Below are 52336 nucleotides of genomic sequence, written 5' to 3' on the forward strand. Positions count from 1 at the left end.
GTGGCCTACGGGGGTGGAACCGGCCATATCGTCCGTGCGGCGCCTGGCCACTGCCGTGTGGACGCCCGCCACGCCCCGTGGTTCGTACGCCTCCGCCCCGATACCGTCATGGGGTTGATGACGGACGCACACGGCCGTGCGTCCTTGTAAGGCTTGACATGACGCACGACCACCGAGGTGGAATGTGAAGGCGATCCGTCGGTTCACCGTCCGTCCCGTTCTCCCCGAACCCCTCCGGCCCCTCAGCGACCTGGCCCGCAATCTGCGCTGGTCCTGGCACGCGGAGACCCGCGAACTCTTCCAGTCCGTCGACCCCGAACACTGGGCCGACGCGGACCGCGACCCCGTACGGCTCCTCGGCGGCCTCTCGCCCGAGCGGCTCACCGAACTCGCCGAGGACCGCCGCTTCCTGCGCCGCCTCACCGCGGTCGCCGACGACCTCCACGACTACGTCACCGGTACCCGCTGGTACCAGACGCAGACTCGGCAGGAGGGAGCCGAACTTCCCGCCGCCATCGCCTACTTCTCTCCCGAGTTCGGCATCACGGCGGCCCTCCCGCAGTACTCCGGCGGTCTCGGCATCCTCGCCGGGGACCATCTGAAGTCGGCCAGCGACCTCGGCGTACCGCTGATCGGCGTCGGACTCATGTACCGGCACGGCTACTTCCGGCAGTCCCTCTCCCGGGACGGCTGGCAGCAGGAGACCTATCCGGTCCTCGACCCCAACGAACTCCCCGTCGCCCTCCTCAAGGAATCCGACGGCTCCCCGGCCCAGGTCTCCCTGGCGCTGCCCGGCGGCAGGTCGCTGCGGGCCCGGGTCTGGCTGGCACAGGTGGGCAGGGTGCCGCTGCTGCTCCTCGACTCGGACGTGGAGGAGAACGACCTCGGTGAACGGGGCGTCACGGACCGGCTGTACGGGGGCGGCAGCGAACACCGCCTCCTCCAGGAGATGCTGCTCGGCATAGGCGGAGTGCGCGCGGTCCGGACGTACTGCCGGCTCACCGGCCATCCCGCCCCCGAGGTGTTCCACACCAACGAGGGCCACGCGGGCTTCCTCGGCCTGGAGCGGATCGCCGAACTCTGCGACAAGGGGCTGGACTTCGAGGCCGGTCTTGAGGCTGTGCGCGCGGGGACCGTCTTCACGACGCACACGCCCGTCCCGGCCGGCATCGACCGATTCGACCGTGAACTGGTCGCCCGCCACTTCGGCTCCGACGCCGAACTCCCGCGCATCGACGTGGAACGCGTGCTGAGTCTGGGCATGGAGACGTACCCGGGCGGCGAGCCGAACCTCTTCAACATGGCGGTGATGGGGCTGCGGTTGGGCCGCCAGGCAAATGGTGTGTCCCTCCTTCACGGGCAGGTCAGCCGGGAGATGTTCGCGGGGCTGTGGCCCGGTTTCGACCCCGCCGAGGTCCCGATCACCTCGGTCACCAACGGTGTGCACGCGCCCACTTGGGTCGCGCCGGAGGTGTTCAGGCTCGGGGCCAAGCAGATCGGCGCGGAGCGCACCGAGGACGCGCTGACGGTCGGCGGCTCGGACCGGTGGGACGCGGTCGCGGACATCCCGGACCAGGACATCTGGGAGCTACGACGGTCCCTGCGCGAGCAGTTGGTGGTGGAGGTACGGGAACGGCTGCGGGCCTCCTGGCGTCAACGCGGCGCCGGTACGGCGGAGTTGGGCTGGATCGACGGGGTGCTCGACCCGGACGTCCTGACGATCGGATTCGCGCGCCGGGTCCCCTCGTACAAACGCCTGACGCTGATGCTGCGCGACCGGGACCGGCTTCTCGATCTGCTGCTGCATCCCGAACGGCCGATCCAGATCGTGGTCGCGGGCAAGGCGCATCCGGCGGACGACGGCGGAAAGCGGCTGATCCAGGAGCTGGTGCGGTTCGCGGACGACCCACGGGTCCGCCACCGGATCGTGTTCCTGCCGGACTACGGCATGGCGATGGCGCAGAAGCTGTACCCGGGCTGCGACATCTGGCTGAACAACCCACTGCGTCCGTTGGAGGCGTGCGGGACGAGCGGGATGAAGGCGGCCCTGAACGGCTGTCTCAACCTCTCGGTCCTGGACGGCTGGTGGGACGAATGGTTCCGGCCCGACTTCGGCTGGGCGATCCCCACGGCGGACGGCACGGGCACGGACCCCGACCACCGGGACGACGTCGAGGCCGCGGCCCTGTACGACCTCCTCGAACAGCGCGTGACCCCGCGCTTCTACGAGCACGGCCAGACGGGCCTGCCCGACCGCTGGATCGAGATGGTCCGCGAGACCCTCACCCACCTCGGCCCGAAGGTGCTGGCGGGCCGCATGGTGCGGGAGTACGTGGAGCGGCTGTACGCGCCCGCCGCGCGCGCCCACCGCACCATGACCCCGGACACGGCAAGGGAGTTGGCGGCCTGGAAGTCCAGGGTCCGCCGCGCCTGGCACACGGTGACGGTCGACCACGTCGAGACCTCGGCCCCCTCCCTGACGGCCGAGTTGGGGAGCACGCTGTCGCTCCGGGTGCGGGTGGGGCTAGGTGAACTCGCCCCGGACGACGTCGAGGTCCAGGCGGTCTCGGGGCGGGTCGACTCGGAGGACAGCATCACCGACGCGTCGACGGTCCCGCTGAAGCCGGTCGGCGGGCCGGATCTGGAAGGGCGTTGGCTGTACGAGGGGCCGCTGTCCCTGCATCGGACCGGGCCCTACGGATACACCGTGCGGATCCTGCCGGCGCATCGGCTGCTGGCGTCGAGCGCGGAGATGGGGCTGGTGGCGGTGCCTTCGGAGGACGTGGGGGAGGGGGCCGGGGTGCTGATGCGGTGACCGCTGGACCACCTGGCCTGCTGGTCCTGGCGGTGTGTCAGGACCAGCTCCACGCCTGGTTGCCGTTGGCCGCGCAGCTCCAGCCCTGGACCGCCCGGCCCTCCTGGCCCGACGTGGCGGCCTCCGCGTCCAGGCAGTAGCCGTTCGGGATGCTGACGAAGGTCTGGCCGCCGAGCCCGCCGGCGTCGCCGAGCCGCCAGTACTGGGCTTCCAGGCCGTCGCAGGTCCTGGCGCCGATCCACTGGCCGTTCGCGCCGCTGGTGTCCGCGTCTGCGTCCAGGCAGCGGTGGCTGCCCTGGTTGACGACGAGGTACCGGGAGTCCTGGCCGGGGACGCGGTACAGGGCCCACCTCTGGGTGGACGTGCCCTGGCAGGTCCACACCCCGACGGTGCCGCCCCGCGTGTCGAGACAGCGGGCGACCGAGCCGCCGCTGGTGCTCTCGGACACCGTCAGCGCGCCGGTGCGGGCCGGGCCGCGCGGGGTGCCGTACAGGAGTTCCTTGGTCTGGGCGCCGACCCTGCCGTCCACGGCGGTCCTGGCCTCGGTCTGGAAGGCCTTCACCGCGGCGAGGGTCTCCGGGCCGAACCGGCCGTCGACCGCGACGTACAGGCCGTGGCCGCCGAGGAGGAGCTGTAGGGCCTCGACGCAGTCGCCGGTGGCACCCGTGACCAACTCCGCGGCGCAGGCGGCGGATCGGATGTCCAGCTTCGCGGGGTTCTGGGCGGGCACCTGGGTCGGCTCTGTCTGCGTCGCCTGGTCCTTTGTCGTCGACGGAGCGGGCGTGGCCGCGTCGGACGGGGTGGTGGGTGCGGCGGCCGGGTTCTTCGTCGTGGTCGGGCCGGGCAGCAGGTCCGGGGTGGTCGACGTGCCGGTCTGGCTGCCGGTGCCGGTGGCGGCCGGTGTCGGGTCGTCGCCCTGGCTCAGCAGCGCCGCGGTGATGCCCCCGGCGACCAGGGCGGCCGCCGCCGCGACGGCGACCAGCGGCATCTTCCTGCTGTTCCTGGGCTTTCCGCGGTCGCCGGGCGGGGCGGTGACGGGGGTGGGAGCGGGAGCGGGCGGGGGTGCCGCTTCCGGGAGGGGCTTGGGGCGCTTCACCCGAGGGGGCGCGGCCGGTGCCGGTGACGACGGGGACAGCTGGTGACCGATGGCTGTCCTGAACACCGTCTCCGGCAGTGGGCGCCGCTCGGGGTCCTTGTCCAGGCAGGTGCGGATGAACGCGGCCAGTTCCGCGTCGACGGTCCCCACCAGGTCGAGCACCTCGTCCCGGGGCGGCTCGAAGGCCACCCCGAACAGGACGTCGACGCCCGTCCCCTCACCGAACGGCGCCTGTCCCGTGACCGCGTACGTCAGGGTCGAGGCCAGTGAGAAGACGTCGGAGGCGGCGGTGACCTCGCGGCCCCTGGCCTGCTCCGGGGACATGTAGGCGGGCGTTCCGACGTTCTGGCCCGTGACGGTGATCGCCGTGCCGTCGGGGGCCTGGACGACGCCGAAGTCGATGACGCGGGCGCCGTCCGCACCCAGGATCACGTTGGACGGCTTGAGGTCGCGATGGACGAGCCCCGCCTGCCAGATGGCCTCGATCGCGCGTCCGACATCGGCCAGCAGCCGCCAGGCCGCCTCGGGGCCGATCGGCCCGCGCGCGGCGACGACCTCGGCGAGCGTGGGCCCCGGTATGTACTCGGTGGCGACCCAGACCAGGTCCTCGTCGCAGCCGCTGCCCAGCAGCCGTACGATGTGCGCCCCCTGGATCCGGTCCAGCGCGCCGACCTCCCGCTCGAACCGCTTCCGGAACAGCGGGTCCTCCGCGTACTCGGGCCGGATCACCTTCACGGCCGCGAGACCCGTACCGCCGCTGGTGTCCCGGCCCAGATAGACCCGGCCCATACCGCCGCTGCCGAGCAGCGACTCCAACTGGTAGGGGCCCGCCTGCCGGGGGTCGTTCTTGCGCAGCGGGACCACGGGGGGCGGTTCCATACCGGCTGCCGCATAGGCCATCGCTGCGGTGCGGCTGCGGTGCTGGGGTGGCATGAGGGCCCTGGTCTCTCGCGTGGCACGGGTGACCGCGAGATTAGCGCAGCACACCTGTACGAAAGGGGGAGTTGGACCGGTTTCCCGGCCAGGAATTCGCGCAGACCCTCCGACCTCGGCTTACTCTGCGCTCAGTCCTCGCCGTACCCTCCGCACAGCCGCCGCAGGACCACCCCGCACCGCCGTGCATAGGCATGCTGCAGGCCCCGGGTCGCGGGTCCGGCCGCCTTCGCGTACCACTTCGCGCCGCGGCTGAACGCGCTGACCGTCAGCCACACGGTGCCGTCGCCGGTGCGGTCCACGACGAACGACTCCTCGCCGCACTCCGGGTGACCGGCCAGCGTGCCGTACGCCCAGCCCGCGCGCCGGTATTCCTCCACCGTCCAGACGACCCGGCAGGGCGCCTTGACGATCCCGGCGAGGGTGACCGTGACGTCGACGTCCGGGGCCGCCCGTTCGGCACTCGCGTCGATGCCCACCCCCATCGCGCGGTGCATCTCCCAGGTGAGAACGGCCTCGGAAGCGCGCCGGAAGACCTGCTCGCCCTCGCCTATGCGGGTGCGTACATGAAGGTGGTGGAAGCCGGGCGGACAACGGAAGCCGCGCTCGCGGGTCGCGCCGACCTCCGCGTACGTGAAGGACATGGGACCCAAGGGTAGGGCGGGGGGTTCGGACGGCTGTGCGGCGGGGGTGCCGACGGCAGCACGGCGGGGTGGTACCCGGAAATGCCTTCGTTCCGGGTACCACCCCGCCGGTCACCTGCTTCTCACCTACCGCGTGGTCACGCCGTGACGTTGACCGCCGCCCACGCCGCGTTCACCGCCGCGTACTCCGTGCTGCTGGAGCCGTACAGGGCCGAGGCCGCCGACAGGGTCGCCGTGCGGGCGCCCTTGTAGTTGGTCGTCGACGTCATGTACTCGGTGAGCGCCTTGTACCAGATCTGTACGGCCTTGGCGCGGCCGATGCCCGTGAGCGTGGAGCTGTTGTACGTCGGGGAGTTGTAGCTGACCCCGTTGATCGTCTTCGAACCGCTGCCCTCGGACAGGAGGTAGAAGAAGTGGTTCGCCGGGCCCGACGAGTAGTGGACGTCGAGGTTCTTCACCGTGGACGACCAGTAGTTGGCGGAGCCGCCGTCCTTGCTCGGCTGGTCCATGTAACGCAGCGGCGAGCCGTCGCCGTTGATGTCGATCTCCTCGCCGATGAGGTAGTCACCGACGTCGGAGGAGTTCGCCGCGTAGAACTCGACGGCCGTGCCGAAGATGTCGGAGGTCGCCTCGTTCAACCCGCCGGACTCACCGGAGTAGTTGAGGCCCGCCGTGTTGGAGGTGACGCCGTGGGTCATCTCGTGTCCGGCCACGTCCAGCGAGGTCAGCGGGTGCGTGTTGCTCTCGCCGTCGCCGTACGTCATGCAGAAGCAGCTGTCGTCCCAGAACGCGTTGACGTACGCGTTGCCGTAGTGGACGCGGGAGTACGCGGCGACACCGTTGTTCTTGATGCCGGAGCGGCCGAACGTGTCCTTGTAGAAGTCCCACGTCTTCTGCGCGCCGTACGCGGCGTCGACGGCCGCGGTCTGGTCGGTGGTCGAGCTGGAGGCCGCGCCGGTGCCCCAGGTGTCGTCGGCGTCGGTGAACAGGGTGCCGGCCGAGGAGCTGGTGCCGTGGGTCTTGTTGTACGTCTTGTGGCCGCCGCGCGTGCCGTCGGTCAGCTGGTACGTCGAACCCGACAGTGTCGTGCTCAGCGAGACGGTGCCCGAGTACAGGCTCTTGCCGGTGCCGTTCTCGATGCCCTGGTACTCGTACAGCTTGGCGCCGGTGGCCGCGTCCGTGATGACGTGCAGCTCGTTCGGGGTGCCGTCCTCCTGGAGGCCGCCGACGACGGTCTCGTAGGCGAGGGTCGGGGTGCCCGAGGCGGCCCAGATCACCTTGCGGGGGGCGTTCGACGCCTCCGACTTGGTGGAGCCGGCCTTCTTGGCGAGCGTGACGGCCTGCTTCTCGACGGCCGTCGTGGTGACCTCGGGGGTGAGGTCGGTGACGCTGATGGCGGCCTTCTGCGCCTTGGTCACGCCCGTGGTCTCGCCGGCCGCGTCCTCGTGCACGACGAGGTCGCCGCCGAGGACCGGCAGGCCCGCGTAGGTGCGCTCGTAGCGGGTGTGCAGGGTGCCGTCGGCGTCCTTGATGACGTCACGGACGACCAGCTTCTCCTTGGCGCCGAGGCCTATCTCGTCGGCGGTCGCCGGGGCTTCGGCGGCGGCTTCCTTGATGAGCGCGGTGCGCGTGGCGGGGGAGAGGGTGACGGGCACGGCGGCGGCCTTGGCCGTGGTACCGGCCGGCTCGCTCTCCGCGGAGGCACCGGTGGTCAGACCGGTGGTGATGAGGGCTCCGGCCGCGACCGCGGTGGCGATGGCCAGAGTGGTGCGCTTGTGACGCGCGTAGAGGGGGGTCACGCGAACTCCTTTGTGGGGGATCCGGACGGTCTTGGGGTGATCGTCCGGAGGTTGTCGTGAAGCTGGAGTGCTGTTGCTGCGGCGTGCGGTGGAAGAGTGACATTGGGGGCGCGTACATGTCAGGACCCTCAAGTGATGTTGGCCGAAAACCGACTGCCGGATGAACGTTTCATGCATGTAACACGACGCGATCTTGGTAAAGCGGTGCTAAAGATCAGGCACGGTGGCAACAAAACCGCAGTACAGGGGCCGCAAAGGAAGCGCCGCCCCGGTGAGTTGATCCACCGGGGCGGCGCCATGTCGTTCACGGGTCCTGAACAGCGCCCGAACGGGCCCTTACAAGCTGTGTGTTCAGGCCGTCGGGAACGTGATCTTCCAGCCGTTGATCCGGCCGGTGTCCTGTGCCGCCCGGTCCTGGACCCGCAACACCCAGGTCCCGTTGGCGACCTCGGAGGAGGCGTTCACCGTGTACGGCTCGTTCACGTCGTCCGCCGAGTCAGAGGAACTGAACGGCTTCAGGTTGTAGACCGACCCGTCAGGCGCCACCAGATCGACGACGAGGTCGCCGCGCCAGGTGTGCGTGATGTCCGGCGTGACGATCAGGTTGCTCGGCGCGTTGCCGGTGATCCCGGTGACCGCGAGCGAGGAGGTCACGGCCGCACCGTTGTCCGGAATCGATACGGCGGTCGTGGACTCGAAGGAGGTCCCGGTGCCACCGCCACCGCCCGGACGCGTACCGACGTTGATACCGGCCCACGCGTTCTGCACGGCCGTGTACTCGGCGCTCGTCGTGCCGTACAGCTCACCCGCCGCCGCGAGCGTCCCGGTGCGGGCCGCCGCGTAGTTGGTGGTCGAGGTGAACTTCGTGGTGAGCGCGCGGAACCAGATCTTCTCCGCCTTGTCCCGGCCGATGCCGGTCACCGCGAGCCCGTCCGAGGTCGCCGAGTTGTAGGTGACACCGTTGATGGTCTTGGTGCCGCTGCCCTCGGAGAGCAGGTAGAAGAAGTGGTTCGCGGGACCCGACGAGTAGTGCACGTCGATCGACCCGATGCCCGAGTACCAACTGTCCTTGGACGAGCCGTCCTTGCTCGGCTTGTCCATGTAACGCAGCGGCGTGCCGTCGCCGTTGATGTTGATCTCCTCGCCGATGAGGTAGTCACCGACGTCGGAGGAGTTGTTGGCGTAGAACTCGACCGTCGAGCCGAAGATGTCGGACGTCGCCTCGTTCAACCCGCCCGACTCACCGCTGTAGTTGAGGCCGGCCGTGTTGGCGGTGAGGCCGTGCGTCATCTCGTGCGCGGCCACGTCGATCGACGTCAGCGGGTTGGCGTTGCCCGAGCCGTCGCCGTACGTCATGCAGAAGCAGCTGTCCTGCCAGAACGCGTTGACGTAGTTGTTGCCGTAGTGGACGCGCGAGTACGCGCCGACGCCGTCGCCCCGGATGCCGGAACGCCCGTGCACGTTCTTGTAGTAGTCCCACGTCAGCGCGGCGCCGTACGCGGCGTCGGCGCCTGCCGACTCCAGGTTGGACGCCAGGCCGTTGCCCCAGATGTCGTCGGAGCCCGAGAAGAGGGTGCCGGTGCCGGAGGTGCCGCGGTTCAGGTTGTACGTCTTGTGGCTGCCGCGCGTGCCGTCGGTCAGGTTGTACGTCGACCCGGACTGCGTGGTGCCGAGCTCGACCGTGCCGGAGTACACCGTGTTGCCGGTGCCGGTCTCGATCGCCTCCCACTCGAACAGCTTCGCGCCCGAGGTGGCGTCCGTGATGACGTGCAGCTCCTGCGGGGTGCCGTCGTGCTGGAAGCCGCCGACGACCGTCTCGTAGGCGAGTACGGGGGTGCCGCTCGCGGCCCAGATCACCTTGCGCGGCGCCTTGTTGACGTCGGGGCTCTTGGCCCCCTCCGCCTTCGCCGCGCCCAGCGCCTGGGTCTCCGCCTTCGCGGCGGCGATCTTCGGCGTCAGGGACGCGACCTTGATGGTGGCCCGGGTCGCCTTCACGACGCCTTCCGTGGCACCGGACTTGGCGGTGTCGACCACCAAGTCACCGCCCAGGACCGGGAGTCCGTCGTACGTGCGCTCGTACCGCGTGTGCACGGTGCCGTCGCCGTCCTTGAGGACGTCACGGACGACGAGCTTCTCCTTGGCGCCCAGGCCGAGTTCCTCGGCCGTCTCCACCTTGGTGGCGTTGGCCTCGGCGAGCAGCGCGGCGCGCTGGGCGGGGGAGAGCTTGACGGACTCGGCGCCCGGTATGACCTTGCCCGCGGCCGACGGTGCCTTCTCCGGGGCGGCGGTGGCGGCACCGGACTGAACGGCCGCTGCCAGCAGGGCGGTTACGGCGACGAGGGCGCCGGTGGCGACCCGTCGCTGGGTGCTACGGGAGAGCTGGGTGGTGCTGGTGTGGGAGGTTGTGTGGGGGGTGCGTCTGTGGGACTGGCGTCTCAACACTGACTCCTTCTGCATGGCCGCGGGTCGGGCGGCCAGGGGGGACCGGACGGTGGTCGTCCGTCCGGGGCAGAACCGGTGCGTGCGGATGCGCGGCGAAGAACACAGCGGTGTTGCTGTGGAGCGGCTGTGAAGGTGCCGTGGGAAGAGTGCCAGGCGAGCGCATATGCTGTCAGGACCGCGTCAAGAAGTTGGCTGGAAACAGTCCGTTGCCCGGATGGTCATGTTCGCTATACGGACTATTCACCCTTCAAGGGCTCGTGCTGCTGCTCCCCGTGCCACGACCGCCACAGCGCCGCGTACGCCCCGTCCGCCGCCACCAGCCCCTCGTGCGTGCCGAGTTCGGTGAGCAGCCCCTCCTCCATCACGGCCACCCGGTCCGCGTCGTGCGCGGTGTGCAGCCGGTGCGCGATGGCGATCACCGTCCGCCCTTCGAGTACGGCGGCCAGCGCGCGCTCCGTGTGACGCGCGGTCGTCGGATCGAGCAGCGCCGTCGCCTCGTCCAGGATCAGCGTGTGCGGGTCGGCCAACACCACGCGGGCCAGCGCCAGTTGCTGCGCCCGCGAACCGTCGGTCGCCTCCCCGTCGGGGCCCAGTTCCGTGTCCAGCCCGGCCGGCAGCTCGCGCACCCAGTCGGCGGCGCCGACCGCGGCCAGCGCGGCCCACAACTCGGCGTCCGTGGCGGCCGGTTCGGCGATCAGGAGATTGTCCCGGACCGTACCGAGGAAGACATGGTGCTCCTGGGTGACGAGCACGACCTGCCGCCGCAGCTCCTCGGGCCCCAGCGAGGCGATCGGTACGCCGCCCACGGTCACCTTGCCCGAACGCGGCTCGTCGATGCCCGCGAGCAGCCGGCACAGCGTCGTCTTGCCCGCACCCGAGGGCCCCACCACCGCGAGCCGCTCACCCGGCCGCACGGTCAGATCGACCCCGCGCAGCACCTCGCCCCCACGGTCGTACGCGTACCGCACACCGACCACGTCGATGCGGTCACCGACGGGTACGGGGGATGCCTCCGACGCACCTTTCGGCGCCTGCCCGAGCCCCTCGACCCGAGCGAACGAGGCGCTGCTGCTTTGCAGTTGCTCCATCCAGGTGAGCACCTCGTCGAGCGGCGCCTCCAGTTGCCGCAGATACAGGGCCGCCGCCACGACCGCCCCGAGGCTGACCGCCCCCTGCGCGTGCAGCGCGCCGCCCAGCACCAGCACGACGGTCACGGGAAGGACGTACGACACCTCCACCGGCGGAAAGAACATCGACCGCAGATACAGGGTGTGCAGCCGCCTGCGACGCGACTCGTCCAGCGCCTCCCGGCTCACCGCCACCCGCCGCTCCGCCAGCCCGAACGCCTCGACCGTGCGCGCCCCCGACGCGGTCGCCGCGAGGATCTCCGCGACCTCGGAGTTGGCGGAGCCCTCGGCGAGATACGCGGTGCGCGCCCGGCGCAGATACCAGCGCAGCGCGAACCAGATACCGCTCTGCGCGAGCACCGCCGACAGCCCGAGCAGGGGATCGAGCGCGAACACGGCACCGCCGATGAACAGACACTGCACCGACGCGATGAGCAGCTCGGGCCCGGCATCGCGCAGGGTCGTGCCGACCTGGCTGACGTCGGCCGTCCCCCGGGCGGTCAGATCCCCGGTCCCGGCCCGCTCGACGACGGAGGCGGGCAGGGCGAGCGCCCGGTCGACGAACTCCTCCCGCACCCGAGCGAGCGTCCGCTCCCCGAACCGGTACCCGACGTTCCGGGCCCAGCGAGCCAGCAGCAACTGCCCCACCGCGCAAACGACGATGACAAGTCCGAGCCGGTCCACGACACCGACCCCGGCCCCGGCTCGCACCTCGTCGATGATCCGCCCGACCAGCCAGGGCGCGACAAGCCCGGCTCCGGCGGCGAGGGAGTTCAGCAGCAGGAGCGCGAGGAAGGCGGGAGCGTCGGCACGGACGAGCCGGACAGCGGCCCGGCGGACGTCGGCGGCACTGGCAACGGGCAGTTGGGCGCTCACCGTACGGACTCCTCGATGTTCTCCAGGTCATGCTGGTCTTCTTCGTCGGTCTCGTCCGCGTCGCGGGCCACCAGGGCCCGGTAACCCGGTTCCTCCGCGAGGAGTCGCTGGTGGGTGCCGACGGCTGCCGTCTTGCCGTCGACCAGGTAGTACACGGTGTCCGCGTGGTCCAGCAGCAGGGGTGAGGTGGAGGCCACGACCGTCGTACGGTCCGTGCGTTCGGCGCGCAGTCGGTCCGCTACCGCTGCTTCCGTGTGCGCGTCCAGTGCCGAGGTCGGCTCTACGGCCAGCAGCACCTCGGGGTCGGCGAGCAGCGCCCGCACCAGGCGTACGCGCTGGCGCTGACCGCCCGAGAGGTTGCGGCCCTGGGCGTCGATCGCCGAGTCCAGCCCGTCCGGCAGCCCCAGGACGATGTCGTCGGCGACGGCCGCGTGCACCGCCCGTGCGATGGCCGCCTCGCTCGACTCCCGGCGCCCCGAGACCAGTTCGCGCAGGGTCCCGGCGAACAGGTCGGCCTCGTTGTCGGCGACCAGGACGCGGGCGCGCACCTGCGCCAGGGCGATCTCGTCGAGCCGTACGCCGCCCCAGGTCGCCGCCGACGGCGCGAACCGGCCGAGCCGGTCGACGACGTCGGCGGCATCGGCGGGCCGGGCACCGGCGAGCGCGGTCAGCCGCCCCGGTACGACGGTCACGCCGGAGTCGGGGTCGTGCAGCGCGGCGGGTGACGCGGGCGCGTCCAGTGCCTGGTCGCCGCCGTCGTTGTCCGGCTCCAGCGCCAGGAACCGTACGACCCGCCTCGCCGCCACCAGCGCGCGGCTGATCTGGAAACCGCACTCGATGAAGAACGCCACCGGCACGATCAGCACGGCGACATAGCCGTACACCGACACCAACTCGCCCACGGAGATGTCCCCTTGGGCGGCCAGCCGGGCCGCGAGCCAGGTCACCAGGGCCAGGAACAGGGTCGGCAGGCCGACCCCGAGCGCCTGGATCCAGCTGCTCACCGCCCCGACCCGGTACCCCTGTTCCTGGAGGCGGCGCGAGTCACGGCGGAAGGCGTCGGCGAACAGCCCTTTGCCGCCCAGCCCGTTGAGGACACGCAGCCCGCCCGAGAGGTCGCCGATCCGGGCGGTCAGGATGCCCTGGCGCTCCCGGTACGACCCCTCCACTCCCTGGAGCCGGCCGAGCAGCGGTCCGATGAGCAAGGCGACGACGGGCACACCGAGCAGGATCACGGCGGCGAGCGTCGGCGACACCGACAGCAGCAGTCCGGCGACCACGGCGTAGGAGACGGCCGCACCGATGCCGGGCCCGACGAAGGTCAGCGACTGGGCGATCGTCGACACGTCGCCGACGCCGATCGTGACGACCTCCCCGGCCCCGACCTGCCGGGGCAGCGCCGCCCCCAGCCGTACGGCCTGCCCGATCACCACCTTGACCGTGCGGAAGTTGGCGTCCATCCGGATGCGGGTCATCGTGCGGTGCCGCATGATGCTCAGCCACGCGCTGAACGTCCCGACGGCGAGGATCGCGCCCGCCCAGCCCGCCAGTACGGCCTGGTCGCCCGGTTCGAGACCGTCGTCGACGGCCCGGGACAACAGATACGGCGTCAACGCCATCAGCGTCGTCCAGGTGCTGCCCAACAGCGCGCCGACCGCACACCGCCGCCACTGCTGCCGCACCAGCCACAGCAGATAGCGGGCGGGGCCCCGGGAGTCGGGCGTGCCGGGATCCTCGTACGCGTCGATCATTTCTCAGCCGTCCCCCGGTCCCGTCCTGTGCCTGATGTCCTGTACTGGTGGCTCACGAACTCATGCCAGGCTGTCCCGCCAGGCCCGGTGCAGATCCGCGAACCGGCCCGTACCGGCGATGAGTTCGGCCGGGGGTCCGTCCTCCACGACCCGTCCGTGCTCCATCACCAGCACCCGGTCGGCGATCTCCACGGTCGACAGCCGGTGCGCGATGACGACGGCGGTACGTCCGTTCAGCACCGTCGACATCGCGCGCTGTACGGCCCGTTCACCCGGGATGTCCAGCGAGCTGGTCGCCTCGTCGAGGATCAGCACCGCCGGATCGGCGAGCAACGCCCGCGCGAACGCGACCAGTTGGCGCTGCCCGGCGGAGATACGGCCGCCTCGTTTCCGTACGTCCGTGTCGTAGCCCTCCGGCAGCGCGCTGATGAAGTCATGGGCGCCGATGGCCTTCGCGGCCTGCTCGATCTCCTCGCGCTCGGCGTCCGGGCGCCCTATGGCGATGTTGTCGGCGACGCTCCCGGAGAACAGGAAGGCCTCCTGCGTCACCATCACGACCCCGCGCCGCAGCTCGGAGTTGGAGAGGTCGCGCAGATCGACGTCGTCGAGGAGGATCCGCCCCTCGGTGGGGTCGTAGAAGCGGGCGAGCAGCTTGGCCAGGGTGGACTTGCCCGCGCCGGTCGAGCCGACGACCGCGACGGTCTGCCCGGCCGGGAGGGTGAGGTCGAAGCGGGGCAGCACCTCGCCGCCGGTGCGGTACGCGAACCGGACGTCGTCGAAGACGACCTCGCGACCCGGGTGCTCGGACTCCCGTACCGGAAGTTGGAGCGGAGTCGACGGCTCCGGGACGGAGGGCGCCTGGGCGAGGAGCCCGGAGATCTTCTCCAGGGAGGCGGTGGCCGACTGGTACGAGTTGAGGAACATGCCGAGCCGGTCGATGGGGTCGTACAGCCGGCGCAGATACAGCACGGCGGCGGCCAGCACACCCAGTTCGAGGGAGCCGTCCGCGACGCGGTGGGCGCCCCACAACACCATCGCGGCGACAGCGGTGTTGGCGACGACCCGGGAGCCGACGACGTAACGGGCCATCTCCAGCAGCGCGTCGCCGTTCCTGCGCTCGTGCCGCTTGTTGAGGACCGCGAACTCGGCGTCGTTGGCGGCCTCGCGGCGGAACGCGCGCACCGGCCGGATGCCGTTCATCGTCTCGACGAACTTGACGATGACGGTGGCGATGGCGGTGGACCGCAGCCCGTAGACGCGGGCGGCCCGGCGGCGGTAGGAGCGGATGAGGAGCCAGAGGGGGACGAGGGACGCGACGGCGAGCCCGCCGAGGCCGAGGTCCAGCCAGAGCAGGGTCGCCGAGATGTAGGCGAACGACAGGGCGACGGTGACGAGTTCCTGGAGCCCGTCGTTCAGCAGCTCGCGCAGCGACTCGACATCCGCCGTGGAGCGGGAGATCAGCCGGCCCGAGGTGTAACGCTCGTGGAAGTCGAGGCTGAGGGCCTGCGCGTGCCGGAAGATCCGCCCGCGCAGATCGAGCAGCGCGTCCTGGCTGACCCGGGCGGCGGACCCGATGAACCAGTACTGGAGCCCGCCCGAGGCCAGCGCGCACAGCAGATAGCCGACGCCGACAGCGACCAGCGGCCCGTTGTCGTGGTCGCGGAAGGCCGGGACGGCACTGTCGATCGCGTACGCGACGAGCAGCGGGCCCGCCTGGACCGCCGCCTGCTGGAGCAGCAGAAGCACGGCGGTGAGGACGACCCGGCCCTTCATCGGGGCGAGGAGCGAGCGGAGCAGTCCTGCGGTGGCGCCCTTGGGGGTGGGGAGGTCGTCCTGGTCGAAGGGGTCGTCGGGGGCCGGGAGTTGGGAAGGAGCGGCGAGAGCGGCCTCGGGATGTGGCCCGGGGGGCTGTTCGTCGTCGGGGGTCGGCGCGGTCGTCGTGGGCGCCGTCATCGGGCGGCCTCCTCGAAGCTGTCGGTGCTGCTGTCGTCGTAGCCGTGGCCGGGGCCGGTCTCCTCGTCCGTGCCGGCCATCAGCCAGGCGTACTCGGCGTTCGTGCGCAGGAGTTCGTGGTGGGTGCCCACGGCGGCGATCCGGCCGCCGGAGAGCAGGGCGACGCGGTCGGCGAGCAGGACCGTGGACGGGCGGTGCGCCACGATCAGGGCGGTGGTGTCGGCGAGGACCCGGCGCAGCGCGGCCTCGACGGCGGCCTCCGTGTGGACGTCCAGCGCGGACAGGGGGTCGTCGAGGACCAGGAATCTGGGCTTGCCGACGACCGCCCGGGCCAGCGCGAGCCGCTGCCGCTGGCCGCCGGAGAGGCTGAGGCCCTGCTCGCCGACCTGGGTGTCGGTGCCCTGCGGAAGCGAGTGCGTGAAATCGGCCTGGGCGACGGAGAGCGCGTGCCGCAACTCGGCGTCGCCCGCCTCGTCCCCGGCCCCCATGAGGACGTTCTCGCCGACGCTCGCCGAGAAGAGGGTGGGTTCCTCGAAGGCGACGGCGACGAGGGCGCGCAGCGCTTCTCTGGGCAGGGCGGAGATGTCGTGCCCGTCGAGGGTGATCCGGCCCGAGGTCACCTCGTGGAGCCGGGGGACGAGTGCGGTCAGTGTGGTCTTGCCGCTGCCGGTCGTCCCGACGAGGGCCATGGACTCGCCGGGACGGATGTGGAGGTCGACGTGGTCGAGGACGGGAGGGGAGTCGACGGGGGCGTCGGGGTATCGGAAGGTGACGTCGTGAAAGCGGAGGCCGCGGCCGGCGTCGGCCGTGTCGGGCGCGCCCGGGCGCGGCGGTGTGGCTTCGCCGGTTCGTGGGTTGTCGGCTGCGGGTCCGGTGGGGGCTGGTCGCGCAGTTCCCCGCGCCCCTTCGGGGGCGCCCTGGTGCCCGTCGGTCGCAGGGGCACCGCCGCCGGGAACCACCTCCCCCTCGCCCTCGGTCTCCTCGTCCATCACCTCGAAGTAGCGTTCCGTGGCCGTTGCCGCGTCCTGGCTCATTGCGAGGAGGAAGCCGATGGAGTCCACGGGCCAGCGTAGGGCGAGGGCGGTGGAGAGGAAGGCGACCAAGGTGCCGGCCGACAGGTCGCCGTCGGCCACCTGCACGGTGCCCAGCACCAGCGCCGCTCCGATCGCCAGTTCGGGCAGCGTCACGATCGCCGCCCAGATCGACGACAGGAGGCGGGCCTTGTGCAGTTCGGTGCCGCGCAGGGTCCGTGCCAGGTCGCGGAAGGCCCGTGCCTGGCTGCGGTGCCGGCCGAAGCCCTTGATGATCCGGATGCCGAGCACGCTCTCCTCGACGACCGTCGTCAGGTCGCCCACCTGGTCCTGGGCGCGCCGGGCCACGAGGTGGTAGCGCCGTTCGAAGACGATGCACACGATCAGTACGGGGATGGCGGGCCCCAGGATCACCAGCCCGAGCGACCAGTCCTGAACCAGCATGATGATCACGCCGACCAGGATCGTCACCGCGTTGACCAGCAGGAACGTCAGAGGGAAGGCGAGGAACATGCGCAGCAGCATCAGGTCCGAGGTCGCCCGGGAGAGCAGCTGTCCGGACGGCCAGCGGTCGTGGAAGGCGACCGGCAGCCGTTGGAGCCGCTGGTACAGATCCGCCCGCATCGCCGCCTCGACCCCGGCCAGCGGCCGGGCCACCAGCCAGCGCCGCAGCCCGAACAGCAGCGCCTCACCGAGCCCGAGCAGCAGCAGCCACAGCGCGCCCGACCACACACCGCGCGAGTCGTGGTCGGCGATCGGTCCGTCCACCATCCACTTCAGGACGAGCGGGATCACCAGCCCCATGCACGACGCGAGGACTGCGACGAACGCGGCGCTGAACAGCCGTACACGCACCGGCCGTACATAGGGCCACAGGCGCAGCAGCGTACGTACGGCGGAACGGCCACGGTTGTTCGCGGTTCCGGGTTCCTTGGTGTTTGCACGTGTCGTGGGCATCAAGGGCGAGCCTACGGACCACCACTGACAGTGCCTACCGAGTTTTGACCCGGATCGGATCGGGCGCTGGTCCTACGACCTGCGTGTTCGAGAGGTCGCACGGTCGGTCGTAGGGTCGCATCAACCGATCGGCTGATGCCGGTCCGAGCGCGTCGGCCGATGTGCCGCCCCTGTCCGGGCCGAGACCCTGATGCCATGTCCGTCATCGAAGTGAGCGAACTGCGCAAGTCCTATGGTGGCCGGCCGGTCGTGGACGGTATCTCCTTCGCCGTCGAGGAGGGCGAGATCTTCGGGATCCTCGGCCCGAACGGCGCCGGCAAGACCACCACCGTCGAGTGCGTCGAGGGCCTGCGGGTGCCCGACGCGGGCCGGGTCCGGGTCACCGGCCTCGACCCGGTCACCGACCACGAGGCCACCAGCCGGGTCCTGGGCGCCCAGCTCCAGCAGAGCGAGCTGCAGGCCAAGCTGACCGTCCGCGAGGCCCTGGAGCTGTACGCGGCCTTCTACCCCCGTCCGGCCGACTGGCGCCCGCTGGCCGAGCGGCTGGGCCTGACCGACCGTCTCTCCGCCAGGTTCGGCAAGCTCTCCGGTGGCCAGAAACAGCGCCTGTTCATCGCGCTCGCGCTCATCGGCGACCCCCGGATCGTCGTCCTCGACGAACTGACCACGGGCCTCGACCCCCGCGCCCGCCGGGACACCTGGCAGCTGATCGAGGACGTACGGGCGAGCGGGGTGACCGTCCTCCTGGTCACCCACTTCATGGAGGAGGCGCAGCGGCTGTGCGACCGGATCGCCGTGATCGACAAGGGGCGGATCGCCGCCCTGGACACCCCGGCCGGCCTGATCCGCCGCTCGGCGGGCGCCACGGTGATCAGCTTCACCCCGTCCGAGCCCCTGCCCGAGGACGCCCTGACCACGCTTCCGGCGCTCGCCTCGGTCGAGTACAAGGACGACCGGGTCACCCTCTCCGGCACCGACGAGACCGTCAACGCCGTCATCACCCTCCTCGCCCGCAGCCATGTCACCGCCCACCAGCTCCGTGTCACCGACGCCACGTTGGACGACGCGTTCCTCGACCTCACGAAGGAGGAAGCGGCATGAGCAGTACGTCCGTACTGAGGACCGAGGTCCGGCTCTTCCGGCGCGAGCCGGGCGCGCTGTTCTGGATCCTGCTGTTCCCGACCCTGCTGCTGGTGATCCTCGGCTCCGTCCCGTCCTTCCGCGACCCCGCTCCGTCCTTCGGCGGCCTGCGCCCGGTGGACGCCTACGTTCCGGTGGCCGTGCTGCTCGGCCTGATCGTGGGCGGTCTCCAGTCGATGCCGCAGACTCTCACCGGCTACCGCGAGCAGGGCATCCTGCGCCGTATGTCGACCACACCGGTCCGCCCCTCCGCCCTGCTGTCCGCGCAGATGACGGTCTACGGCGGTGCCGCCCTGGCATCGGCACTCACCGCCCTCGTCGTGGGCCGCCTGGCCTTCGGCGTACGACTGCCCGAGCAGCCCTTCGGTTACGTCCTCGCCCTGATCCTGGCCGTGTCGGCCGCCCTCGCCCTGGGCGCCCTCGTCTCCGCTCTCTCCCGCTCGACGAAGATCGCGGCGGCGATCGGCTCGGCCGTGTTCTTCCCGGCGATGTTCTGCGCGGGCGTGTGGGCGCCGGTGCAGACCATGCCGGACGTGCTGGCCAGGATCGTCGGCTGGACCCCGTTCGGCGCGGCGGCCGAGGCGCTGAACCAGGCGGCGGCGGGGGACTGGCCCGGCTGGGACCACCTGGGCGTGACGGCCGCCTGGACGGTGCTGCTGACGGCGGGCGCCGCGCGCTGGTTCCGGTGGGAGTAGGAGAGGGTCCGTGCAGACTGGGGGGATGAGCGCGGCGGACCAGCAGATCGAGCGCCGTTGGGACCAGCTCCACACCTGGGGTCCCTACGGGCTGCTCGTCGTCTCCACCGTCCTGTCGACCCTCGCGGGCGGGCTGATGGCGGGCCCTGCCGAGTGGTACGCGGCCGGGACGCTGGTGGTCGCCGCGGTGGTGCTCCAGCTGTGGCACGGGCCCCGCCAGGGCCGCCGGTCCCCGTCCCGGGGCGGGACCGTCTACTACGTCCTGCGCTGGATGATCGCCTTCGCCCTCACCTGGCTGAACCCGTTCTTCGCGTTCTACGCGTCCACCGGCTACTTCGACACCGACGAAGTGATCCCGGGCAGGCGCCGGCAACGGCTCGCCCTCTTCGCCACCGTCGTCGTGGTGGCGGGCGCGCAGGCCGGCGGGATGCCGTTCCACGACCCGGTCCAGTGGGTGCTGTTCGGCGTGATGGTGGTCGCGAACAACGCCCTGCTGATGGCGGTCGGCCATCTCAACCAGCAGGAGGAGCAGCGCTCCCGAGACCGCGCCGAGACGATCACCGAACTCGAACGCACCAACACGGCCTTGCAGCAGGCCCTCGACGAGAACGCCGCCCTGCACGCCCAACTCCTCGTCCAGGCAAGGGAGGCGGGCGTCGCGGACGAACGCCGGCGCCTGGCCGCCGAGATCCACGACACCATCGCCCAGGGCCTGACCGGGATCATCGCCCAGCTCCAGGTGGTGGCGAACACCCCCGACCGAACCCTGGCGGGCGAACACGTGGACCGCGCCGTGAAACTTGCCCGGCACAGCCTCGGCGAGGCCCGCCGCTCCGTACAGAACCTGGCTCCCGTGGCCCTGGAGAACGACGGACTCCCCGGGGCCCTGCGGAAGACGGTCGCCGACTGGGCCGAACGGACGGGCGTACGCGCCGAGTTCACGGTCACGGGAGCGTCGGAGCAACTCCACGCGGAACTCGCGGCAACGCTCCTGCGCATCGCCCAGGAAGCCCTGTCGAACGCCTCCCGCCACGCCCGCGCGACCCGGGTCGGCGTCACCCTCACCTACCTCGGCGACGAGGTGATCCTCGACATCCGCGACGACGGCGAGGGCTTCGACCCGCTCGCCGTCCGCGAACGCACCGGCACCGGCGGCTTCGGCCTCGACGGCATGCGCGCCCGCGCCGAACGCATCGCGGGCTCACTCACCTTGGAGTCGGAGCGGGGGCACGGCACCGCGGTCTCGGCACGCGTACCGTTGGTCACCCATGACAGCTGACGTGCCCATCTCCCTCCTGATCGTCGACGACCACCCGGTGGTACGGGACGGTCTGCGCGGCATGTTCGAGTCGGCGCCGGACTTCACCGTGCTGGCCGAGGCGTCGGACGGCGTGGAGGCGGTACGCCTGGCCGCCACCCTCGACCCGGACGTGATCCTGATGGACCTGCGCATGCCGGGCGGGGGAGGCGTGGACGCCATCCGCGCGCTGACCCGCGACGGCGCCCGGGCGAAGATCCTCGTCCTGACGACGTACGACACGGACTCCGACACCCTCCCCGCGATCGAGGCGGGCGCGACCGGCTACCTGCTCAAGGACGCCCCGAGGGACGAACTCTTCACGGCGGTACGGGCCGCCGCCCAGGGCCGCACGGTCCTCTCCCCGGCAGTGGCCTCCCGTCTGGTCTCGGCGGTCCGCACCCCGGGCAACGAGCCCCTCTCCGCACGCGAACGCGAGGTCCTGGCCCTGGTCGCCAAGGGCACGTCGAACCGGGAGATCGCCCGCGTCCTGTTCATCAGCGAGGCCACGGTGAAGACCCATCTCACCCACCTGTACGGCAAGTTGGGCGTGAAGGACCGCGCGGCGGCGGTGGCGACGGCGTACCAGCGAGGGATCCTCGGCTAGTTCGGCCCGACTCGGCTAACTGGGGTACGGCAGAAGCCCGTTCGCGATCGTCTCCCACGCACCCTTCAGCTCGGCGAGCAACTCGGGCCGGTCCGGGGCGAGATCGGCCTGCTCGCGCTGGTCGGCGGCCAGGTTGTAGAGGTGGTCGGTCTTGGTGGCGTCCTGGTAGTACTTCCAATTCCCGCGCCGGAGCGCCCGGTTGGCCCGCACCCGCCAGAACAGATCCCGCTCGGGCAGCTCCTCGTCCCGCAGCAGATACCCGGCGAGGCTGTGGCCGTCCAGCGGGTAGGCCGGATCGGGCCGGGCACCGCCCAGTTCCAGGAAGGTCGCCGTCCAGTCGGGGGAGAAGTTGGGTACGTGGCTGATCTGGCGTCCGTCGATCCCGGCGGGCCAGCGCACGATGGTCGGTACTCGGATACCGCCCTCCTGGAGCACGAACTTCTCGCCGCTCAGCGGCCACAGGTACGACCAGCGCTCACCGCCGTTGTCGCTGGCGAAGTACACCAGCGTGTGCTCCTCCTGCCCCGACCGGCGCAGGGCGGCGAGCACCTCACCGACGGCCGCGTCCAGGCTCTGCACCATCTCCGTGTACTTCTCGACGGAACCGCCGTCGTAGTGGTTCAGGGCCTTGCTGACCTCGGCCTGGGTCTTGGCGGCGCGGATCTTCGCGGCGATCTCGGCACCGGTCTCCGCGTCGCCCTCGGCGAGCCAGGGCCAGTGCGGAGTGGTGAAGTTGAGGTTGAGCAGCCAGGGCTTGTCACCGTGGTCCCGGCCGACGTACTCGACGGCCCGCTCGGTGAGGACCTCGGTGTAGTACCGCAGGTCCTGGTACTCGGCGTCGCCCTCGTACAGGTCGTGGTCGCCGAGCTGGCCGAGCTTGGAGAAGTACTCCAGCACACCCCCGTGATTGCCGAAGAACTCGTCCCACCCGGACTTGGTGGGGCTGTAGTCGGGCAGCCAGCCGCAGTGCCACTTGCCGATGAGCGCGGTCGAGTAGCCGGCCTTCTTCAACAGCGAGGCGAGGGTGGGGTGTTCGGGGTCGAGCCCCTGCGTCCTGTTGGCGATGGGCTCGGCGAGCCCGCCCGGAGTACGCCCCGGATAGCGCCCGGTGTAGAGGCTGAACCGGGTCGGCGAGCAGGTCGCGGACCCGGAGTAGGAGTCGGTGAACCGGACCCCCTGCCGGGCGAGCCGGTCCAGGTGGGGCGTCTTGATGTGCGGGGCGCCGTAGGAGGAGAGGTCGGCCCAGCCGAGGTCGTCGCCGAGGATGACGAGGAGGTTGGGACGGCGTCTGCCGTGCTGTCCGGCCGTACGGGCCCGGAACGGACGCTCGGTGGCAGCGGCAGAAGCCGTACCGGCGGAGGCAACGGCGGTGACGGCACCACCACCGACGAGACCACCGAACGTACGACGGGATATTTCGGGCATGCGGGAGTTCCTTAGGGCAGAGGGGGCCCGCAAAGGGGACACCTAAGGGAGGGAGGAGAGGAGCGGGGAGACCGTGGGCTCAGCGACAGATGGCGCTGGACTGCCGGCACAGGTCGACATGACGCCGTTCCACGAGCGCGATGTGCGCGCGGCGGTGACCGGCGGAGTTCCTCATGGTCTTGGACGGTGCCAGGGGGACGACAGGGGCGTCAAGAAGGTGTCCACGGACCGGAACCGGCACGGAATTCACGCGACAGGGCGGCACGGCTCTGGAACCCTGCGAGATCGACAGCGTGTTGCCCGCACTGGATTGGTGATCGATGACCTTCGCGTTGACCGGACCGCTCCTGGAAGGCTCGCTCGTACGCCTGGAGCCACTGGACCACCGGCATGCGGCGGACCTGGCCGCCGCGGCGGAGGAGAACCGCAGCTCGTACGGGTTCACCTGGGTGCCTCCGGCGGCCGAGGTCGGCGACTTCATCGACGCCCAGCACGCTCGGGCCGCCGCGGGCTTGCTGGCTCCGTACGCGCAGGTGGACCGGGCGTCGGGGCGCGCGGTGGGAGCCACCGCCTACTGGGAACCGCGGCTCTGGCCGGACGGCGACAGGCTGTGCGCGATCGAGGTCGGCTACACCTGGCTCGCGGCCTCGGCGCAGGGCACCGGGCTGAACACCGAGGCCAAGTACCTGCTGTTCCGGCACGCGTTCGAGACCTGGGACGTGGCCCGCGTCGACCTGAAGACGGACGCCCGCAACGCCCGCTCACGCGCCGCGATCGAGAAGACGGGCGCGCACTTCGAGGGCGTACTGCGGAGCTGGTCCCCCTCCTGGGTACCGGGCGAGGAGGGCAGGCTCCGCGACTCCGCGATGTTCTCGATCACGGCGGAGGAGTGGCCGGACCGCCGGGTGGGCCTGGAACGACGGCTGGCCCTCCGGGTCTAGCGTGGCGTTCATGACCGATCACGAGAAGCTCTTCGGGGTCAACGATGTCGAACTGTGCGTCGAGACCTTCGGAGACCCCGCGAACCCGGCGATCCTGCTCATCGACGGAGCGGCCGCCTCGATGCTGTGGTGGGAGACCGAGCTGTGCGAACGGATCGCGCACGGCGGTCGGTTCGTGATCCGTTACGACAACCGGGACACCGGACGGTCGACCAGCTACCCGCCGGGGCGGCCGGGCTACGCGTACACCGACCTGGCCCGGGACGCGCTCGGCGTCCTGGACGCCCTGGACGTCGAGCGCGCGCACATCGTCTGCCGGTCCATGTCCGGCGGAATCGGGCTCATGATCGGCGTGGACCATCCCGACCGGGTGGAGTCACTGACGTTCGTCTCCACGTCCACGGGCGAGGACGGCCTCCCGCCGCCGTCGGACCAGGTCACCGCTGGTGTCCCCGCCGGTCCGGACCCCGCCGATTCCGGCGCGGTGGTGGACTTCGTCGTCGCGTCGGCGAAGGCGTACTCGGGCGGCTCGCCCTACTTCGACGAGCGGGCCACGCGCGCGCTGGTCGAGCGGGACGTGGCCCGCACGCGCGACATCGCGGCCACCCTCGTCAACCACTACGCGATGTCCTTCGACGGATCGTCCCGCGACTTCGCCTCCCTCAGGGCGCCGACCCTGGTGGTGCACGGCGACCACGACCCGGTCTTCCCCCTCCCGCACGGACACGCCCTGCGCGACGCGGTTCCGGGCGCGACCCTGCTGATCCTGGAGGGCGCAGGACACGACCTCCCGAAGCCGCTGTGGGCCGTGTTCGTCCCGACCCTGCTCCAGCACACCGCAGGAGGTGTCAACGGGGGCCGGTCCCACCCACCCAGGGGTGCGGGGCTGTACTGATCTGCGGCTCCGCCGCGTGGGCGCGACCAGCCACAACGCACCCGCACCCGAAAACGCACCCCCTCACCCCACCACCCGCAACAACACCACAGCCCTCCCCGCCACCCTGATCTCCTCCCCCGCCAGATACCCCACCCCCGGCGCCTCCCCCTGCTCCTCCCTCGACGTGTCGACGACCACCTCGTACCGCCCCGCCCAAGGCGCCCCCGGCAGCGCGAAGTTCGTCGGGCGGTCACCCGCGTGCAGGATCGCCAGGAAGCTGTCGTCGACGATCGGGGCGCCCCGGGCGTCGCGGCCCGGGATGTCGCGGCCCGACAGATACATGCCCAGGGTCGCCGCCGGCGCGTACCAGTCCCGTTCCGTCATCTCCGTACCCCCGGCGGTGAACCAGGCCAGGTCCCGCAGCCCGTCCGCCGAATGGGCCCGGCCGGAGAAGAACGCCCGGCGGCGTAGTACGGGGTGCCGGTGGCGCAACTCGATGAGGCGGGCGGTCAGTTCGGTCAGCGCGCGCCAGCCCGGGTCCTCCAGCAGGCTCCAGTCCAGCCAACTGACCTCGTTGTCCTGGCAGTACGCGTTGTTGTTGCCCCCTTGAGTGCGGCCCAGCTCGTCCCCCGCGACCAGCATCGGAACGCCCGTCGACAGCAGCAATGTGGTCAACAGGTTCCTCAACTGGCGGCGCCGCAGCGCCAGTACCCGCTCGTCCTCCGTCTCTCCCTCCGCGCCGCAGTTCCAGGCGCGGTTGTCGTCCGTGCCGTCCCGATTGCCCTCGCCGTTGCCCTCGTTGTGCTTGCGCTCGTACGACACCAGGTCCCGCAGGGTGAAACCGTCGTGCGCCGTCACGAAGTTGACCGAGGCGTACGGCCTGCGACCGCCCCATGCGTACAGGTCGCTCGATCCCGACAGCCGGTAACCCAGATCCCGCACGTCCGGCAGCGCGCCCCGCCAGAAGTCCCGTACCGCGTTGCGATAGCGGTCGTTCCACTCCGTCCACAGGGGCGGGAACGCGCCCACCTGGTAGCCGCCCGAGCCGACGTCCCACGGTTCCGCGATCAGCTTCACCCGGCGCAGCACCGGGTCCTGCGCGATCACCGCCAGGAACGGGGACAGCATGTCGACGTCGTGCATCGAGCGGGCCAGGGCCGCAGCCAGGTCGAAGCGGAAGCCGTCCACCCCCATCTCCGTCACCCAGTACCGCAACGAGTCCGTGATCAGGCGCAGTACGTGCGGCTGGACCACGTGCAGCGTGTTTCCGCAGCCCGTGTAGTCCGTGTAGCGGCGTGCGTCGTTCTGGAGGCGGTAGTAGCCCCTGTTGTCGATGCCCCGCAGCGACAGGGTCGGGCCGCGCTCGTCCGCCTCCGCCGTGTGGTTGTAGACCACGTCGAGAATGACCTCGATGCCCGCCGCGTGCAGCGCGCGCACCATGCGCTTGAACTCGCCGACCTGCTGGCCCGCCGTACCCGTCGCCGCGTAGCCCGCGTGCGGGGCGAAGTAGCCGATCGAGTTGTAGCCCCAGTAGTTCTTCGTGCCCCGGCGGAGCAAGTGGTCCTCGTGCGCGAACTGGTGCACCGGGAGCAGCTCCACCGCCGTCACGCCAAGCCGCACGAGGTGCTCTATCGCTGCAGGGTGTGCGAGGCCCGCGTATGTGCCCCGCAGCTCCTCCGGGATGCCGGGGTGCAGCTTTGTGAAGCCCTTGACGTGGACCTCGTAGATCACCGAGTCCGCCCACGGGGTTTTCGGTCGGCGGTCGTCCTCCCACTCGTCGTCGGTGGTGTCGTCGTGGACGACGACGCCCTTCGGGACGTACGGCGCCGAGTCGCGGTCGTCGCGCACGGTGTCCGTGACCTGCTGCTGGGGCCAGTCGCGGACATGCCCGTACACCTCCGGCGGCAGGTCGAAGTCGCCGTCCACCGCACGCGCGTACGGGTCCAGGAGCAGCTTCGCGGGGTTCCAGCGGGCGCCGGTCCAGGGGTCCCAGCGGCCGTGCACGCGGTAGCCGTACCGCTGGCCCGGCATCACCCCGGGCACGAAGCCGTGCCAGATCTCGTGCGTCAGCTCGGTGAGGGGGACGCGGGTCTCCACCTCCCCGAAGCCCTCCGCACCCTCCTCCACCTCGCCGAACAGACACAGCTCCACCGACTCCGCCCCGCCCGCCCACAGCGCGAAGTTGGTGCCCGACACCCCGTCCGGGCCCGTGCGGAAACGCGCGCCCAATGGCATCGGGGTTCCCGGCCACACGGGCACGGCGGGCAGCGCGGCGCGCGGTGCGCCGTTCAGCACGGTGTCGGTGTCGGGCAATACGGCGGCGGGGTGCCTCTCCTCGACGGCGCGCTGATCCGCCACCGCCTTCTCCTCGGCTGCGCTGGACACCTCTCCGCCTCCTGCGGCTCGTGGAACGAGTGGAACGAAGCGGGTTACAGGGGCCACGGCGTCCCGGCCGAGGCGCCCTGTCGCGTCGTTCTCCCCCCTGTTCTGCCCAGAGCATGGCTCGCACTCACGTTTCCCCAGGGCGGGCCGCGTCGTTGGGTCCTGCGTGAGGCACGTAACTGGGCGCGCTCGGCGCGCGAGGGCCGGGCTGGCCGCCGTACTGACATGGGCAGGACTGCTGGCCGGAGCCGCCGGCTGCACTTCGGAGGGGGTGGGCGGGACGGACTCGATGTTCGGGAAACCCCGGGGACGGGAGGACGTGATCCGCGTCTCCCCGGACGACGGCAGCCGTGCCGTGCGCCCCGACAACCCCCTTCTCGTACGGGTGCCCAGCGGGCGCCTGGAATCGGTGAAGGTCGTGAAGGCGCAGGACGCGCAGGAGTCGGAGGTGGCCGGGCGGATCTCCGACGACGGACTGTCCTGGCGGCCCGACGACGCGCGGCTCGCGCTGGCCGCCAGGTACACGGTCGACGTCGTGGCCCTCGATGCCCACGGACGCCGTTCGGCCCGGCACACGACCTTCACCACGTACGTGCCCGATGAGCGGTTCATCGGATACGTCACCCCGGAGAACCGCGCCACCGTCGGCACCGGAATGATCGTGTCCCTGGAGTTCAACCGGGAGCTCAGGAACCGCGCCGCCGTCGAACGCGCCGTCCGCGTCACCGCCGAACCCGCCGTCGAGATCCGCCCCCACTGGTTCGGCGCCGACCGCCTCGACTTCCGCCCCGAGGAGTACTGGGCCCCGGGCACCGAGGTCACCGTCGAACTGGGGCTGCGGGACGTCGAGGGGTCGCCCGGGGTGTACGGGATCCAGCACAAGACGTTCACTTTCACCGTCGGCCGCGGCCAGGTCTCCCTGGTCGACGCCGCCGCGCACACCATGCAGGTACGGCGCGACGGCGAGCTGCTCGCCACGGTGCCGATCACGGCGGGGGCGCCCAGGACCACCACGTACAACGGGAAGATGGTGGTCACCGAGATGCTGGAGCTGACCCGGATGAACGGCGCCACGGTCGGCTTCACGAAGAAGGACGGCAAGGGGGAGTACGACATCCCCGACGTCCCGCACGCGATGCGCCTGACCACCTCGGGCACCTTCCTGCACGGCAACTACTGGGCGCCGGACGCCTTCGGCAACACCAACGTCAGCCACGGCTGCGTCGGGCTGCGGGATGTGAAGGGCGGCAGTTCGGACAGTCCGGCGGGCTGGTTCTTCGACCGGAGCCTTGTCGGTGACGTTGTCGAGGTCGTCCACAGCAATGACAAGAAGGTCGCTCCCGACAACGGGCTCGGCGGATGGAACATGGGCTGGAGGGAGTGGAAAGCGGGCGGCGCCGTGAAGTAGCGGTCACTGAATCGACGTAAACAGTCGGGTCCGACAATCTGATGATGTTGGGACGGAACAGTGACCTTTCAGGGCCGCCGGGGGGTGTGACCTTGTGGTTAATATGCGCCGGGGTGCGCGGGACGCGCCGGGGAAGTGGGCCTGACCAGGCCACGGGAGGGGAGAAAGCTTGAACGCGCGACCAATATCGGGGGTAGCGGGGGCACTGTTGGCCGGAGTTCTGCTCGTCGCCGTCACCGCGTGCAGCGGGGGCGGCGACTCGGGCTCCGGGGCCGACGACGCCAAGCCGAAGGGCACGGACTCCACCGCGACGCAGTCCCAGCAGTCGCAGGCGGTCGTCACCATCGCGCCCAAGAACGGCGCCAAGTCCGTGGACACCAAGGGCGCCCTCAGCGTCAGCGCCGCCAAGGGCAGGCTGACCGAGGTCAAGGTCGAGGACGCCAAGGGCAACCCGGTCGCGGGCGCCCTGACCGCCAATGACACCAAGTGGGCGCCCTCGACGCATCTCACCGCGTCGACCACGTACAAGGTGCACGTGGTGGCGAAGGACGCCGAGGGCCGTACGGCGGCGGAGGAGTCCTCCTTCACCACCCTCACCCCGAAGAACACGTTCATCGGTACGTTCACGCCCGAGGACGGCTCCAAGGTCGGCGTGGGCATGCCGTTCTCGATCCGCTTCACCCGGGGCATCACGTCCCCCGAGGACGTCGAGAAGGCGATCACCGTCAAGACCGAGCCGGCCGTCGACGTCGAGGGCCACTGGTTCGGCAACGACCGCCTCGACTTCCGCCCGGAGAAATACTGGAAGCCGGGTACGAAGGTCACGGTCTCCCTCGCTCTCGACGGCGTCGAGGGCCGGCCCGGCGTCTACGGCAAGCAGGCCAAGCAGGTCTCCTTCACCATCGGCCGCAGCCAGGTCTCGACGGTCGACGTCAAGACCAAGACGATGGTCGTACGCCGGGACGGCAAGGTCATCAAGACCATCCCGGTCACCACCGGCGCGCCCGGCTACGACACCTGGAACGGCCAGATGGTCATCACCGAGCGCCTCGAAGTGACCCGGATGAACGGCGAGACGGTCGGCTACGGCGGCGAGTACGACATCAAGGACGTCCCGCACGCCCAGCGTCTGACCACCTCCGGCACCTTCATCCACGGCAACTACTGGGCGCCGGGCGCCTTCGGCAACTACAACGCCAGCCACGGCTGCATCGGCCTGCGGGACGTGCGCGGCGGCTACGACGGCAAGATCGCGGCGGCCTGGTTCTTCAACCGGTCGATGATCGGCGACGTGGTGATCGTGAAGAACTCCAACGACCGCATCGTCGACCCGGACAACGGGCTCAACGCCTGGAACATGTCCTGGGAGAAGTGGAAGGCGTAAGCCTGTTGTACGTCTTCGACGGGCCCGGTGTGACTGACAGCACCGGGCCCGTACGCGTTAGTCCCCGTTAACCTGCCTCCATGACTGTGCATCTCGAAGTCGCCGAAGGTGTGGGCACGCTCCGGCTGGACCGTCCGCCCATGAACGCGCTGGACGTCGCCACCCAGGACCGCCTCAAGGAACTCGCGGAGGAGGCCACCCGTCGGGACGACGTACGGGCGGTCGTCGTGTACGGCGGGGAGAAGGTGTTCGCGGCCGGTGCGGACATCAAGGAGATGCAGGCCATGGACCACGCGGCGATGGTCGCCCGGGCCAGGGACCTGCAGGACTCCTTCAGCGCCGTCGCCCGTATCCCCAAGCCGGTCGTCGCCGCCGTCACGGGCTACGCGCTGGGCGGCGGCTGCGAGTTGGCGCTCTGCGCCGACTACCGCATCGCCGGTGACAACGCGAAGCTCGGCCAGCCGGAGATCCTGCTCGGCGTGATCCCCGGCGCGGGTGGTACACAGCGGCTGTCCCGGCTGATCGGCCCGTCCAGGGCCAAGGACCTGATCTTCACCGGCCGGATGGTCAAGGCCGACGAGGCACTGTCACTCGGTCTGGTGGACCGGGTCGTACCGGCCGCCGATGTGTACACCGAGGCGCACGCCTGGGCGGCGAAGCTCGCGCAGGGCCCGGCGATCGCGCTGCGCGCGGCGAAGGAGTCGATCGACGCGGGTCTTGAGACGGACCTGGAGACGGGGCTCGCGATCGAGCGGAACTGGTTCGCGGGCCTGTTCGCGACGGAGGACCGGGAGATCGGCATGCGGAGCTTCGTCAAGGAAGGTCCCGGTAAGGCGAAGTTCCGGTAAAGCGCTTGCAGTTGACGCGATGTCTGATTCCAGGTCCCTCGATAGGGCGGTTTATGGGAGCCTTAAACCAACCTTAAGCCTGTCTTGTCGAGGGGGCCTGTCGCTTGCCCGAAAGTGAGCTTCCGTCGCAGGTGGGAGGGGTTTTACGCTCCAACGAAATGCCTCTGGAATATGCCAGAGGATCAAATCGGAACGACTTATTCCGGGGAGCGTATTCCTCGGGAACGGCCCCGGCGACCGGTTCGGGCGGCCATGATGGGGGCATGGCGGGGCTGGAGGGCATGGAACAGCCGCGGGGACACGGCCGTGCGACGGCAGCGCGGTGGTCGCCTGCGGTCGAGGACGAACGGGCGCTCAAGGCGCTCGAGTTGTTCGGGAACCCGACGGAGCACGAGGTCCAGCTGCCGTCCCGCCCCGAGTCCGCCGCGACCGCGCGCCGCCTCGCCCAGGTCGTCGTCCTGCGCCACTGGGGGCTCACCCCCAAGATGACCGAGGACGCGGTCCTGCTCGTCTCCGAACTCGTCGGCAACGCCGTACGCCACACCGGCGCGCGAGTCTTCGGCCTGCGGATGCGCCGGCGCCGGGGATGGATCCGGGTGGAGGTCCGGGACCCCTCGCGGGGGCTGCCGTGTCTGATGCCGGTCCAGGAGATGGACATCAGCGGGCGGGGGCTGATGCTGGTGGACAAGCTCTCCGACCGGTGGGGGGTCGACCTGCTGCCGCGCGGCAAGACGACGTGGTTCGAGATGCGGGTCGCCGACAGGTAGGCGTCAAGGGCTCAGCAGTTGTGCGGGCGGGCCGCCGATCGGGCTAATCGCCCGTTTTCCTCCCCAACGCCCCTTAAATGGTGCGGGTGACCACGACCGACCGTCGGGCGGTGCTGCGTGCGGGCGCCGGGATCGTTGCCTCGGGGGTGCTGACCACCGGGTGCGCGACCGGCGGTGCCGCCGCTCCTCCCGCCGCCCCCGCATCCCGTACGTCCACCCCCGCCCCCGCATCCCGCACGCCGACTCCCCATACCCCCGCCCCGGCTCCCGCCCCCCTCCTCCGCTACCCCGCCCAGATCCTCCACGGCCCCCGCGACCGACCCCGGGTCGCCCTCACCTTCCACGGCAACGGCGACCCCGCCACCGCGCACGCCCTGCTCTCCGCCGCCGAGAAACACGGCTCGCGGGTCACCGTGTTCGCCGTCGGGACCTGGCTCGACGCCCAGCCCGGGCTCGCCCGCCGCGTCCTCGACGGCGGTCATGAACTCGGCAACCACACGCTCCGGCACCTCGACATCAACGCCATGCCGGAGGCGGACGCCGATGCCGAGATCAGGGGGTGCGCCGAGCGGCTGAAGGCGCTCACCGGATCCATCGGCACCTGGTTCCGGCCGTCGCGAGCCGCCCTCGCCTCCCCGCTCGTCGAACGGCTCGCCCGCCGGGCCGGCTACCCGCACGTCCTCTCCTACGACGTCGACTCCCTCGACTTCACCTCGCCGGGCGCCCCCGCCGTCGTACGCAATGTCATGGCCGACGTCCGCGCCGGATCGATCGTGAGCCTGCACTTCGGGTACGCGGACACGGTCGCCGCGCTGCCCGGTCTCCTGCACGAACTCGACCGCCGCGGCCTGCGCGCGGTGACCACCACGGAGCTGCTGAGCTGATGCCCCCCACCACGAACACCGTCGCCCGCGTACTTGTCGCGGGAACCGCCCTCACCGTCCTCGCCGGACTCACCGCCTGCGGCACCGAGACCCGGGAGCAGCCGAACCGGACCCTCGGCGCGGTCAAGCCGGTGAAACCAGCCGCGCCCGCCAAACCGGTCGTCCGAGGCCTCCCCGGGATGCCGCCCGTCCTGCACCCGCGTGACGTCTACGCCGCCGACCGGCCGAACAAACTCTCCCCGGTCGTACGGGACTTCCCGTCCCGCGTGTACGTGCCGAACACCGAGTCCGACACCGTCTCCGTGATCGACCCGAAGACGTACGAGATCGTCGAGACGATCCACGTCGGACGGCAGCCCCAGCACGTCGTGCCCTCCTGGGACCTGAAGACCCTCTGGGTCAACAACAACCGCGGCCACACCCTCACACCCATCGACCCGAAGACCGGAAAGGCGGGCAAGCCGGTCGACGTGCACGACCCGTACAACCTCTACTTCACGCCCAACGGCAAGTACGCCGTCGTCATGGCCTCCCTCGACCGCGAGCTGGTCTTCCGCGACCCGCACACCATGAAGACCGTCAAGACCGAGCCCGTCAGCTGCTACGGCGTCAACCACGCCGACTTCTCCCTCGACGGCCGGTACTTCATCGTGTCCTGCGAGTTCAGCGGCGAGCTGCTCAAGGTCGACACGGAGAAGATGGAGGTCGTGGCGCAGCAGAAGCTGCCCTACGAGGGCGCGATGCCGCAGGACGTCAAGATCTCGCCGGACGGCAAGCGGTTCTACATCGCCGACATGATGGCCGACGGCATGTGGGTCCTGGACGGCGACAAGTTCACCCGCCCCACCCTCCTCCCGACCGGCAAGGGCACCCACGGCCTGTACGTCAGCCGCGACTCCCGCGAGATGTACGTGTCGAACCGGGGCGAGGGCTCGGTGTCCGTCTTCGACTTCACCCAGAACAAGCTCACCAAGAAGTGGCACCTGCCGGACGGCGGCAGCCCCGACATGGGAGGTGTCTCCGCCGACGGTAAGGTCCTCTGGCTGTCCGGCCGTTACGACGCCGAGGTGTACGCCATCGACACCCGCACCGGCAAGCAGCTGGCCCGCATCAAGGTGGGCAGCGGCCCGCACGGCCTCGCCGTCTACCCCCAGCCCGGCCGCTATTCCCTGGGCCACACGGGCATCTTCCGCTGATCGGTGCCCTGCCACTGATCCGGGCCCTGCCACTTGTCCAACGCCCCGCAGGACGCGCCCCATAGGGGCGCGGGGAACTGCGCGACCAGCCCCCACCGGACCCGCAGCCAAAGAACAACCCACCAGCGAAGCTAATCGTGGGCGAGCAGCAACGCCTCCCCACCCACAGGCACAAACCCCGCCCCCAGGAACGCCCGCACACTGCGGGCGTTCCCCGGAGCCATCTGCGCCCACACAACCTCCCCACCACTCAGCTGCCGCGCGGCCCGCACAAGAGCCCGCCCCACCCCCCGATGCCGTACCCCCTCCGCCACCTCCACCGCGGCCTCCAGCCGCCCCCCGACCCCACGCCCCAGAATGAGCACCCCACCGTCGGCAGCCCACACCCGGACGTCGTCCCGGTGCCGGTGCGCCCGGGCGACCCGGTGATGACCGGGATCGTCGATCTCGGTCAGAGCCAACGACGGCTCACCCGGCAGCGGGGAAGCCATCGCCAGCATGTCGATCGTCTCGTTCGTGCGGCCCGTACGGTCCATGAGGGCGGCCAGGAAGCGCGGGTTCATCGGCGCGGAGAGCGCGTCGCTGTCTACGCCGGCCAGGGTCCGGCGTACCCACTCGGGGTCCTCGTCCGTGAAGACGACCGCGTGCGCGGTGAAGGCGAGGACACCGGCGTCGCGGTGGCAGGCCTGGGGCACGATGGTCGTACGGCCGTCCGGCGGCGGGAAGACGCCCCGCGCCACGCCGTCGAGAATGTCCCTCAGCGTTTCCCCCACAGTGCCCCTCCCGGCCTCTTGAGTCTCCACCCACTGGAAGGCCCAGACTCGCCAACATGATCGACGACGGCACCGGACATCTCACCATCGGCGAACTGGCCCGGGCCACCGGACTGACCGTACGGACCATCCGTTACTGGTCCGACGTGGGCGCCCTGCCGCCCGTGACCAGGTCGTCCGGCGGCTACCGGCTGTACGACGCCGGCTCCGTGGCCCGCCTCGAACTGATCCGCACCCTGCGCGAACTGGGCCTCGGCCTGGACCACGTACGCGCGGTGCTGGCCGGGGAGACGACGGTCGCGGAGGTGGCCGCCGCGCATGTGGCGGCGCTGGACGCGCAGATCCGGACGCTGAAGGTGACCCGTGCGGTGCTGTCGTCCGTGGCGAGACGCGGTTCGACCGCGGAGGAGATGACGCTCATGAACAAGCTGGCGCGGCTGTCGGCCGCCGAACGCAAGCGGATCATGGAGGAGTTCGTGGAGGAACTGTTCCACGGGCTCGACTCGGTGGATCCGGCGATCCGGGACCGGATGCGGGCCACGGCGGTGGACCTGCCGGAGGACCCGACCCCCGAGCAGGTGGACGCCTGGGTGGAACTGGCGGAGCTGGTCCAGGACCCGGAGTTCCGGGCGCAGATGCGGCAGGTCGTCGAGTTCAACGCGGCGGAGCAGGGCGGTGGCGGTGGTGCCGCCGCCGGGCGGTCCACCTGGTTCCCCATGCGGCTGGTGCAGCTGGCGGGGGAGGCCCGGGAGCGGGGAATCGCCCCCGAGGCACCGGAGGCGGAGGCGATCCTGCGGGAGGTGCTGGGGGACGGCGACCCGGCCGTCGTACTCGAACGCATGGAGTCCGCATCCAACGAACGGCTCGCCCGGTACCGGGAGTTGCTGACCACGGTGAAGGGCGCGGGACCCGCCGCCGCACACCGGGAGGAGTTCGCCTGGGTGGTCGCGGCGCTGCGCGCCCGCGTGGCCAGCTAATCTGACCCCGTCAGCAGTACGTACAGAAGGGGCGGGTCCCGGTGGCGGACATCGAGGAAGCACGCAAGCAGTTCGAGCGGATCGACACGAACGGTGACGGGTTCATCACGGCCGCCGAGTTCAAGTCCGCCCTGGCGCAGGAGGGTGACTGGAACGTCACCGAGTCCGTGGCCGAGGTCATCATCGCCTCCCGCGACCTCGACGGCGACAAGCTCCTGTCGTTCGACGAGTTCTGGACGTACCTGAACAAGTAAGCGTGTGGTGGTACGTGGTTGGGCGCCTGCCGGATTCTCGGTGGGCGCCCTTTCGCGTTCCCCCATGCCCTTCCGGGGGCGGGGTCATGGTGGATCGATGGATTCGCTCGTCCAATACGTGAATCCGTCATGGGGCTTCTTGTCTTCCGGTGTGCTGTCATGTCCGAAAAGCGGCGATGTGCCAAATCGGCCACGCTGTGCGCCAGTTGGCGTAGACGCTGCCCATGCCAGGCCTTTGCATGGAACCGTCGGAGGGCTCGTGGTCCTGCCGGAGCACAGGAGGACAGCCATGATGTCGCCGGACCCCTTCAGCTACTGGATCGTGCTGCTCGACATCGAGGACTTCAGCCTGCGCCCGGAGAACGCCCAGGCCACCCTGCACGAAGAGCTGTACGAGGTGGTCGGGTTCGCGCTCGGCCGGGCTGGACTCGGTCTCGCCGACTGCCCGGTCCAGGACCGCGGCGACGGCATGCTGATCCTGGTCCCCATCGGCACCAGCCCGACCAGGCTGCTGCGCGAACTCCAGCGCGGACTGGAGGACGCACTGCTGGCCCACCGGGCGAAGTACAACGAGAGCCACCGGATGCGGCTGCGGGTCGGCCTCAATCAAGGGCTCGTGATCCGGCAGGGCGAGCGCTGGACCGGTACGGCCATCAACGACCTGGCCCGGCTGGTCGACGCGGGCCCGGTCAAACGGGTGCTCGCCGAGGCGCGGCGGGCCCAGCTGGTGCTCGTGCTGTCGGAGAGCGTCCACACGGCGGTCGTGCTGGGCCGCTACCCGGGCATCGACCCGGCGGCCTATCTGCCGGCCGACTTCGTCACCAAGCACGGCGAACCGCGCCGCGGCTGGGTCACCGTACCCGGCTACGCGGCGCCACCAGGACTTCCCGCGGATCCGGGGGAGCCGCCCGGCGGAGCAACAGGGGGAGCTTCCGCTCAGGGCGGCACAGCGGGAAGAGCCGGCGGCGGAACCGACTCGGGGAGCCCGGTTCCGCCGCCCACGCTCAAGGCCGTCGGTCGTGACGACGTGGCGGGCGATCTGGATGCCCGGCATCCGATCCGTCGACGGCCCGCCGATGTACCCGCGGCCGAAGCGGTGGAGCCAAGGGCGGAACCGGTTGCCGGGCCCGGGGACGACCGACCCGGCGGGCAGGCCGCGTACGACGTCTTCGTGTCGTACGCGGACCCCGAGAGCGGCGCCGCGGAACGGCTGGCCTCGCGCCTTCAGGAGGCCAGCGCGTCGGTGTTCCTGGTGCGGTGGGTCGCGCCGGGGCTGGTCCCGCTGCTGGAGGCCGAACGGGCGCTGGCCGGGGCCGTGCTGGGGGTGCTCCTGTTCGGGCGTACGACGATGGACGACGTCCGGATCGCCGAGGAGTACGCGACGCTCCTCCAGCACGCACATCTGAACGGCCTGCGTTTCGTACCGGCGCCGGTCGACGACATCGCGCTCCCTGCGTTCGCCGCCATCCGGCAACCGGTGGACCTGCGCGAGCCCGGCTCCGCGCGGTACGACGCCGAGGTCGGGCGACTGGTGCGGATCGTGCGCGGGCGGCCCCCCGCGCCGGGCGTCTGACGCCTCTTGCGTCGCACCGGGGCGCACATCCGGGGACATCCGGGCACCTGCTGTCCCATGGCAGTCCCCTGGCTCACACGGATGGGTGCCGATTATCTGAAATCAGGGTGGAACGGGGTGTTCCGCCCCTATTTTGGTCGCTCCGCAGCGGACGACCCGGTTCTGCCGCAACCGGGAGATCCGACGACCGGCCGAGGAGGTCCGAGCGGTTGAACGTGTTCCTCTCCTACGCGGCCGACGACGCCGACTGGGCCAGGATGCTGGCCGAACAACTTGCCGAGCACGGGCTGTCGACGTTGCACGACCAGTGGAGCATCGAGCCGGGCAAAGTCGTGCTCCACGAGCAGGAGGCGGCCCTGCGCGCCTCCACTCACGGAATCGCCGTGATCAGCCCGGCGTCCATGCGCGACGCACTCGCCAGGGACGAGTACGCCGTGCTGGCCACCGAGGCAGCCTCGCGCGGTCTGCACTTCGTCCCTGTGCTGCTCGGGCACGTGCGCAGGCCCCCGTTCGCCGCCCACCGGGTCTGGCGGGACTTCAGCGACGTCACCGGCCAGGAGTTCGCGTCCATGGCGGCCGAACTCGCGGACGTCATCACGGGCCGCCCCCGCCCGACGGACGCCGTCCCCTCCCCGGACAACCTCGACGCCGCGAATCCCAGCCCGCCCCGGCCCCTCACACCCCCGGCGGACCCCGCCTTCGTCGTCTGCCATGCCCCCGCCGACGCCGAGTACGGCGCTCGGCTGGCCGGGCATCTGCGCTCGGCCGGGCTGCCGGTGTGGTCGACGGACGATCTCCGGCCCGGCGACGCCCAGTTCTGGACGATCAGACAGCAGCTCCGGTACGCCGTGGCAGTCGTCGTCGTGATGACTCCCCGGTCGCAGGACTCCGACGACGTCACCCGCATGATCCTGGAGGGCCAGGTGCACGGGCGGCCCTTCGTGCCCGTACTCCTCGACGGTGACGTCAACTTCCACCTGGCCGCCACCTGGCACCTGGACGCCCGCGACCACACCCTGCCCGACGCGGCGCAACTCGACCTGTTGCACCGGCTGTACGACGACGTACGGCACAGACGCCCGGTCCGGCTCCCCGAAGCGACGCACCGCGGGCCCGGCGGCCGTCGGGTGCCGGTGGTCTCCCTGACACAGTCGGCCGCTCTCGAACAGCTGCGCGCCCATCTCGCCGAGGGCGAGTACGCGCACGCCGACCTGCTGACCACCCGGCTCGTACTGGAGACGGCCGGCCGGCTCACCGAGGGCTGGCTGAGCCACCGCCGGGCCGCCGAGGTCCCGCTGGACCTGCTGGCCGGCATCGACTCACTGTGGGCCGGCTGTTCCGACGGCCGCCAGGGTTTCGGCAGACAACTCGCACTCGTCCCCGACCCGGGCCGACGGGGCGGCCTGTACTTCCTCGACCTGGGCGCGGCCCTGGGCTGGCGCGACTCGTCGGAGGAACTCGCACCCCGGCTCTACCGCGACTTCGTACGACGGTCCGCGCCGGGCCCGGAACAGCCCGGTCGGCTGGTGCGGCCCGGGTTCTTTCCCACCCTCCGGGATCCCGGGCACGAGAACATCCCCGACTGGTACGACCGTTGGAGCACGACCGTGCTGGCGATCCACGCACGGCTGCGTGAGTGGAAGGCCACCTCATGATGGAAATCCTGATCGTCCTCGTCCTCGTACTCCTGCTGGCAGCGGCCCTGTGGGCCGGCTGGGCGGGGTGCGTCCTGGTGCCCGCCGATCATGTGGGCATCGTCACCCGCCGGTTCGGCCCCTCGTATCCCGATCCCGCGTTCAAGGAGATCAACCCCGGCACCGCGAAAGGCGTACAGGCTCGCACGCTGCTCCCGGGCGGCCTCCACTGGCTCACACCGATGCTGCACCGCGTGGAATACGTGCCCCGCGTACACGTTCCGGCGGGGATGATCGGCCTGGTCAGGGCAAGGGAGGGACGCGACCTGACCGACGGCCGCACCCTGGGCCGGCACATCGAGTGCGACAACTTCCGGGACGGCGAGGCATTCCTTCTCGGCGGCGGCGAACAGGGTGTCCAGGTGACGACGCTGGCAGGTGGCCAGTCGTACTACATCAACACCCGGCTGTTCGAGGTCGAGACGCGTCCGCGCACCGAGGTGCCGTTGGGCACGGTGGGTCTGGTGCGGGCCAGGGAGGGGGCCGTCCGGCCGCCGGAGCGGCGGTTCGGCCGCCATGTCGAGTGCAACAGCTTCCAGGACGGCCAGGCTTTCCTGTCCGGCGGCGGCGAACAGGGCAAGCAGCTCGCCATCCTGGGTGGCGGGACCTCCTACGCCATCAACCCGGAGCTGTTCGAGGTCATCACGGTCGACACCGTGGGCTCCTCGCGAGAGGGGCTGACCGCGGCCCATCTCCGGGAGGTCGCCATCAGCGAGGGCTACACCGGAGTGGTCGTCACCCTTGACGGGGCCGAACCCCCGCAGGACGCGGAGTCCGGCACGGTGGCCCCGCGGGTGGCGGGACACAGCAGCTTCCGCCGGCCCTGGGCCTTCCTGGCGAACGGGGGGCAGCGCGGCATCCAGGAGGAGACCCTGGGCCAGGGCACGACGTACGCGCTCAACCCGTGGTTCGTCCGCGTGATGCTCATCCCGACCCGGGTGCTGATCCTCACCTGGCAGAACAAGCAGGGCGCAGAGACCGACAACTACGACGCGGACCTCGGGCCGATCGTCGTCAACGTCCAGGGTTTCGACCTGGCGGTGACGCTCTCGCAGAACCTGCAGATCCCGCCGCGCGTGGCACCCAGGCTGGTCAGCCAGTTCGGCAACGACAGCGACTCCGACCTGGGCGGCCTCGTGAACGACCGGGCCCCCATGAAGCGGTTCGTGCGGGACGTCCTCGGACTGACCGTCGCCGGGTACTTCGCCCAGATCGCCATGACCAGCTCGGTGCTGGACTTCCTCGCCAGTTACCAGGACGTCCGCAAGGAACTCACCGACCGGGTCATGCACGCGCTGGAGAAGTGGGAACTCGGCATGCTGGGCGGCACTCTCGGCAGCTTCACCCCCACGGACCCCGTCCTCCTCGAACGCCTCAAGGAGAAGTTCTACGAGGAGATGCGCGGCGAAAACCTCGGAGTGAGCCTGGAGAACGCCAAGTTGGAGGACCTGATCGACGAGTACCGGGTGCGGCAGGAAGCCCGGCGGGTCGCCCTCGAACTCAAGGAGGAGGTGGCTCTGCTGGGCCCGGACAACGTGGCGATGATCCGCATCGTCCGGGAGTTCGCCAAGTTCGACGTTCCCGAGTACATCGGCGGCGGCGACATCAGCGCCCTCGTCCAGGCCCTGCCGATGGCCGCGATGCAGGACATGCTCTCCCGGCTGCGCGACCTGCGCACGGGTCAGGGGGTCGCGGCCGCCCCGCGCAGGGAGGAACTGACGGAGAGCGGGACGGAGATGATCGACGGGGACGACGAGGAGGAGGAAGAGTACGACGAGGTCTGAGCGGACGTCACAGGTGCACGTGAAATCCCTCGTGCAGGGCGGAACTTCCGGCGCCCCGGTCGGTCACCCCCCGAACGCCTGCCCCTTCAGCTGATCGACCGACCGGATCAGCAACGACTGACGCCCCGTCACGATCCAGCCCCGGCCCCGCCATTGCTCCAGCACCCGGCTCACCGTACGGCGTGAGCTGAGCACCAGCCCCGCCAGGTCGTCCTGGGAGAGGGGCAGGGTGATGCGTACGCCGGTGCCGTCCGGGTCGGGATGCCCGCAGCGTTCGGCCAGGTCGAGGAGGAGGGCGGCGAGACGCACCGGGACCGGTTCGGTGATGCCGGTGCGCTGGACGTCGGCCTCGCGCAGCCGCCCGGACAAGGTCTGCTCCAGCGCCGCCGACACTCCCGCGCTGGCCCGGGCCAGCGCCTGGAAACGGGCGGCCGGCAGCTGCAGCAGGTCGACCGTCGTCGCCGTGAGCAGCGAGGCCGAGCGGCGCCTGCGCTCCAACCCCGCCTGCTCACCGAGGAGTTCACCGGGACCGCGCAGGGCGAGCAGGGCGCGGTAGCCGGCGTGGGACTGGGCGACGACCTTGACCCAGCCGCGCAGCAGCACGACCAGATGGTCGGAGTCCTCGCCCTGTGCCAGGAACTGCTCGTCGGCGGGCAGCGACACCCGGCTCGCCACCCGGAGCAGCGCGTCCCGCTCGGCGGGCGCCAGCGCCGCCCAGAAGGTGGCCGGACGGCGACCACCGTTCACGATGTGCCCGTCTCGGCCATGGGACGCCCCCGGTCCAGGTGTGCGGCTGTGCCGAGGATATGTCGGCCGTCACCCGTCAGTCGATGAGCCCGTCAGCCGGTGAGCCCTTCGGTCGACGAACCCGTCGGTGGACGGACCCGTCACTTGAAGTCCGCCCACTCCTGAAGCGCCTTCTTGGTCGCGAAGTCGCCGACGTTCGTGTCGACCGGGTCGTCGGTGTACTGGTGGAAGAGCCACTTCGCCTGGATACGGGGCTCACCGGCCGTCACGTAGTCGGCGATCCACAGTCCGTCGCCCGCGTAGGAGGTCGTGTCGACGTTCAGCCAGTAGTTCCGGTTGCAGTAGAGGACGACCCGGCAGTCCGGCCGCAGCTCCTTCACCTTGCGGATGAAGGTGTCCTTCTCCGCGTTCGACGCGTGGGTGCCGTCGCCCGTCGTCTCCCAGTCGACGGCGAGGATGTCGGCGTTCCCCCGCTCCGGGGCCTGGCTGACGAAGTACTCCGCCTGGGCGGTCAGGTTGCCGGGCCAGAGGAAGTGGTAGAAGCCGACCACGCAGCCGGCGTCGCGGGCCCGCTTCGTCTGGGCGGTCAGCTTCGGGTTGACGTACGTACGGCCCTCCGTCGCCTTGATGAAGACGAAGGAGAGACCGTCCGTGTCGTAGGCGTCGGACTGGTACGCGCTCACGTCGATGCCGCGCAGCATGCGGTGCTCCCTGAAGTGCGGGTGGGGGGACAGGAGTTGATGTGCTCCCCACCTTTGCACAAGTGATTCCACGGGCACATGCGATTGGCCTGCACGGGTTCTTCTGACGGGTTCTTCCAGGGGCGCATCACGAGGACTTGCACGGTTTGACCGGGCCCTTGATGAACTTGTCGCTGTAGAAGGTCGGCTGCGTCGTGCCGGACCCCTTCGGGGCGGGCTCGGGCTCGTGCACCGTGAGCAGATACGTGTCCGAGTGCGTCATGACGTACCTGTAGTCCCAGTCGCCGTCACCGGTCTTCTCCGGCTTCAGCACCTCTCCCCGGTCCTGCCCGCAGATCTTGTCCCAGGGGAAGTTCTCGACGACCGCGGTGAAGCCGGCCGCCCGGATCTTGGCCGTCATCTCCTTGAAGTGCGCCGCGTCCCCGTTGCTCCACATGCTGAGCTCCTTGAGGTAGATGGTCAGCGTGCCGTTCGCGTTCTTCTTCACCGCGTAGCCGGCCGGGACCGCGTCGGTCTTCTTCCCGGTCCCGGTTCCCGTCCCCGTGTCCTTCTCGGTCCCCTGTTCGGTCCCGTTCTCGGCCTTCTTCCCGCTCTCCGTCCCGCTGTCCGACCCGCCCGGCAGTGCCACCGTCACGCCCGCCGCGACCGCTGCCGCCGCCAGCCCCATCGCCAGCCGCTGCCCCACCCGGCGCCCGCGCCCGTCGGTACGCTGTCCCGCCAACGTCCGCAAACCGCGCATCAGATGTTCCTCCCGCTGAACCTGTCGGCCCTCGGGGAAGTCCCGTTCGGCCGGCACGGCCAGCAGCCGGCGCAGCTCTCGCACGTCTCCGTCCTGCTCATGGTCCCTGCTCACCACGGTCCCTCTCCCTTCCCACTGCTCGGCCGGACCGCCTCGTGGCGGTCACCTGTCTGCTGCCGCCGCGCAGCCGCGGGTTCCAGGTCCTGCCCAAGATTTTTCAGCGCCAGCTTCTCCAGCCGGCGGCGCGCCCGCGACAGCCGGGAACGGACGGTGCCCACCGGTATCCCCAGCGCCTCGGCGGTCGCGGCGTAGTCAAGACCCGCCCACACGCACAGCGCCAGCACCTCGCGGTCCGGCCGCGACAACTGGTCAAGTGCCTTGCGCACCGCGGCTATCCGCTGCTGGTCCTCCAGCCGGCCGACCACCTCGTCGGCGAAGTCCGGCAACAGGCCGGGCGGAGGCATGCGTTCCATGAGGGCCCGGTGCCGCCGGGCCGTCCGTCTGCGGTGGTGCACCACGTTGGTGGCGATCCCCAGCAGCCACGGCAGCAGACTGCCGCCGTCCGGCTCGACCTTCTCCCGCATCCGCCAGGTTTCGAGGAACGTCAGCGAGACGCAGTCCTCGGCGACCGACCAGTCCCCGGTCAGGCGGAAACAGTGGTTGTACACAGCCCGCCCGTGCTCCTGGAAGAGCACGCGGAAGGAGTTCTCGTCGCCCGCGCGTATGCGGGCCCGGAAGGGTGGTTCCATAACTGGCTCTGCCATCCGGTGACCGACGGGTTCCATGTGATGTCGATCACTCAACAGCAATTCCAAACCCACTCCAAACCCACTCCAATCCCGCGGGAGGGGTTCTGACCCTAGTGCACCGGTGGCACGGATGATGGACAAATGATGGGTTCGATGACGCGACAATGATGGATTACCGCTCTTCAGAAACGCCCCGCGGCCCACCTACCGTTACTCCTGGGCCGACCGACCCCCACCAGCACTGGAGACCTCACGAACATGCCACCTCAGCGAGCACTGGGTGTTGCCGTCGTCGGCACCGGCAAGATGGGCGCGGACCACGTACGCAGGCTCCACGACGTCATCAGCGGCGCACGCGTGACAGCCGTCGTCGACATCGAGGCGGAGCGCGCCAAGACGCTCGCGGACGCCATCGAGGGCTGCACCGCGTACACCGAACCGGCGGCGGCCATGGCCGCGCGGGACGTGGACGCCGTACTCATCGCCTCCCCGGGACCCGCCCACGAGGCCGCCCTGCTCGAAGCGCTCGGCCGTGATCTGCCCGTCCTGTGCGAGAAGCCGCTCACCCCCGACGCGGCCTCCGCCCTGCGCGTCCTGGAGGCCGAGCAGCGGCTCGGACACCGGCGCGTCCAGGTCGGCTTCATGCGGCGGTACGACGCCGAGTACATGAGGCTGAAGCGGCTCCTCGACAGCGGGGAACTGGGCAGGACCCTGATGCTGCACCACCGGCACCGGAATCTGTCCATGCCGCCGTGGTTCACCAACGAGATGCTCATCAACGACTCGGTGGTGCACGAGATGGACGTGACGCGCTGGCTCCTCGATCAGGAGATCACCGCGGTCACCGTGCACAAGCCGGCCCCGACGGCACATGCCCCGGCCGGGATGAACGACCCCCAATTCGTCCTCTTCGAGACCGAGTTGGGCGCCCTGGTCGACGTCGAGATCTTCGGCCACTGCGGCTACGGCTACCAGGTGCACGCCGAAGCGGTCTGCGAGCGGGGCACCGTACGCATCGGCGACGAGCCCGGGCCGCGCGTGAGCGCCGACGGCCGCTGGGGCGGACGTATCACGCCGGACTACGTCGAGCGCTTCGAGGACGCCTACGACCGCGAGGTCCAGGCCTGGGTGGACGCCACCCGGAGCGGCGGGATCACCGGCCCCAGCGTCTGGGACGGCTACGCCGCCGCGGCCGTCTGCGAGGCGGGCGTGCTCTCCCAGCGGGACGAGCGGAAGGGGCACCGCGTCGAGGTCGAGCTGATCGAGCGACCGGCCCTCTACCGGTAGACGGCACACGGCAGTTGGGGCGGCACCCGACGGGTACCGCAGGTACCGCCCCCAACTGCCGCTCCCTCAGCCGACGTTCGGCAGGACCGTACGCGGCCGGACCGGGAATCCGGCCGCCCGGTAGCAGTCGTCGATGAGCCGCATCGTGGTCAGCGCGTCGTCCGCGTCGAGCGCCGGCCGTACCCCGTGCCTCAACCGGGCGGCGAACGCCTCCAGTTGGTAGGTGTACGAGGACCGGCGGCCGAGTTCCTCCGTGCGCTCACCGGCGGCCGTACGGACGACGACCCGGTCGTCCAGATGGGGCTGTACGAAGTTCACCGCCGTGGCCTCACCGAGCGAACCCACGACACGGCAGCTCATCTGCCAGCTGTCGTGGGCCATGTGACAGCGGGCGCTGCCCGTCGCGCCGTCCGGGAACTCCAGATCGGCGTCCAGCCACTCGTCGACCCCCGAGGCCCCCGCCTTCGCACCGCCGCGCGCGCCGACCAGCCGGGGCGCCCCGCCCGCCCAGGGCGCGAGGACGCGCTGGGCGTGCAGGCTGTAGCAGCCGAGGTCCATCAGCGCGCCGCCCGCCAGTGGGAGCGACCACCGTACGTCGCTGTCCGGCGGCGCGGGCATGGCGACCACGGTCTCGACATGCCGGAGCTCGCCCAACTCCCCACTGCCCAGCAGTTCGTGCAGACGCCGGGTGACCGGGTGGAACAGATAGTGGAAGCCCTCCATGAACACCGTGCCCGCCTTGGCGACGGCGTCGCGGACCTCGGCCGCCTCCGCCGCGTTGCTCGCCGACGGCTTCTCGGTCAGGACGTGCTTGCCGGCCCGCAGCGCGGCCAGGTTCCACGGCCCGTGCAGGCTGTTGGCGAGGGGGTTGTAGACGACCTCGACCTCCGGGTCGGCGATCAGGTCGGCGTAGGAGCCGACCACCCGCTCCACGCCGTGCGCGGCGGCGAAGGCCTCGGCCCGGCCACGGTCGCGGGCGGCCACCGCGACGAGCCGGTGACCGGTCGCACGCGCCGGCCCGACGATCGACAGCTCGGCGATCCGGGCCGCGCCCAGGACCCCGATGCGCAGGGGTTCGTCCGTCACGACTCGCGCACCTCGTCCAGTCGTACGGGCCGCTGCTCACGCGGCGACAGGGCGCACGCCTCGACGGCGTCCGCGACCGTGCGGGGGAAGGTCCGACTCCCCGCCGCCACCCCGATGCCGTCCTGCATCCCGTGCGGTTCCAGACGTACGTCGTAACCGCGGTTGTCGTGGCGGGAGTTGGCGACGACGGCGATGCCGCCGTCGACGAGGGCGGGCAGGGCGGACGCCGTGTGGACATCGCCCGCCGCACAGTCGACACGCCCGTGGGCGTCGACGGCCCGTACGGCGCTGTAGCGTGCCCGCTCCGGATCGGACAGCTCCGGCCGTACGAAGTGCGCGCCCGTGTCCGCGGCGAGCTTCTCGCCGACGTCGCTCCGGCGGCCGGTGAAGACGACGGTCGCGCCTTCCCGTACGGCCGCCCGCACGACGCCCTGGCTGCCGTTGTCGCCGAGGACGACCATGTCTTCGAGCGGCGGGATCTCAAGCAGTCCCATGAACAGTGGTGTCCCTTTCAGCTTCGGCGGCGTTCTGCGGCCGCCCGCAGTTCCTGGCGCAGTCGCCCGGGGTCCCAGTCCTCGGCGACGGCCTGCCGGACGGTGTCCGCCTGGGAGGGCGGCGCGAGACCCTTGACCGGCGGGTCGAGATCGAGATCGGTGGGGAACGCGTACCCCTCGGCGGTGGCCGCGACCACGCGGCGCAGCCAGTCATCCGAGACGCCCTCGGCCTTGCGGCGCAGCAGCACCGGGAACAGCGCGTTCACCATCGCCTCGCGGTCCACCGTCTCCATGGCCCGCCCGAAGGCGGAGGAGATCTGCAGCAGGTTCGCCATACGCCGGATGCCGGCCGAGCGGTTGTGCCCGGCGGCGTGGAAGAGCGCCGGGTTGAAGAAGACGGCGTCGCCCTTCTCCAGCGGGAGCTGGACGCGGTGGGCGTCGAAGTACGCGACGAACTCCGGCAGCCGCCAGGCGAGATAGCCGGGCTCGAACTTCTGCGAGTGCGGGAGATAGAGCGTCGGGCCGGACTCCACGGGCATGTCGCAGTGGGCCACAGCGCCCTGCAGCGTGAGCACCGGGGAGAGCCGGTGGACGTGGGCGGGATAGGCCGCCGCCTGCTCCTGGGAGAGGAACCCGAGATGGTAGTCACGGTGGACGCTCTGCGCCGCGCCGCCCGGGTTCACCACGTTGACCTGCGAGGTCACCTGGTAGGCCGGGCCGAGCCAGGCCTCGGCGACCAGCTCCAGGATGTCGTTGGCGTAGTAGTCGGCGAACACCTCCGGCGCCCGTACGGCCACCTTGTCCAGGGCGTTCCACACCCGGTCGTTCGCGCCCGGCCTGGCGAAGTGGTCACCACGGGCCGTGCCGCTCGCGCGCTCCTCCTCGATCAGCGCACGAAAGGCCCCGGACGCCGCGTCCACGACGGCCGCGTCCGGGAAGGCACCCTTGAGGACCACGATGCCGGGCCCGTCGAGCAGCGCCCGCACCAGTTCGCTCTGTACGTCGCGACGCCCCTCGGCGGTGACCGCGAGGCCGCGGAGCCGATCACTGTCGTACAGCGGGACGTTCTGTTCGACGCGCTCGGCCGAGGGATGGTCGGCGGGGTCGGTGGTCTGCTCCACGAGTGAGCGGAACACATCGAGATCGCAGTCGGCCTCGGTCAGCCAAGTCCGCGCTCCCACGGCTGGGGGAGACATCAGGGTCCTTTCGCAGTCCGTGCGTTTCTGCCAGTCTTGAGAACCCGAACCCATCATTCAATGCTTCTCATCGCATCAAAAGTCCATCATCGGTTTTCATCATCGCTCCTTGGGACCAGTCATGCGACACCGCTACCCGATCAGGGAAATCGCCAGGCAGGCCGGGCTGAGCACGGCCACGGTCGACCGCGTCCTCAACCAGCGGGGCAACGTGACGGAGAGCACCGTCAGGGAGGTGCATGAAGCCATCAACGACCTGGACCGCCAGCAGAGCCAGGTCCGGCTCGGCGGCCGCACCTTCATGATCGACATCGTGATGCAGACCCCGGAGCGGTTCTCCACCGCCGTACGGGAGGCGCTCGAAGCCGAACTGCCCTCCCTGCACCCCGCGCACGTCCGCTCACGCTTCCACTTCCGCGAGACCTGCTCTCCCGCCGAACTGGTCGGAACCCTGGAGAAGATCGCGAAGCGCGGTACACAGGGCGTGATCCTCAAGGCCCCCGACGAGCCGGAGATCGCGGCGGCGGTCGGCCGGCTGGTCGCGGCCGGCATCCCCGTCGTCACCCTGGTGACCGACCTGCCCCACAGCGCCCGCCTGGCGTACGTCGGCATCGACAACCGCGCGGCCGGCGCCACCGCCGCCTACCTCCTGGGCCAGTGGCTGGGCAGCCGGCCCGGCAACGTGCTCACCACCATCAGCCGGGGCTCCTTCCGGGGCGAGGAGGAACGCGAGATGGGCTTCCGCAGCGCGATGCGCCTCGCCGACCCCCGACGGTCCCTGGTGGAGGTCACCGACAGCGACGGCCTCGACGCCACCCAGCACGATCTGGTCCTGGAGGCGCTCAAGCGGGACGAGGACATCATCGCCGTCTACTCCGCGGGCGGCGGCAACCTCGCCACCCTCGACGCCTTCGACGCGCTCGGCCGGGAGTGCGCGGTGTTCATCGCCCACGACCTCGACCACGACAACACCCGTCTGCTGCGCGAGCGCCGTCTCTCCGCGGTTCTCCACCACGACCTGCGCCAGGACATGCGCCGCGCCTGCCAGGTCGTCATGCGCGCCCACAAGGCACTCCCGGACGACGGCCCGTCACTGCCCTCGGCGATCCAGGTGGTCACACCGTTCAACCTGCCACCGGGGGTTCCGGCGGTGCCGAGGGTGGGGGACACCGGGCGTGAAAGTCTCTACAGTGCATGATCGTCGGGCAGTGCGGGCAAAGCGCCACGGATGACCGAGGGGGCTGTGTGAGGGTCGAACTTCCGCCGGAGCGGCTGAACTTCGTCAACCGGGACGAGGAGCAGGACCGTGCCCTGCGTGCCGTGACGGGGTGGCGGAGCCGTTCCCGTCCGCCCGTCCTGGGGCTGCGCGCGCCGACCGGCCTGGGCAAGACGGAGCTGGCCGTCCGGATCGCCCGCAATCTGTGCGACCGCTTCTCCTTCACCGATGTGCTGTCCGTCGACCTCGACGACTTCCGGGTGGGCGGCGCTGTGGACCCCGGTGATGTGCTCTCCCGGCTGCTGACGTCCCTCGACGTGGCGTCGGACAGGGTGGAGCACCAGTTCGCGGCCCGCTGCGCGCAGTACCGGCGCAGGACCTCCGACGCGAAACTGATCCTCCTGCTGGACAACGTGCGCTACGCCTCGGATGTCGTCCCCCTGCTTCCGGCGTCGGGCGACAGCGTGGTGATCGTCACGAGTCACGGCCCGCTCCACGAGTTCGAGGCCGGCGCCGTGGTGGATCTGCCGCTGCTGCCACTGGACGAGCGGGCGGCCACAGAACTGCTGGAGCTGATCGTCCAGGACCGTCGGCTGGCCGCCGACCCGGAGGCCGTACGGGCGGTGGTCCGGCTGTGCGACGGCCTTCCCGCGGCGCTGCACGTGGCGGGACAGCTGGTGCGCGCACAGCGGATGCGTCCGCTCTCCCGTCTGCTCGCCGAATTCCAGGCGGAGTTGGACGAGAAGGGGGTCTCCGAAGTGGAACACCTCTGGGACACGGCCTACGCCGAACTGTCCCGTCCGGCCGCCCTGCTCTACCGGCTGCTTCCGCACCATCCCGGTGAGACGTTCACGCTCCACTCCGCCACCGCGCTGTCGGGACTCGGAGCGGAGGACTGCCAGGACGCCCTGGAGGAACTGAACCGGGCCGGATTACTGGACCTGCGCCTGCTGTCGCTGACGGAGGCCGGCCAGATGAGGCTCCTGGGACCGCTGCGCGCACACGCGCTGCGCCGGTCCCGCCGGGAGACGACGGACGATGAGGTGGCCGAGGCGCAGACGAGGCTGCTGCGCTGGTTCGTACGACAGGCTCAGCTGGCCGATCGGTTCGCCGCGGGCCGTCGGCTGACCGTGGTGGATCTTCTCGATCCTGTTCCCGGTGTGCCGGACGCTCCGCTGGAGGATCCGAAGGCGACAGAGGACGAGCGGGTCCGGGCCCAACGCGCCGAACGCGCGGCCCACTGGCTGGACGAGGAACGCCATGTGCTGTTCGCGTGCTCGCGCCTGGCCCACGCCCGGGGCATGGACACCGAGGTCGTGGCCCTGTCGGAGCCCATGTGGACGCACGCCCTGGACCATCCCCACCAGTCCGAGGCGATGAAGGTCTTCCGGCGCGCGGTCGACTCGGCGGTCCGACACGCGGGGAACGCGTCATGGCTGGTGCGCACACGATGCCAACTGGCCAGGCAGCTGTGGGAGTCGGAGGAACTGGACGAGGCTCAGGTCCAGATCGACCGCGCGATGGCCGCCGTCGATCTGCTGGGGCACTCGGACCAGGAGCGCAAGCTCGCCGCGTCGGCCGTCGAGCACCGAGGCATGCTCAAGGGCGCACGGGGAGACTGGAGTGCCGCCCTGGCCGACTTCGCGGGCTCCCGGGACATGCACCGGGCGATCGGCAACACCTACGGCGTCCTGCTCCAGACCTACCGGATGGGTGAGGCGAGCGCGAAGGCGGACGACCTGGAGACGGCACGCGATCTGCTGTCCGAGGCGCACGCCGGGTTCGTGGCGCAGGAGCGGGAGAGGCTGATCGGACGTTCGGCGTTCCTCCTCGCCGGTGTCCTGCACCGCCTCGGCCGGACCGGCGAGGCCCGTGAACTGTACGAGGGGGCACTCGGGCGGGCCGACCGGCGGCGCGCGGGCTTCGATCTGGCCCGCGTGCACGACGCGCTCGCCGAACTGGACACAGCCGAGGGGCACTTGTCGGCGGCCGAGGCCCACCGCACGACGGCCCGGACTCTCCGGCGGCGCGACGGTCTGGTCTAGATCACCTGGGTCGCTTCGCTGTCGGTGGCCGGCCGCAGGGTGACGCGGAAGGCCCGTTCTCCGACGAGGCAGTCCAGCACGATGCCGCTGTCCGGGACGGGCTTGGCGGAGACCAGCCGGGCGTGTACGGCCGACAGCGCGACGGCCGGGTCGATCCGTACGACCCGGCCTCCTTCGGAGCACGGCTCGACCTGGACGGCGTACGTCCGCTCATGACCGCGGAATCCGAGCAGGCACCCACCGGACGGCAGCAGCGCCGCGGCGGAACGGCAGCCAGGGTAGGAGGACAGGGCGTGCCGGATCCAGCCGTCGGCGGTCCAGGCCAGGTCCACGGGGGCCGCGGACGCCGGGAGCGGGCGGCGGTACAACAGGCCTGCGGAACGGGCGAGTTGTTCACCGGCGGCACCGTGCTCGACGGCCAGGTGGTGGCCCGGCGGCCCGGTGCCGGCCGGGTGCCGGGTGATACGGGTGCCGGTCGCGGTGGTCGCGACGTGGACGTCGAAGGCTGTGGGTATCCGCACGGCGGGTGCGGGCAGCGGCAGCAGCCGGGGGGTGACGTGATGCGGGGGTGGCGCGAGACCGAGCAGGATGTACATCTCGGTTCGCAGCAGGTCCATGGCATCGCCGGGAGGCGCGAACGCGGCCTGGGCGGCGGCGTGCCCGAGACCCGGCCGGTACGCCCGCAGGGCGTCGGTGATGTTCTCGGCGCGTCCCAACTGCGGTATTCGGGCGATGAGTTCGCCCATGGGGCTGTCGCGGATCAGTTCGCCGCCGCCTCGGTGGACACTCACGACGGGGCGGTCCTCGGCGGCGCAGTAGTACAGGGCGGAGGATCCGTGGTCGGTCACCAGGGCATCGGCGGCGATCAGGACGGAGGCCCACTCCTCGTGCGGGTCCGGCAGGATCATGCCCGCGTCGAGGGCGGGGGCGAGGCGTTCGGTCAGTTCGTACGTCCCGAGCAGGCTGCGCTCGTTGGGGTGGACCACGAGCGCCAACTGGTATTCGTCGTGGGGTAGTTGGGCCGCGAGCCGGGCGGGCAGCCCGGGGTGTCGCCGGATGAGGGACTCCTTCCCCCAGGTGGAGACGAGGACGATCAGTGTGCGGGCTCCGGTGCCCAACGCCGCGCGGTAGCGGTCACGCAGGGATGTCGAAGCGAGGACACGCTCCAGGGTGAGATCGCCGATCACCTTCGCGTGCCGGGCGGCCCGCGGATCCGTGGCGGCGAGCTTGGCGACCTGATCGGGATGGGCCAGGGCGTGCAGCGCGAGCGGTGCGTCCTCGTGCTCGGCCTGCCGCAGATACGTCGGGTCCAGTCCGGACGCCGAGTCGGCCGAACCCTCGCCGGGGATCGACTTGTTGAAGCCCGCGCCGTGCGGCAGGAGGACACGCGGGCCGCGCAGCAGCCTCAGGTCGCCCTTCGGGCTCGCGGCCACGACCAGGTCGTACGTCCTACCGCACGCTTCGGTCCACGGCACCGTGCGGCCGCCGAGGGCGTCGATCGCGGCGAGAGCGTCGACACCGAAGTCGGACCCCGGAACGAGGGTGAACAGGCGGGTGATCCGGTCGTCACCGGAGAAAACGGGAAGAACATCGAGCAGCCGATAGAGAGCCACCGCCGACCGAGCCGCGAACAGAACAGTCCGCCCGTCGCCCGTCGCCCGTCGCCCGTCGCCCGTCGCCCGTCGCCCGTCGCCCGTCGCCCGTCGCCCGTCGCCCGTCGCCCGTCGCCCGTCGCCCGTCGCCACG

General features: G+C 70.7%; 40 protein-coding genes and 1 pseudogene. 21 read left to right on the plus strand and 20 right to left on the minus strand.

Going from position 1 to position 52336, the window contains the following annotated elements; translation table 11 throughout:
• The first annotated feature begins 184 nt into the window (after positions 1-184).
• Positions 185-2815 (plus strand): glycosyltransferase family 1 protein, encoded by a 2631-nt coding sequence (locus ACFYXF_RS08925; RefSeq protein ID WP_389348866.1) that lies wholly within the window; start codon positions 185-187, stop codon positions 2813-2815.
• 37 nt (positions 2816-2852) lie between these two features.
• On the opposite strand, the gene ACFYXF_RS08930 is transcribed toward ACFYXF_RS08925, so the two are convergent.
• From ACFYXF_RS08930 to ACFYXF_RS08965, 8 genes are all read right to left on the minus strand, one after another.
• A complete protein-coding gene (locus ACFYXF_RS08930) occupies positions 2853-4844 on the minus strand; it encodes a protein kinase (protein ID WP_389348867.1) in 1992 nt (663 codons plus the stop codon).
• Between the two features lie 131 nt (positions 4845-4975).
• Positions 4976-5488, minus strand: a complete 513-nt coding sequence (locus ACFYXF_RS08935) for a DUF1990 domain-containing protein (protein ID WP_389348868.1) — start codon at positions 5486-5488, stop codon at positions 4976-4978.
• 137 nt (positions 5489-5625) lie between these two features.
• Complete coding sequence (locus ACFYXF_RS08940) at positions 5626-7287, minus strand: M4 family metallopeptidase (protein WP_389348869.1); 1662 nt, start codon at positions 7285-7287, stop codon at positions 5626-5628.
• A gap of 351 nt (positions 7288-7638) precedes the next feature.
• Positions 7639-9744 (minus strand): M4 family metallopeptidase, encoded by a 2106-nt coding sequence (locus ACFYXF_RS08945; protein WP_389348870.1) that lies wholly within the window; start codon positions 9742-9744, stop codon positions 7639-7641.
• 221 nt (positions 9745-9965) lie between these two features.
• Positions 9966-11732, minus strand: a complete 1767-nt coding sequence (locus ACFYXF_RS08950; RefSeq protein WP_389348871.1) for an ABC transporter ATP-binding protein — start codon at positions 11730-11732, stop codon at positions 9966-9968.
• Positions 11729-13483: an ABC transporter ATP-binding protein gene (locus ACFYXF_RS08955; RefSeq protein ID WP_389348872.1), complete on the minus strand. Its 1755-nt coding sequence runs from the start codon at positions 13481-13483 to the stop codon at positions 11729-11731. Before ACFYXF_RS08955 ends, ACFYXF_RS08950 begins: the two co-directional genes overlap by 4 nt.
• Positions 13484-13543: 60 nt before the next feature.
• Complete coding sequence (locus tag ACFYXF_RS08960; RefSeq protein ID WP_389348873.1) at positions 13544-15436, minus strand: ABC transporter ATP-binding protein; 1893 nt, start codon at positions 15434-15436, stop codon at positions 13544-13546.
• On the minus strand, positions 15433-17424 hold the full coding sequence (locus tag ACFYXF_RS08965; RefSeq protein WP_389348874.1) for an ABC transporter ATP-binding protein: 1992 nt from the start codon (positions 17422-17424) through the stop codon (positions 15433-15435). Before ACFYXF_RS08965 ends, ACFYXF_RS08960 begins: the two co-directional genes overlap by 4 nt.
• Positions 17425-17619: 195 nt before the next feature.
• On the opposite strand from ACFYXF_RS08965, the gene ACFYXF_RS08970 reads away from it, so the two are divergent.
• The 4 genes from ACFYXF_RS08970 to ACFYXF_RS08985 are packed head-to-tail and all read left to right on the plus strand — an operon-like array spanning position 17620 to position 21163.
• Positions 17620-18525: an ABC transporter ATP-binding protein gene (locus tag ACFYXF_RS08970; RefSeq protein ID WP_389348875.1), complete on the plus strand. Its 906-nt coding sequence runs from the start codon at positions 17620-17622 to the stop codon at positions 18523-18525.
• Positions 18522-19259 (plus strand): ABC transporter permease, encoded by a 738-nt coding sequence (locus ACFYXF_RS08975; RefSeq protein WP_389348876.1) that lies wholly within the window; start codon positions 18522-18524, stop codon positions 19257-19259. Before ACFYXF_RS08970 ends, ACFYXF_RS08975 begins: the two co-directional genes overlap by 4 nt.
• A gap of 25 nt (positions 19260-19284) precedes the next feature.
• Positions 19285-20538: a sensor histidine kinase gene (locus ACFYXF_RS08980; RefSeq protein ID WP_389348877.1), complete on the plus strand. Its 1254-nt coding sequence runs from the start codon at positions 19285-19287 to the stop codon at positions 20536-20538.
• Positions 20528-21163 (plus strand): response regulator, encoded by a 636-nt coding sequence (locus ACFYXF_RS08985; protein WP_389348878.1) that lies wholly within the window; start codon positions 20528-20530, stop codon positions 21161-21163. The genes ACFYXF_RS08980 and ACFYXF_RS08985 overlap by 11 nt, the downstream gene beginning before the upstream one ends.
• A gap of 15 nt (positions 21164-21178) precedes the next feature.
• Here the strand turns inward: ACFYXF_RS08985 and ACFYXF_RS08990 are convergent, their stop codons facing one another.
• Positions 21179-22588 (minus strand): sulfatase, encoded by a 1410-nt coding sequence (locus ACFYXF_RS08990; RefSeq protein WP_389348879.1) that lies wholly within the window; start codon positions 22586-22588, stop codon positions 21179-21181.
• Between the two features lie 79 nt (positions 22589-22667).
• Complete coding sequence (locus ACFYXF_RS08995; protein ID WP_389348880.1) at positions 22668-22763, minus strand: putative leader peptide; 96 nt, start codon at positions 22761-22763, stop codon at positions 22668-22670.
• A 145-nt stretch (positions 22764-22908) separates the two neighbouring features.
• Between ACFYXF_RS08995 and ACFYXF_RS09000 the strand changes: the two genes are divergently transcribed.
• Both ACFYXF_RS09000 and ACFYXF_RS09005 read left to right on the plus strand, forming a co-directional pair.
• On the plus strand, positions 22909-23529 hold the full coding sequence (locus tag ACFYXF_RS09000; protein ID WP_389348881.1) for a GNAT family N-acetyltransferase: 621 nt from the start codon (positions 22909-22911) through the stop codon (positions 23527-23529).
• 10 nt (positions 23530-23539) lie between these two features.
• Positions 23540-24424: an alpha/beta fold hydrolase gene (locus tag ACFYXF_RS09005; protein WP_389348882.1), complete on the plus strand. Its 885-nt coding sequence runs from the start codon at positions 23540-23542 to the stop codon at positions 24422-24424.
• A 63-nt stretch (positions 24425-24487) separates the two neighbouring features.
• Here ACFYXF_RS09005 and glgX read toward each other — a convergent pair whose 3' ends face one another.
• Positions 24488-26791 carry a glycogen debranching protein GlgX gene (gene glgX, locus ACFYXF_RS09010; protein WP_389348883.1) on the minus strand — a complete coding sequence of 768 codons (2304 nt, stop codon included), beginning with the start codon at positions 26789-26791 and terminating at the stop codon, positions 24488-24490.
• Positions 26792-26954: 163 nt separating this feature from the next.
• On the opposite strand from glgX, the gene ACFYXF_RS09015 reads away from it, so the two are divergent.
• The 6 genes from ACFYXF_RS09015 (at position 26955) to ACFYXF_RS09040 (ending at position 33275) form a co-directional block, all read left to right on the plus strand.
• Positions 26955-28196, plus strand: coding sequence for an Ig-like domain-containing protein (locus ACFYXF_RS09015; RefSeq protein ID WP_389348884.1), 1242 nt, complete (start codon positions 26955-26957; stop codon positions 28194-28196).
• A 169-nt stretch (positions 28197-28365) separates the two neighbouring features.
• A complete protein-coding gene (locus tag ACFYXF_RS09020) occupies positions 28366-29580 on the plus strand; it encodes an Ig-like domain-containing protein (protein ID WP_389348885.1) in 1215 nt (404 codons plus the stop codon).
• Positions 29581-29660: 80 nt separating this feature from the next.
• Positions 29661-30428 (plus strand): enoyl-CoA hydratase/isomerase family protein, encoded by a 768-nt coding sequence (locus tag ACFYXF_RS09025; protein WP_389348886.1) that lies wholly within the window; start codon positions 29661-29663, stop codon positions 30426-30428.
• Between the two features lie 263 nt (positions 30429-30691).
• Complete coding sequence (locus ACFYXF_RS09030; protein ID WP_389348887.1) at positions 30692-31195, plus strand: ATP-binding protein; 504 nt, start codon at positions 30692-30694, stop codon at positions 31193-31195.
• A gap of 77 nt (positions 31196-31272) precedes the next feature.
• Entirely contained in the window at positions 31273-32079 is an 807-nt protein-coding gene (locus tag ACFYXF_RS09035) for a polysaccharide deacetylase family protein (protein WP_389348888.1), read from the plus strand.
• Complete coding sequence (locus tag ACFYXF_RS09040; RefSeq protein WP_389348889.1) at positions 32079-33275, plus strand: YncE family protein; 1197 nt, start codon at positions 32079-32081, stop codon at positions 33273-33275. The genes ACFYXF_RS09035 and ACFYXF_RS09040 overlap by 1 nt, the downstream gene beginning before the upstream one ends.
• Before the next feature lie 131 nt (positions 33276-33406).
• Here the strand turns inward: ACFYXF_RS09040 and ACFYXF_RS09045 are convergent, their stop codons facing one another.
• On the minus strand, positions 33407-34048 hold the full coding sequence (locus tag ACFYXF_RS09045) for a GNAT family N-acetyltransferase (RefSeq protein ID WP_389348890.1): 642 nt from the start codon (positions 34046-34048) through the stop codon (positions 33407-33409).
• A gap of 56 nt (positions 34049-34104) precedes the next feature.
• Here ACFYXF_RS09045 and ACFYXF_RS09050 point away from each other — a divergent pair, with 56 nt between their 5' ends.
• From ACFYXF_RS09050 to ACFYXF_RS09070, 5 genes are all read left to right on the plus strand, one after another.
• Positions 34105-35025: a MerR family transcriptional regulator gene (locus ACFYXF_RS09050; RefSeq protein WP_389348891.1), complete on the plus strand. Its 921-nt coding sequence runs from the start codon at positions 34105-34107 to the stop codon at positions 35023-35025.
• Positions 35026-35066: 41 nt separating this feature from the next.
• Complete coding sequence (locus ACFYXF_RS09055; RefSeq protein ID WP_235479883.1) at positions 35067-35279, plus strand: EF-hand domain-containing protein; 213 nt, start codon at positions 35067-35069, stop codon at positions 35277-35279.
• Positions 35280-35568: 289 nt separating this feature from the next.
• Entirely contained in the window at positions 35569-36852 is a 1284-nt protein-coding gene (locus ACFYXF_RS09060; RefSeq protein WP_389348892.1) for a toll/interleukin-1 receptor domain-containing protein, read from the plus strand.
• 215 nt (positions 36853-37067) lie between these two features.
• Positions 37068-38507 carry a TIR domain-containing protein gene (locus ACFYXF_RS09065; RefSeq protein ID WP_389349016.1) on the plus strand — a complete coding sequence of 480 codons (1440 nt, stop codon included), beginning with the start codon at positions 37068-37070 and terminating at the stop codon, positions 38505-38507.
• Positions 38504-40330, plus strand: coding sequence for a hypothetical protein (locus ACFYXF_RS09070; RefSeq protein WP_389348893.1), 1827 nt, complete (start codon positions 38504-38506; stop codon positions 40328-40330). The genes ACFYXF_RS09065 and ACFYXF_RS09070 overlap by 4 nt, the downstream gene beginning before the upstream one ends.
• 63 nt (positions 40331-40393) lie before the next feature.
• On the opposite strand, the gene ACFYXF_RS09075 is transcribed toward ACFYXF_RS09070, so the two are convergent.
• From ACFYXF_RS09075 to ACFYXF_RS09090, 4 genes are all read right to left on the minus strand, one after another.
• On the minus strand, positions 40394-41077 hold the full coding sequence (locus ACFYXF_RS09075) for a Crp/Fnr family transcriptional regulator (protein ID WP_389348894.1): 684 nt from the start codon (positions 41075-41077) through the stop codon (positions 40394-40396).
• 140 nt (positions 41078-41217) lie between these two features.
• Positions 41218-41778 carry a glycoside hydrolase family 25 protein gene (locus tag ACFYXF_RS09080; RefSeq protein WP_389348895.1) on the minus strand — a complete coding sequence of 187 codons (561 nt, stop codon included), beginning with the start codon at positions 41776-41778 and terminating at the stop codon, positions 41218-41220.
• 127 nt (positions 41779-41905) lie between these two features.
• Positions 41906-42631, minus strand: coding sequence for a hypothetical protein (locus ACFYXF_RS09085; RefSeq protein ID WP_389348896.1), 726 nt, complete (start codon positions 42629-42631; stop codon positions 41906-41908).
• On the minus strand, positions 42628-43281 hold the full coding sequence (locus ACFYXF_RS09090; RefSeq protein ID WP_389348897.1) for an RNA polymerase sigma factor: 654 nt from the start codon (positions 43279-43281) through the stop codon (positions 42628-42630). Before ACFYXF_RS09090 ends, ACFYXF_RS09085 begins: the two co-directional genes overlap by 4 nt.
• A 243-nt stretch (positions 43282-43524) precedes the next feature.
• Between ACFYXF_RS09090 and ACFYXF_RS09095 the strand changes: the two genes are divergently transcribed.
• A complete protein-coding gene (locus tag ACFYXF_RS09095) occupies positions 43525-44553 on the plus strand; it encodes a Gfo/Idh/MocA family protein (protein WP_389348898.1) in 1029 nt (342 codons plus the stop codon).
• A gap of 66 nt (positions 44554-44619) precedes the next feature.
• Here the strand turns inward: ACFYXF_RS09095 and ACFYXF_RS09100 are convergent, their stop codons facing one another.
• The 3 genes and pseudogenes from ACFYXF_RS09100 to ACFYXF_RS09110 all read right to left on the minus strand — a co-directional run bounded on the left by ACFYXF_RS09100 (position 44620) and on the right by ACFYXF_RS09110 (position 47329).
• A complete protein-coding gene (locus ACFYXF_RS09100) occupies positions 44620-45639 on the minus strand; it encodes a Gfo/Idh/MocA family protein (protein WP_389348899.1) in 1020 nt (339 codons plus the stop codon).
• Positions 45636-45884 (minus strand): annotated as a pseudogene (locus tag ACFYXF_RS09105) (dehydrogenase); the annotation flags it as partial. The pseudogene ACFYXF_RS09105 and the gene ACFYXF_RS09100, both read right to left, overlap by 4 nt.
• A 266-nt stretch (positions 45885-46150) precedes the next feature.
• Positions 46151-47329 carry a phytanoyl-CoA dioxygenase family protein gene (locus ACFYXF_RS09110; protein ID WP_389348900.1) on the minus strand — a complete coding sequence of 393 codons (1179 nt, stop codon included), beginning with the start codon at positions 47327-47329 and terminating at the stop codon, positions 46151-46153.
• A 121-nt stretch (positions 47330-47450) separates the two neighbouring features.
• On the opposite strand from ACFYXF_RS09110, the gene ACFYXF_RS09115 reads away from it, so the two are divergent.
• Positions 47451-48527 (plus strand): LacI family DNA-binding transcriptional regulator, encoded by a 1077-nt coding sequence (locus tag ACFYXF_RS09115; RefSeq protein WP_389348901.1) that lies wholly within the window; start codon positions 47451-47453, stop codon positions 48525-48527.
• A 47-nt stretch (positions 48528-48574) separates the two neighbouring features.
• Positions 48575-50590, plus strand: a complete 2016-nt coding sequence (locus tag ACFYXF_RS09120) for an NB-ARC domain-containing protein (protein WP_389348902.1) — start codon at positions 48575-48577, stop codon at positions 50588-50590.
• Here ACFYXF_RS09120 and ACFYXF_RS09125 read toward each other — a convergent pair.
• Positions 50587-52203 carry a translation initiation factor 2 gene (locus tag ACFYXF_RS09125; protein WP_389349017.1) on the minus strand — a complete coding sequence of 539 codons (1617 nt, stop codon included), beginning with the start codon at positions 52201-52203 and terminating at the stop codon, positions 50587-50589. The genes ACFYXF_RS09120 and ACFYXF_RS09125 overlap by 4 nt on opposite strands.
• Between the last annotated feature and the right edge of the window lie 133 nt (positions 52204-52336).

It is taken from the genome of Streptomyces sp. NPDC002680, assembly GCF_042889145.1.
GTDB classification, from domain to species: Bacteria; Actinomycetota; Actinomycetes; order Streptomycetales; family Streptomycetaceae; genus Streptomyces; species Streptomyces adonidis.

Coding starts and splice junctions, on each gene's coding strand:
- ACFYXF_RS08930 (WP_389348867.1), bottom strand. CDS start 4,844: ATGCCACCCCAGCACCGCAGCCGCACCGCAGCGATGGCCTATGCGGCA.
- ACFYXF_RS08935 (WP_389348868.1), bottom strand. CDS start 5,488: ATGTCCTTCACGTACGCGGAGGTCGGCGCGACCCGCGAGCGCGGCTTC.
- ACFYXF_RS08945 (WP_389348870.1), bottom strand. CDS start 9,744: ATGCAGAAGGAGTCAGTGTTGAGACGCCAGTCCCACAGACGCACCCCC.
- ACFYXF_RS08955 (WP_389348872.1), bottom strand. CDS start 13,483: ATGATCGACGCGTACGAGGATCCCGGCACGCCCGACTCCCGGGGCCCC.
- ACFYXF_RS08960 (WP_389348873.1), bottom strand. CDS start 15,436: ATGACGGCGCCCACGACGACCGCGCCGACCCCCGACGACGAACAGCCC.
- ACFYXF_RS08965 (WP_389348874.1), bottom strand. CDS start 17,424: ATGCCCACGACACGTGCAAACACCAAGGAACCCGGAACCGCGAACAAC.
- ACFYXF_RS08970 (WP_389348875.1), top strand. CDS start 17,620: ATGTCCGTCATCGAAGTGAGCGAACTGCGCAAGTCCTATGGTGGCCGG.
- ACFYXF_RS08975 (WP_389348876.1), top strand. CDS start 18,522: ATGAGCAGTACGTCCGTACTGAGGACCGAGGTCCGGCTCTTCCGGCGC.
- ACFYXF_RS08980 (WP_389348877.1), top strand. CDS start 19,285: ATGAGCGCGGCGGACCAGCAGATCGAGCGCCGTTGGGACCAGCTCCAC.
- ACFYXF_RS08985 (WP_389348878.1), top strand. CDS start 20,528: ATGACAGCTGACGTGCCCATCTCCCTCCTGATCGTCGACGACCACCCG.
- ACFYXF_RS08990 (WP_389348879.1), bottom strand. CDS start 22,588: ATGCCCGAAATATCCCGTCGTACGTTCGGTGGTCTCGTCGGTGGTGGT.
- ACFYXF_RS08995 (WP_389348880.1), bottom strand. CDS start 22,763: ATGAGGAACTCCGCCGGTCACCGCCGCGCGCACATCGCGCTCGTGGAA.
- ACFYXF_RS09000 (WP_389348881.1), top strand. CDS start 22,909: ATGACCTTCGCGTTGACCGGACCGCTCCTGGAAGGCTCGCTCGTACGC.
- ACFYXF_RS09005 (WP_389348882.1), top strand. CDS start 23,540: ATGACCGATCACGAGAAGCTCTTCGGGGTCAACGATGTCGAACTGTGC.
- ACFYXF_RS09025 (WP_389348886.1), top strand. CDS start 29,661: ATGACTGTGCATCTCGAAGTCGCCGAAGGTGTGGGCACGCTCCGGCTG.
- ACFYXF_RS09030 (WP_389348887.1), top strand. CDS start 30,692: ATGGCGGGGCTGGAGGGCATGGAACAGCCGCGGGGACACGGCCGTGCG.
- ACFYXF_RS09035 (WP_389348888.1), top strand. CDS start 31,273: ATGGTGCGGGTGACCACGACCGACCGTCGGGCGGTGCTGCGTGCGGGC.
- ACFYXF_RS09040 (WP_389348889.1), top strand. CDS start 32,079: ATGCCCCCCACCACGAACACCGTCGCCCGCGTACTTGTCGCGGGAACC.
- ACFYXF_RS09050 (WP_389348891.1), top strand. CDS start 34,105: ATGATCGACGACGGCACCGGACATCTCACCATCGGCGAACTGGCCCGG.
- ACFYXF_RS09060 (WP_389348892.1), top strand. CDS start 35,569: ATGATGTCGCCGGACCCCTTCAGCTACTGGATCGTGCTGCTCGACATC.
- ACFYXF_RS09070 (WP_389348893.1), top strand. CDS start 38,504: ATGATGGAAATCCTGATCGTCCTCGTCCTCGTACTCCTGCTGGCAGCG.
- ACFYXF_RS09080 (WP_389348895.1), bottom strand. CDS start 41,778: ATGCTGCGCGGCATCGACGTGAGCGCGTACCAGTCCGACGCCTACGAC.
- ACFYXF_RS09090 (WP_389348897.1), bottom strand. CDS start 43,281: ATGGCAGAGCCAGTTATGGAACCACCCTTCCGGGCCCGCATACGCGCG.
- ACFYXF_RS09095 (WP_389348898.1), top strand. CDS start 43,525: ATGCCACCTCAGCGAGCACTGGGTGTTGCCGTCGTCGGCACCGGCAAG.
- ACFYXF_RS09110 (WP_389348900.1), bottom strand. CDS start 47,329: ATGTCTCCCCCAGCCGTGGGAGCGCGGACTTGGCTGACCGAGGCCGAC.
- ACFYXF_RS09115 (WP_389348901.1), top strand. CDS start 47,451: ATGCGACACCGCTACCCGATCAGGGAAATCGCCAGGCAGGCCGGGCTG.